Annotated in this window: 41 protein-coding genes and 2 pseudogenes; 17 read left to right on the top strand and 26 right to left on the bottom strand. The window is 53.2% G+C overall.

Annotated features, from left to right (window positions below; genetic code table 11):
- Positions 1-6 precede the first annotated feature (6 nt).
- The 3 genes from ALB80_RS20815 to ALB80_RS20825 form a co-directional block, all read right to left on the bottom strand.
- The gene (locus ALB80_RS20815) at positions 7-486 is read right to left on the bottom strand and encodes a hypothetical protein (RefSeq protein ID WP_050606027.1); all 480 of its coding nucleotides are present in this window, start codon (positions 484-486) and stop codon (positions 7-9) included.
- 20 nt (positions 487-506) lie between these two features.
- The gene (locus tag ALB80_RS20820) at positions 507-1,547 is read right to left on the bottom strand and encodes a PLP-dependent cysteine synthase family protein (RefSeq protein WP_050606028.1); all 1,041 of its coding nucleotides are present in this window, start codon (positions 1,545-1,547) and stop codon (positions 507-509) included.
- 104 nt (positions 1,548-1,651) lie between these two features.
- Complete coding sequence (locus ALB80_RS20825) at positions 1,652-2,200, bottom strand: DUF6512 family protein (RefSeq protein ID WP_050606029.1); 549 nt, start codon at positions 2,198-2,200, stop codon at positions 1,652-1,654.
- A gap of 319 nt (positions 2,201-2,519) precedes the next feature.
- On the opposite strand from ALB80_RS20825, the gene ALB80_RS20830 reads away from it, so the two are divergent.
- Together ALB80_RS20830 and ALB80_RS20835 are read left to right on the top strand one after the other, a co-directional pair.
- Positions 2,520-2,858: a cytochrome c gene (locus tag ALB80_RS20830; RefSeq protein ID WP_050606064.1), complete on the top strand. Its 339-nt coding sequence runs from the start codon at positions 2,520-2,522 to the stop codon at positions 2,856-2,858.
- Positions 2,859-3,277: 419 nt separating this feature from the next.
- Entirely contained in the window at positions 3,278-3,694 is a 417-nt protein-coding gene (locus ALB80_RS20835; protein WP_050606030.1) for a cytochrome c, read from the top strand.
- Positions 3,695-3,848: 154 nt separating this feature from the next.
- On the opposite strand, the gene ALB80_RS20840 is transcribed toward ALB80_RS20835, so the two are convergent.
- The gene (locus ALB80_RS20840; RefSeq protein WP_050606031.1) at positions 3,849-5,552 is read right to left on the bottom strand and encodes an alkaline phosphatase family protein; all 1,704 of its coding nucleotides are present in this window, start codon (positions 5,550-5,552) and stop codon (positions 3,849-3,851) included.
- Between the two features lie 270 nt (positions 5,553-5,822).
- Between ALB80_RS20840 and ALB80_RS20845 the strand changes: the two genes are divergently transcribed.
- Genes ALB80_RS20845 through ALB80_RS20855 form a run of 3 tightly spaced genes read left to right on the top strand, consistent with a single transcriptional unit; the run spans position 5,823 to position 10,639 of the window.
- Positions 5,823-6,818, top strand: a complete 996-nt coding sequence (locus tag ALB80_RS20845; RefSeq protein WP_050606032.1) for an HlyD family secretion protein — start codon at positions 5,823-5,825, stop codon at positions 6,816-6,818.
- Positions 6,815-9,514: a ribosome-associated ATPase/putative transporter RbbA gene (gene rbbA, locus ALB80_RS20850; RefSeq protein ID WP_050606033.1), complete on the top strand. Its 2,700-nt coding sequence runs from the start codon at positions 6,815-6,817 to the stop codon at positions 9,512-9,514. The genes ALB80_RS20845 and rbbA overlap by 4 nt, the downstream gene beginning before the upstream one ends.
- Positions 9,515-10,639 carry an ABC transporter permease gene (locus ALB80_RS20855; RefSeq protein WP_050606034.1) on the top strand — a complete coding sequence of 375 codons (1,125 nt, stop codon included), beginning with the start codon at positions 9,515-9,517 and terminating at the stop codon, positions 10,637-10,639.
- Between the two features lie 681 nt (positions 10,640-11,320).
- Here ALB80_RS20855 and ALB80_RS20860 read toward each other — a convergent pair.
- Positions 11,321-11,902, bottom strand: a complete 582-nt coding sequence (locus ALB80_RS20860) for a TetR/AcrR family transcriptional regulator (RefSeq protein WP_157054300.1) — start codon at positions 11,900-11,902, stop codon at positions 11,321-11,323.
- Between the two features lie 86 nt (positions 11,903-11,988).
- On the opposite strand from ALB80_RS20860, the gene ALB80_RS20865 reads away from it, so the two are divergent.
- Together ALB80_RS20865 and ALB80_RS20870 are read left to right on the top strand one after the other, a co-directional pair.
- Positions 11,989-12,462: a cupin domain-containing protein gene (locus ALB80_RS20865; protein WP_050606036.1), complete on the top strand. Its 474-nt coding sequence runs from the start codon at positions 11,989-11,991 to the stop codon at positions 12,460-12,462.
- Between the two features lie 94 nt (positions 12,463-12,556).
- Entirely contained in the window at positions 12,557-13,312 is a 756-nt protein-coding gene (locus ALB80_RS20870; protein ID WP_050606037.1) for an N-acyl homoserine lactonase family protein, read from the top strand.
- Positions 13,313-13,522: 210 nt separating this feature from the next.
- Here ALB80_RS20870 and ALB80_RS20875 read toward each other — a convergent pair whose 3' ends face one another.
- The 9 genes from ALB80_RS20875 to ALB80_RS20915 all read right to left on the bottom strand — a co-directional run bounded on the left by ALB80_RS20875 (position 13,523) and on the right by ALB80_RS20915 (position 24,960).
- The gene (locus ALB80_RS20875; protein ID WP_050606038.1) at positions 13,523-14,362 is read right to left on the bottom strand and encodes an NAD(P)-dependent oxidoreductase; all 840 of its coding nucleotides are present in this window, start codon (positions 14,360-14,362) and stop codon (positions 13,523-13,525) included.
- The gene (locus ALB80_RS20880; RefSeq protein WP_050606039.1) at positions 14,359-15,573 is read right to left on the bottom strand and encodes a pyridoxal phosphate-dependent aminotransferase; all 1,215 of its coding nucleotides are present in this window, start codon (positions 15,571-15,573) and stop codon (positions 14,359-14,361) included. Before ALB80_RS20880 ends, ALB80_RS20875 begins: the two co-directional genes overlap by 4 nt.
- Complete coding sequence (locus ALB80_RS20885) at positions 15,570-16,343, bottom strand: HpcH/HpaI aldolase/citrate lyase family protein (protein WP_050606040.1); 774 nt, start codon at positions 16,341-16,343, stop codon at positions 15,570-15,572. Before ALB80_RS20885 ends, ALB80_RS20880 begins: the two co-directional genes overlap by 4 nt.
- A complete protein-coding gene (locus ALB80_RS20890) occupies positions 16,343-17,554 on the bottom strand; it encodes an FAD-binding oxidoreductase (protein WP_050606041.1) in 1,212 nt (403 codons plus the stop codon). The genes ALB80_RS20885 and ALB80_RS20890 overlap by 1 nt, the downstream gene beginning before the upstream one ends.
- Positions 17,551-19,260, bottom strand: a complete 1,710-nt coding sequence (locus ALB80_RS20895) for a hydantoinase B/oxoprolinase family protein (protein ID WP_050606042.1) — start codon at positions 19,258-19,260, stop codon at positions 17,551-17,553. Before ALB80_RS20895 ends, ALB80_RS20890 begins: the two co-directional genes overlap by 4 nt.
- A complete protein-coding gene (locus ALB80_RS20900) occupies positions 19,257-21,344 on the bottom strand; it encodes a hydantoinase/oxoprolinase family protein (RefSeq protein WP_050606043.1) in 2,088 nt (695 codons plus the stop codon). Before ALB80_RS20900 ends, ALB80_RS20895 begins: the two co-directional genes overlap by 4 nt.
- Before the next feature lie 100 nt (positions 21,345-21,444).
- A complete protein-coding gene (locus ALB80_RS20905) occupies positions 21,445-22,365 on the bottom strand; it encodes a LysR family transcriptional regulator (RefSeq protein ID WP_253276947.1) in 921 nt (306 codons plus the stop codon).
- A gap of 792 nt (positions 22,366-23,157) precedes the next feature.
- Positions 23,158-23,769: a GNAT family N-acetyltransferase gene (locus ALB80_RS20910; RefSeq protein ID WP_050606044.1), complete on the bottom strand. Its 612-nt coding sequence runs from the start codon at positions 23,767-23,769 to the stop codon at positions 23,158-23,160.
- A gap of 198 nt (positions 23,770-23,967) precedes the next feature.
- Positions 23,968-24,960: a LysR substrate-binding domain-containing protein gene (locus ALB80_RS20915; RefSeq protein ID WP_083445416.1), complete on the bottom strand. Its 993-nt coding sequence runs from the start codon at positions 24,958-24,960 to the stop codon at positions 23,968-23,970.
- Between ALB80_RS20915 and ALB80_RS20920 the strand changes: the two genes are divergently transcribed.
- Entirely contained in the window at positions 24,950-25,174 is a 225-nt protein-coding gene (locus ALB80_RS20920; protein ID WP_050606046.1) for a hypothetical protein, read from the top strand. The genes ALB80_RS20915 and ALB80_RS20920 overlap by 11 nt on opposite strands.
- A 151-nt stretch (positions 25,175-25,325) precedes the next feature.
- Here ALB80_RS20920 and ALB80_RS20925 read toward each other — a convergent pair.
- Positions 25,326-25,838 (bottom strand): annotated as a pseudogene (locus ALB80_RS20925) (DUF6653 family protein).
- A gap of 214 nt (positions 25,839-26,052) precedes the next feature.
- Here ALB80_RS20925 and ALB80_RS20930 point away from each other — a divergent pair.
- The gene (locus tag ALB80_RS20930; protein ID WP_253276950.1) at positions 26,053-26,883 is read left to right on the top strand and encodes a methyltransferase domain-containing protein; all 831 of its coding nucleotides are present in this window, start codon (positions 26,053-26,055) and stop codon (positions 26,881-26,883) included.
- Here ALB80_RS20930 and ALB80_RS22055 read toward each other — a convergent pair.
- The 3 genes from ALB80_RS22055 to ALB80_RS20945 form a co-directional block, all read right to left on the bottom strand.
- Positions 26,832-27,236, bottom strand: a complete 405-nt coding sequence (locus ALB80_RS22055; protein WP_083445417.1) for a GFA family protein — start codon at positions 27,234-27,236, stop codon at positions 26,832-26,834. The genes ALB80_RS20930 and ALB80_RS22055 overlap by 52 nt on opposite strands.
- Positions 27,237-27,250: 14 nt before the next feature.
- On the bottom strand, positions 27,251-27,385 hold the full coding sequence (locus ALB80_RS22850; RefSeq protein ID WP_256364034.1) for a hypothetical protein: 135 nt from the start codon (positions 27,383-27,385) through the stop codon (positions 27,251-27,253).
- A 610-nt stretch (positions 27,386-27,995) separates the two neighbouring features.
- On the bottom strand, positions 27,996-28,616 hold the full coding sequence (locus ALB80_RS20945) for a cysteine hydrolase (RefSeq protein WP_050606050.1): 621 nt from the start codon (positions 28,614-28,616) through the stop codon (positions 27,996-27,998).
- Between the two features lie 290 nt (positions 28,617-28,906).
- On the opposite strand from ALB80_RS20945, the gene ALB80_RS20950 reads away from it, so the two are divergent.
- Entirely contained in the window at positions 28,907-29,392 is a 486-nt protein-coding gene (locus tag ALB80_RS20950; RefSeq protein WP_050606051.1) for a GNAT family N-acetyltransferase, read from the top strand.
- A 195-nt stretch (positions 29,393-29,587) separates the two neighbouring features.
- Positions 29,588-30,344, top strand: a pseudogene (locus tag ALB80_RS22060) (IS5 family transposase).
- A gap of 154 nt (positions 30,345-30,498) precedes the next feature.
- Here the strand turns inward: ALB80_RS22060 and ALB80_RS20965 are convergent.
- From ALB80_RS20965 to ALB80_RS20995, 7 genes are all read right to left on the bottom strand, one after another.
- Positions 30,499-31,377 (bottom strand): copper resistance D family protein, encoded by an 879-nt coding sequence (locus ALB80_RS20965; protein WP_050606053.1) that lies wholly within the window; start codon positions 31,375-31,377, stop codon positions 30,499-30,501.
- Positions 31,374-31,718: a copper resistance CopC family protein gene (locus ALB80_RS20970; RefSeq protein ID WP_253276951.1), complete on the bottom strand. Its 345-nt coding sequence runs from the start codon at positions 31,716-31,718 to the stop codon at positions 31,374-31,376. The genes ALB80_RS20965 and ALB80_RS20970 overlap by 4 nt, the downstream gene beginning before the upstream one ends.
- Positions 31,719-31,730: 12 nt before the next feature.
- On the bottom strand, positions 31,731-32,195 hold the full coding sequence (locus ALB80_RS20975) for a cytochrome c (protein ID WP_050606054.1): 465 nt from the start codon (positions 32,193-32,195) through the stop codon (positions 31,731-31,733).
- On the bottom strand, positions 32,195-32,662 hold the full coding sequence (locus ALB80_RS20980) for a DUF411 domain-containing protein (protein WP_050606055.1): 468 nt from the start codon (positions 32,660-32,662) through the stop codon (positions 32,195-32,197). Before ALB80_RS20980 ends, ALB80_RS20975 begins: the two co-directional genes overlap by 1 nt.
- Before the next feature lie 58 nt (positions 32,663-32,720).
- Entirely contained in the window at positions 32,721-33,056 is a 336-nt protein-coding gene (locus tag ALB80_RS20985; RefSeq protein WP_050606056.1) for a hypothetical protein, read from the bottom strand.
- 208 nt (positions 33,057-33,264) lie between these two features.
- Positions 33,265-33,861 (bottom strand): luciferase family protein, encoded by a 597-nt coding sequence (locus tag ALB80_RS20990; protein WP_253276952.1) that lies wholly within the window; start codon positions 33,859-33,861, stop codon positions 33,265-33,267.
- A gap of 8 nt (positions 33,862-33,869) precedes the next feature.
- Positions 33,870-34,460, bottom strand: a complete 591-nt coding sequence (locus ALB80_RS20995) for a YceI family protein (RefSeq protein WP_050606057.1) — start codon at positions 34,458-34,460, stop codon at positions 33,870-33,872.
- 123 nt (positions 34,461-34,583) lie between these two features.
- On the opposite strand from ALB80_RS20995, the gene ALB80_RS21000 reads away from it, so the two are divergent.
- Positions 34,584-35,165, top strand: a complete 582-nt coding sequence (locus ALB80_RS21000) for a TetR/AcrR family transcriptional regulator (protein ID WP_157054301.1) — start codon at positions 34,584-34,586, stop codon at positions 35,163-35,165.
- A gap of 653 nt (positions 35,166-35,818) precedes the next feature.
- Entirely contained in the window at positions 35,819-37,708 is a 1,890-nt protein-coding gene (locus ALB80_RS21005; RefSeq protein WP_050606059.1) for an SLC13 family permease, read from the top strand.
- Between the two features lie 201 nt (positions 37,709-37,909).
- Here the strand turns inward: ALB80_RS21005 and ALB80_RS21010 are convergent, their stop codons facing one another.
- On the bottom strand, positions 37,910-38,797 hold the full coding sequence (locus ALB80_RS21010; protein WP_050606060.1) for a LysR family transcriptional regulator: 888 nt from the start codon (positions 38,795-38,797) through the stop codon (positions 37,910-37,912).
- Between the two features lie 104 nt (positions 38,798-38,901).
- Between ALB80_RS21010 and ALB80_RS21015 the strand changes: the two genes are divergently transcribed.
- The 4 genes from ALB80_RS21015 to ALB80_RS21030 all read left to right on the top strand — a co-directional run bounded on the left by ALB80_RS21015 (position 38,902) and on the right by ALB80_RS21030 (position 41,141).
- The gene (locus ALB80_RS21015; protein ID WP_050606061.1) at positions 38,902-39,192 is read left to right on the top strand and encodes a putative quinol monooxygenase; all 291 of its coding nucleotides are present in this window, start codon (positions 38,902-38,904) and stop codon (positions 39,190-39,192) included.
- Between the two features lie 26 nt (positions 39,193-39,218).
- Positions 39,219-40,232, top strand: a complete 1,014-nt coding sequence (locus ALB80_RS21020) for a zinc-binding alcohol dehydrogenase family protein (protein WP_050606062.1) — start codon at positions 39,219-39,221, stop codon at positions 40,230-40,232.
- A complete protein-coding gene (locus ALB80_RS21025) occupies positions 40,233-40,613 on the top strand; it encodes a VOC family protein (protein ID WP_050606063.1) in 381 nt (126 codons plus the stop codon).
- A 144-nt stretch (positions 40,614-40,757) separates the two neighbouring features.
- A complete protein-coding gene (locus ALB80_RS21030) occupies positions 40,758-41,141 on the top strand; it encodes a nuclear transport factor 2 family protein (RefSeq protein ID WP_050606068.1) in 384 nt (127 codons plus the stop codon).
- Positions 41,142-41,232: the final 91 nt, after the last annotated feature.

Here is a 41,232-nt window from a genome sequence, read left to right on the forward strand (position 1 = left end):
GTGAGCTTACTCTTGCGACGATCCTACGGTTAAAATCTTCCCATTACTCCAAACCAGAGCCTCATAACAAACCTCGGCTCCTGCGCCTCCGCACCAACCACCGTCTCGTCCAATAAGCAGTATACGGTCAGGCCCCCAGTCAATAAGACGCCAACCCGTTGCCTGCCACGACATGGTTTCACCGTCGACGATAAGATTGAGCATGCAACCCCCTGTTCCGCAGTACATAGAAGCAGCAGAAGAGCAGGAATACTGACTTTCATCTACGAGTTCAGCCTTAGCCGTGCCAAACTGGGAGCGCAGCTCGATCTCGGTCACGGCGTCACCCTGATCGAACTCTCCATTCTCGAAGTCTTTGCAATCAGCGGCCGCTCTTTCGATGATCTGTTGTGCTTCCTTGGAGGCGGCGAAAACTGTTGTGGCGTAAAACATCGCGGCGAGCATTGATGCCGGAAGCGCTGCAAACAAAGATTTCGCTCTTTTCATACTGTCCTCATCGTTTGAATTCAGTGATATCCCGCCAAAGTAGCTTCGTAAGAGGCGGTTTCGCCGAAGTTTTTCATCACCCATTCCGGATCGTAGTAGGTGTCGAGATAACGGTTTCCGTCGTCACACAGAATAGTGACAATGGAGCCAGATCGTCCGGCAGCCTCCATCTCTTGCGCAATTTGCAAAGCGCCCCAAAGGTTTGTGCCTGTTGATGGGCCCGCTCGCCGCCTGATCCGATCTTCAAGCCAGAGGATAGTCGCAATGCTAGCCGCATCGGGCACTTGGATCATACGGTCGATTACATCTGCCAAGAATGACTTCTCTACCCTGGGACGTCCGATACCTTCAATACGACTTGAACAGGTGCAGGTCAGGGTCCGGTCTCCAGTTCGAAAGCTTTCAAAAAACACTGAGTTTTCGGGGTCCACAACAACCAACTCACTTTTAAAGCCCTTGTAGCGAATGTACCGCCCCAGCGTTGCTGAAGTTCCGCCAGTGCCCGCGCTCATCACAATAACCGATGGAATTGGATGTGGCTCTCGTTCCATCTGGCGAAAAAGGCTTTCTGCAATGTTGTTGTTTCCTCTCCAATCCGTCGCCCGCTCGGCGTACGTAAACTGATCCATGAAGTAGCCGCCGACTTCATCTGCCAGTTCAACCGAGGCCTGGTGCATGTCCGGCGCCGCATCGACGAAGTGGATTTCCCCACCTTGGAACCGGATTAGGTCGATTTTGCTCTTGGCGGTAGATTTTGGGAGAACCGCAGTAAAAGGCACTCCGATCATACGGGCGAAATAAGCTTCTGAAACGGCAGTGCTGCCAGACGAGGCTTCGATAACACGTGTCCCTTCCCTTATTTTCCCGTTTACAAGCGCATAAAGGAAAAGCGAGCGTGCCAGCCTGTGCTTGAGGCTGCCAGTGGGATGTGTACTTTCATCCTTGAGATAAATGTCTACGCCCTTCAGCCTCCGGACGGGAAGCTTGAAAAGGTGCGTATCGGCAGAGCGGTGAGCGTCTGCATCGATCTTGGCAATCGAATCCGAAATCCAACGGTCCATGCCTCTACTCAAACGCCCTGTTTAGGGCCCGTCAAGCTTGGGAAAATCGTCTTTGAAATTCATGGGGATGCAAGCATGCGTCACCAATAGGGCCGACTGTCCATCTAACGGGCAGGAATACCTATCGTGCCGGATTGTGCTTCAATGAACAGCCAGTGATTAAGAGGGAAAAATGTTAGGGTACTATAGGCGACGACTTGAACCCCAAGGAGAACCAGGCCGAATACATGAATGAGTGCAGGTATTTGATCTTCGTAAGCAAGCAGCAGAATTGACACAATCTGGCCGATGCAAATTGCTGCAACAAATATTCCAATATCAATCAACAAAAAGTTGCGCTCAAATATCGCTGTGTATGCTGTGAATACTACTACAATCAAAATAGTAGTAATTGCGAGGCTAACTCCTTTAGCACTAAATACGTCCCTTCTTGTAAGTCGGGGTGGAAGCGGCATTAGGCAGGCCCAAAACAAGCCTGGCCAAAAAGCCAGCTTTAAGTGTTCCCAAATTGACTCGTTAACAGCTGCCACAAGCGCCATTGGCGTCCAACTTCCAAGCAAAACAAATGCAAAGTGCAGCCCGGACCCAAGTAGGACCATTAGGATCGCCCCTATCGCTTCGAGCCAAACTATTCGGGGCGAAGCTTCCAGCATGTTTGGATCTCCCAATCCTGATTGTCGAATACTCTGCTTAGATTCTCAAAAGTGAAATGCACGCAGACATGGAAGGTCTAGAAACAGCTTTCACCCCCCTTGGTGAGCGGCAATGTCCAAGTTCTTGTAAGAGTCTGTAAAGTTGACCCTTCCTGATTTTTAACCCCAGTTGCTGTCATTGCCAGGTGCTACAATAGACCGTAGGCTGGATTAAAAGCCGGGGTTGAGCATGCACGATAAAAGGTGGGTTATGTTATCGGTTGGATTTATTGCTCTGGCCACAGCGTCGTGTACAGATCTGTATCCTGACGCCGACGTCATGCCCACTCGCGCTGATGGGGCAGCCTTTTTCTCAGAAAACTGTAGTTCTTGTCATGGTGTGGACGGCAGAGGCGGTGGCCCGGCAAGCAGCGGTCTTTCCGTTGCGCCAACAGATTTGACAACACTGAGCGCGAAGAACGGAGGCACTTTCCCTCAAGCACGGGCCCTAAGCTACATCTATGGCGACCCAGGAAACAGCCATCTTGCTCGGGTTATGCCGGAATTTGGCGGGGAAATGGCGGAAGACCTGGTTCCGGTTGAAATCGAGGGTGTCTTGACGCCCACACCGCGCGAGTTAGCAGGGTTATTGTTTTTCTTAGAAAGCATCCAACAGTAGATTAGTGTTTTTGGCGCTAGGTCCGCAATTGATCGTTTGCCGGTGTTCTGGACCTGCACCTTTTTTTGACCCGGTGACAATTCCAGGCCTAGCATTGTGAAGCGCCGTGCTCTGCTAGGCGTAAGCAGTCATTCAAAATCATTTGGCCGAATTGGCGTGTCGAGTCCAATTCTGGCAGACTGTGAAGTGACATATGATTTATGTCAAATAGCCGAGCGCTTTCACATGCTAAATTTCGAATGTTGAATGGTGAAGCTGTTCTGAGCTCGTTGCTGCCTGTCCCCATCAATCGGTTTTGGGCCATAGGATAGCAAGTGTTATATGGTAAAGGACCGACGTTGACCGGGGGAAGATGTCGGTCCATTTCTGTTGTAATAAACTCTCGTTTGGCAAAGGACCTCCAACTTATGAGGTACTTTATGATCGTTGCAAGCATAGTAATTTCTTCGGTTCCAACGATATCTGCGGCCGACAAGTTTTTGGACTTTGGGAAAGACCTTTTTTTCGAGCATTGCACCAGGTGTCACGGAGTCGATGCGACAGGAAATGGGCCTGACGCCACTGATTTGAAAACAGTGCCTGCTGATTTAACAAAGATTTCCGAACGCAGAGGGGGTGTGTGGCCCATGTTGGAGGTCATGTCGATCTTGGACGGTTATTTGAAAGTTCAAGAACCTCGCGATGACATGCCGATAATCACCGAATTGAATGACGGCCCTGCTGTCGAATTCGATACGGGCAACGGTTTGGTTACGCGTATCCCTTCCGGACTTATCGAAATTGCTGAGTATTTGGAGAGTATTCAGTCTCCGAAGCCGGAACGTTATGTTCCGTGAAGTTCTGATCAGCATTTGTGTACGCTAAAGAGTGCTGCGTTGGGCGAGTGCCGTATCTGCCAAGAAGCAACGAATATGCGGATCGCGTTGTGGACGATGCCGTCGCGGTCTGGTCTAACTTGCTTCAATATCAGGCCTCGCGCTTCACAGCGCTCTAATCCAAGACTTCTTGTAGTACCTCACCGCTCGCACCATTAGGACGTGCCGTGCTTAACAATGCAGACAGTGTGGATGCGAGAGCAGTCGTGCAAACCCGGCGTGCGACCCGTTGCGGTTTTAAGTTCGAGCCAGCAAAGATAATTGGCACATGTGTGTCACCGCGCCACGGCGACCCGTGGGTGGATGTAACGGACAGACCATCGAAGTCTGCGATGAACCAGCCGGGCTTGAAGACTACGTATATGTTCCCGGATCGGGTCGGATGATAGTTGTTGCGGATCAGGCGCATGATGTCGGTATCGGGCAGGAGGTTTGCTTCGATAGCCGTACTGGGGATGGCGAATGCCACATCGGGAAAGGATAGAAGCTCTTCTGCAATAGCTGACTCCAGCGTGGGTAAATCAATATCACGGCGAGCCAATACTTCGGGGGCGATATTGAGATAGGGGTGATTATAACCCTCAAGCAATTTCCCGGTGATCCCAAACCGCTCCTTAAGCCTGGCTATCTGTTCCGTCGGGTCCCATGTGTCCGGAGCAACAAGGCCAGTTTGGATGCCAACACTCTCCAAATAGCCCGGCGCATCGGTGGTGCCGTGGTCTGCCGATAGAACGATCAAAACGTTTTCCAGCCCAATCCGTTCGTCGATAAACGCGAAGAGATTCATGAGAGTCTGATCGAGGCGGTATATCGTGTCCTCGGCTTCAAGACTGGAGGGGCCAAACACATGGTTGACGTAATCCACGGACGAGAAGCTAATCGCCAGATAATCCGTTACCGCGTCTTGCCCGATATCCTCGGCATCAATCAATCGTTTGGCAAATTGCGCCGTCAGATCGTCGCCAGCGGGACTAAGCGTTAAAAAGGTCGTAAAGTAGGGATTTTCTAGTGGGTCAAACCCATTTTGCGTCGAAGAGTAGCGATGAGGAAAGGTTATGCCGAACCCGGCGACATCCGTCTCCCATGGTTGGTTGTCACGGTCGCCAAAGAGATAGGTTTCCTTTGGGTGCATCAATTCCCAAGAGGTTCCTTCAAATGAGGCACTCGGCGATGCGTCATTCCAGACAGAAACCCAATCAGGGTATTTGTCGTAATAATACGAGCTTGTGACAAAACGATTTGCGGCTTTCGAGAACCAGAAGGCTTTGCCGCTTTGTCCCGCCATTGTAATAGCCCCACGGTCTTTGATTGAAACTCCAAAGACCTTGGCCGCACCAGCAGTGGAAGCGTTTAATTCGTCCGAAAGCGTCGTAACAAGCATAGCGCGTGGTGACCGCCCATCTGTGCCAGCTGCCGCCTGTGTTGGGTCAATTTCAATATCGTCATTGACGCCAGCGCCATCTCCAAGAAGCGGAGCGGTGCTGTCTTCAACGTTGTAAACAACGCGGTCCAAGGTTCTGTCGAACCATATGTTTCCGATCATCCCGTGCACTGCCGGTGTTGCCCCGGTCGCCAAGGTGGCGTGCCCGACAACAGTCTCTGTATTGGCATGGCAATGATGGGCGTCCAGATAGTGTACACCGTTTTCTAGTAAATACTTAAGGCCACCCTCCCCAAGATTCTCAAAGTAGCGTGTCGGCAGATCGCCCCGAAACGCGTCAACGGTCAGCTGCAAAACGAGACGAGGAGGTTCTTGTGCGTACGCAGGAGCGACTGCAACCAACCACAAAGACAAACAAGCTCTCAGTGTTTTGGTCATAGTGTTTCCTTTCGCTGTATTGCGCAGCAGGTTGGCGGCGACCGCAATTGCGCGCTAGAACAACCCGTTTCAATACCAAACTGATAACAAAAACGCTTCAAGTCTACTTCTTCCGACCTATCGCGAAAGGGCCTGCAACACCCAAAACGTTGTTCATACAAACGATTGCTTGGAACTGAGGTGCCCGGTTCGGTTTTGATCCAAAACAAGGCTTTGAGTCTTTTGAGACACTAAACTCTGCGCCAGAAACCCTGTTTCAGGTGAAACGCTATGACCAAAAACCTATCGGTTTTTCTTATTTTGGCTGGTTTAATAATTGCTGGTGCGTTGCTGTATGTCGTTGTTGCCGAGGATGTCGATGAATTGCCGGTCGGATTTGTTCAAGGAAACGGGCGGGTTGAAGCGGAACAAGTCGAAATAGCACCAACTAACGCAGGACGGGTTGCGAAGGTAACGGCAACAGAGGGCAGTATGGTTGCAACCGGTCAAATCCTGGCCGAAATGGACATAGACGAGCTGTCTGCCGCTCTGGACCGGGCTAGAGCCGAAGTAGCCTTGGCAAATCAGACAAGGGCCGAAGCAGATGCGCTCGTTGTGCAACGCGAAAGCGAACAGCGCAGGGCTGAGCAAGAGCTTGATCGTGCCACGGCGTTGCTGGCAGGACAAAATATCTCCAAAACTATTTTTGAAGATCGCGATACCACTCATAAGGTTGCTACAGCAGTATTGGGCGCCGCCAAAGCCCGAGTTGCAACCGCAGAAAGCCGTATTGCTGCCGCTGAGGCGGAAGTGCGCAGGATTGAGGCACAGATTGAAGACAGCGCTCTAGTGGCACCTTTGCCCGGACGCGTGCTTTACCGGCTCGCAGAACCCGGAGAGGTGGTTGGCGCGGGCGAACCAATCCTAACTATTCTTGGCCTTGAGAATGTTTACATGGAAGTTTTTCTTCCGGCGCGTGAGGCTGGACTTTTGCCCATTGGAGCTGAGGCTCGCATCGTGCTCGACGCTTTGCCGGAATATGCGATACCTGCATACGTGAGCTTTGTTTCTCCCGAGGCACAATTTACCCCCAAACAGGTCGAGACTCTGGATGAGCGAGAGCAACTGGTTTTTCGCGTTCGCGTCCGTATCCCAATAGACTTGGTTGAAAGTCGGATTGAGCACGTCAAAACCGGTCTGCGCGGTGTCGCGGTGATCCGGCTGAACCCAGCCGCTGCTTGGCCTGAGGCGCTTGAACAACGCATCCCAGAAGAGCTGTTCGAATGAGAGTAGAGGATGACGCCTGCGATATTCACATTTCAGGTGTTACGCACCGTTATCGCAAGCATGTTGCATTGGATTCTGTTTCGTTGGAACTGCCAGGCGGCCAGCTCGTTGGCTTTATCGGGCCGGATGGGGTGGGAAAGTCTACACTGCTTGGTTTGATCACCGGCGCAAAGAAACTGCAATCCGGCAATATCGACGTTTTAGGCGGCCCGATTGGCGATTCTGGCCATCGACACAGCGTTTGCCCAGCCATCGCTTTCATGCCGCAAGGGCTGGGTCGAAACCTGTATCCGGAGCTGTCTGTACGCGAGAACCTCGAGTTCTTCTCAGGTCTCTTTGCTCAAGGGCATTCAGAGCGGGATGACCGTATAGCAGCGCTATTGGCTGCGACAGGGCTTGCGCAGTTTGAAGACCGTCTGATGGGCAAACTCTCGGGTGGGATGAAGCAAAAACTAGGCCTTTGCTGTGCTTTAATCCATGACCCCAAACTTTTGGTTTTGGATGAGCCAACGACCGGGGTCGACCCGTTGTCGCGTCGGCAATTCTGGGCTTTGATTGACGCAATCCGAGAAAAAAACCCTGAACTGTCGGTGTTATTGTCGACGGCGTACATGGAAGAAGCCGACGGGTTTGACCGGATTGTCGCGATGGACGCGGGTCAAGTCATCTTTCAGGGGAAGCCCGCCGAATTGAAAGGGAGTGATGTCGACCTCGAAATTGCATATCGGCGTCTGAGAGCACGGGAGTTGCCCGTCGAACCGGCGGGGAAAAACGAGAAGAATGAACAGATAGAAGCAAGCCCAGTGATAGTTGCGCGTGGACTGACACGACGCTTTGGTGATTTCACGGCCGTAGACAACGTCGACTTCACAATCAATCGCGGAGAGATATTCGGGTTTCTAGGATCAAACGGTTGCGGCAAGTCCACGACAATGAAGATGTTGACTGGCTTGTTACCTTCCAGCTCAGGTGAAGCACTGCTGTTTGGCAACCCTGTCGATGCATATGACCGAAAAATGAGGCGTGAAATAGGCTACATGAGCCAGGCCTTTTCCTTGTATGGCGAGTTGTCGGTCCATCAGAACCTACAATTGCATGCGCGGATATTTGCAATTGCCGACCGTGAACAACGTGTTTCGGAGCTCACTGAGCGCTTTGGGCTCGAGGAGCACCGGCATACGTTGGCGACGGCACTGCCCCTAGGGATCAAACAGCGACTGTCGCTAGCCGTAGCGGTGATCCACCGTCCGCGGGTGCTAATACTCGACGAACCAACATCCGGTGTGGATCCAGAGGCACGCGATTCCTTCTGGGACTTGTTGATAGAGCTGTCGCGAAATGAGTCGGTAACGATCTTTGTGTCCACTCATTTCATGGGTGAGGCGGAACGCTGTGATCGCGTTTCTTTTATGCATGCTGGTAGAGTTCTAGCGGAAGGTACTCCGGCTGAACTGATCGCTGTTGAAGGGGCGGAGAACCTTGAAGACGCGTTCATTTCGATATTGGAAGCAGCAGAAAAACCAGTCTCTGTTGTCGCGCCAGAGGTGGGTTTTGGGACCAAATCCCACGCCCGGGGAGGAGCGTTTTCTCGTGTGTTGGCTTATGCGCGGCGCGAAACCGTTGAAGTAGCTCGCGACCCAGTGCGTCTGGCTTTCGCGTTTCTGGGTTCTGCTATTCTAATGTTAGTTTTTTGCTTTGGAATTACGCTGGATATCGATGAGCTTGAATTCGCGGTACTTGACCTTTCTCAGGGGCCGGAGAGTCGTGCTTATTCGGCTGAATTCGCCGGATCGTCCTACTTTAAAGCCACATCGCCGCTGCAAAGCGCTCGCGAAGGGCGCGACCGTCTAGTGGCAGGTGAGGTCTCTCTGGTTGTTGAGTTGCCACCTGACTTTGACCGAAAGATCAGTACGGGTGAACCGACCGAGATACTTGCAACTGTAGACGGCGCTATCCCATTTAAGGGTGAGACGGTTGAAGGTTATGTTTCCGGATTGCATCAATCATTTCTCGCGGAATATGCCCTTAACAATGGCAAAAGCCAGATAGATATCGCCAAAATCGAACCCCGGTTTCGCTACAATCAGAGCTTTGAAAGCATCGCCGCGATGGCTCCGGCAATGCCTGCTATCTTACTGATTATGTTGCCAGCTGTTTTGACTGCCGTAAGCGTAGCAAAGGAACGAGAGCTGGGGTCAGTTGTCAATTTCTACGTGACACCAACCACGCGGCTTGAATTTCTAGTCGGCAAACAAATTCCGTACATTTTGATCGCCTACGCAAACTTTCTGCTTTTGGCCGGAATGACCGTTTTTCTTTTCGGGGTGCCGTTAAAAGGAAATCCTTTCCCTTTGGCTGTTGGTGCCCTTCTTTACGTTTGGGCAACGACGTCCTACGGGCTGTTGATCGCTACAATGACATCCAGTCAGGTGGCCGCGACATTTGCAACTGCCATCGCCTCAGTTGTCCCAACAATCCAGTTCTCAGGCCTGTTGCAACCTGTTTCAACGCTTGAAGGAGGCGCACAAGTGGTGGGCTCACTTTGGCCTTCCTCATATTTCCTACACCTAAACGTTGGTGCCTTCACTAAAGGTTTGGGTTGGGAGGCCCTTGCGCCGGACATTCTGGCCCTCGCCTGCTTCGGACCAGTTCTGACACTGATCGCAGCCCTATGTCTTCGGGCGCAGGAGAAGTGAATGCAGCGCTTCTACTGCATATTCTGGCTAGGTTTGAAGGAAGTGATGAGCCTGCGCCGTGATTGGGTGATGATGGCATTATTGATTTGGTCTTTCACGCTGGCCCCAATCATGGAAGCAACGGGAGTGGCAAGTTCTGTAAACAACGCCTCGATAGCGTTTGCGGATGAAGACGACTCACCACTTTCTCGAGCACTTGCCACAGCGTTTTTCCCACCAGAGTTCCAACCGGTCGTCCAAATCGAACCCGGAAAAGGACCTGCTTACATGGATGCTGGGCGATTTATTTTCGTTGTGGCTGTGCCCCCCGGATTCGAAAGGGATCTGCGCGCAGGACGCAGTCCGGAGATTCAAGTTCTTATTGACGCAACCGCAATGGAACAGGCCGGTATTGGTGCAAACTACATAACCAGTATCTTGAACGCTGAAATACATCGTTATGCAATTGGTATCGATCTAGTTGATGCTCCCTCAATCAGTGTCATTCTAAGAAGCGCCTTCAACCCAAATCGAGATACTGTACGTTTTGCTGGTATCGTTGCTTTGATTGGCCAGATCATGTGGCTCACAACTATTTTGACCGGAGCTGCGATGATCAGAGAACGAGAGCACGGGACTATTGAACATCTCCTTGCCATGCCGCTTGCTCCTTTTGACATTGCCATTGCCAAAATTTGGGCGAATGCAGCAGTGGTTTTGGTCGCCGCTGGTCTTTCACTAACCTTTGTGATGCAGGGTTCTTTGGGCATCAGTATCGCTGGATCCAAGATGTTGTTTTTGGTTGGCACGGCGTTGTTTCTTTTTACTGCGACGGCGCTTGGGGTGTTTCTGGCAACCATCGCGCGCTCTATGGCGCAGTTCGCGCTTCTGGTCATGTTGATTGTGCTGCCAATGCTAATGCTGTCAGGTGGAGAAACCCCAATTGAAGGTCAGCCGGCTTGGTTGCAGGCAGGTACTTTGGTTCTGCCGTCACGCCACTACATGTCAGCAAGTCAGGCTATTGTTTTCAAAGGCGCTGGTATTGAAACTGTCTGGCCGGAATTCGTTTGGATGACGTTGTTAGGAATTGCTTTGTTACTAATGAGCCTACGGCTTTTTCGGCGTTCTCTTGCTCAGATCAGTTAGCGCTCCAATCTGTTGGCTTTGACAGATTGGAGCGCTTGCTGATCTGCCTCTGAAGACAGTTTGGAAATGCGCGTCCCTACAATCTTTTTTATGTCGCCAAAGTACTAGTAGGCTGCCTGCGAGAAGGCCGACTTGGCCGCATTACATTGAAAGGGATCTACTACAACCTCGCAATTGAGGTGTGTTGTTCGGTTTTGGGTTGAATCATTCTAGTCAAAATGCACTATTGATTGAGTTTTGGTGCGTTCAAGTTGATCGAGCCACACTACGACAATCGAAAATTGAGCGCGAATGGTGAACCGCGCAAGCTTATGGGCAAATCGTGCAAACTTATGGGCAATTGCTGTGCAAAATTATGGGCGACGGCACCCAGATTTTTTGAATAAAATCAATGAGAGGAATGCAGCGTTTTGCGCGTCCCTACACTGTGTTGTAGGTGCGCCCATAGCTTTGCATTTGGCCCAAAGATTTGCATTTTTGGCCCAAAACTCTGGGCGCATTAACCTTCAACTTTCTTAGTTCGAGGTTCCATATCTTCGGGTCTCATTCTTTGCTTGTTTCGCGCCATCGCCGTATTGCCGGGGAAGGTTTTCGGATGGCCGCTTCCAGCCCCTAAGCAGACATTAGGCTGGCGCTTGGTTGTAAATAGTTTGATGATGAAATCGGCACCTGAATTCTGCTTCAAAATTTTGGCAAGTATCGATCCAACAGAGCATCGACCAACCCTTCCTGAAGCCGGTAGCCAATTGTTTCGTCCACACGCAAAATGTCTTCAAGAATAATAAGTTGTTCCACGCCTGTCGTCATGGACAACCGCTTCGCCAGATCGTCAATTTCCTTCGGCTCCATCAATGGGTGAACTGGTGCAAATGCTTCCGAAAAAGCCGCCACTCTTCTCGCGCCACGCATTATTACTGTTCCATCTTCAAGTGATGCCTTGAGTGATTCAGCCAGAAACTGCCGGAAGTGCGCTTCATGAATCCGAGAAAAATCCAGATAGTAACGCGCGACGACATGTACACGGCTCCTGACATCATCCAGCCCCCCGAGAAGTTCGGAAGTTGGAGTAACTTCAAGATCGAGCGTCGCTTCCAAAGCTAAGACACTTGGGGCAGAAAAGTAACGATAGACCGTCGCACGGCTGGTTTTGGCACGTTCGGCGACTTTTGCCAGCGTGACTTCCTTGCCTTCCGACATCAGGTCACGTGCAGCCGAAAGAAGTGCTTCTCGCGTTCGGGTGAGTTGATTTGTACGCGGCGCCAATTTCAAACCTTTTGTGATACACTTGTCTCATAAGTAGATATATGTATCATAAGAGTAGAATGTTTCAAGTAAAGGGAGTCGCTGTAATGACTGAATCTCGCCCGCGTATTTATCATCTTCTTGGGAACCTTTTGACCTTCCACGCCTTTCCCAATGAGACAGGAGATCGTTGCACAATTGTTGAGATTAAGACGGCACCGGGTGCCGGTGCGCCGCCCAATCATCATGCTGGCGAAGATGAGAGTTTCTATGTGCTCGATGGTGAATTCGAGTTCTTTTTGAATGGGGAGACAGTCAACGTCAAAGGCGGTGACTTCGTCAAAGTTCCAGAAGGCGCCGTGCATGCGTTTACTTGTACCGGGGAACGACCTGGCCGGTTACTTTGCATAAACGCCCCCGGCGCTATGCATGACACTTTCTTTACTGAAGCTGGTGAAGCAATGCCTGACGGTACGACAGACATTCCAGCGCCAGATGGACCGCCAGATATTCCGGCAATCATGGCCGTAGCAGGTCGAGTAGGAATGACAATACTGGTGCCTGCGGACGTTCCCAGCTAACGAACGCGCTTGTCCAGTAGGTACTGAAAAAGTGTGTTTATCTTGACTTTCTGGCTCTACTCAAAATCCTTGTATTCAATCAGGGAGAAAGTCTGTGCAAGCAGAGGGATTTGTCAAAGGGCGACCGAGCGACCTAGCAGTTTTGGACTACGGGCTGTTCAAGGTCCATTCCACCGGCCGCATCATAGGGATCTGTGGGTTTCTGATCCGGACAGAATTAGGAGAAGCAATACTCATAGACACCGGGTTTCCTGAAAAATACGTGACTGATACCGACGCTGCGGTCAAAGAAGATCGATTGTACGAGTTTGGCGAGGTCCTTAAGTGTGAACCAGATAATCTGCCAAGCGCACAACTGGCAAAACTCGGGCTCATTCCGTCAGACATTACATTACAGATTTGTACGCACACCCATATCGACCATATCGGTGCATTGGGCGACTTTCCAAGCAGTCCAATTCTTATCTCTTCTGCTGAGCGAGCCTTACCCCGCCCATTGTATTGGGGCGTTGTACGGCCATTGAAATGGCCCGATCAGGATTACATCGTCGTCGATGGCGACGTAGAAATTGGACCACGAATCTTCGTTTTGGCGGCGCCCGGTCATGCACCTGGCCAGATCGCCGTGATGGTCGATCTTCCCTCAGGTACGTTTTTGTTAACTAGTGATGCGATCTCCCGACCGGCAGAAATCGATGAGAAGTTTGCAGGGTCATGGGACGAAGATGCCGCTATTGCCAGCGCAGACAGGTTGATGCGTCTGGCATCCGAGCGAAATGCCTATGTAATCTATGGACATTGTCCAAAGCAGTGGCCAGTTCTGAAGAAAGCACCAGAAGTCTACCGTTGATACCAACCTGTAGCCCACTTTTCCCGAGAAGTGATGTCGCACCTGAGAGCTACCTGACGTCGCGCCCTTGATTCAGAATAATCACATTCCCACTGGAAACATCACCGGCCGGCGAAATTAGAAAACCGACCCAAGTGGCGATTTGCTCGGGCAGAATCCGCGCCCATGCCAGAGCCGCCTGCCGTGATCAAAGCTACTTTGTCCATGAGTTCAGTCCTTCCCCGTGTCATCTGCGTTCAAGTTCAGGTGGGCCATGCCACTGTTGCCTAATTCAACGGCGGCAAACGGGCCTCCGTGGTGTGTATTTGCCGGTTCGTGAGGATCGAGCGGCCCCTCTTCAGCGTGGATTTCCGCCGCAAATTGCTCGGCATTGTCCTTGGGGCGGTAACCCAAGTGTTGTGCCTTGGCGTTGTCGACCGGTGCGCGGTCGTTGTTAGAAACACCATAAACGACGCTAAACCCTGTGATCGGCGTGGTGATGGCGCGTTCGACCATGTGAATCATGTCATCATAGCTCAGCCATGTTCCCACAGCGCGTGAATTGGTCGGCTGTGCGCAGGACAGGATGCGCATGCACACGGATTCCAGTCCGCGCTTATCCCAGTAGAGGCTTGCAAGGTCCTCGGCAAAACACTTGGCAAGCCCATAGAACGTGTCGGGCTTGTGCGGCGCGTCGACGCCAATGAAGTCCGTTTTCTTGTGCATGCCCACAGCGTGGATGGAGGAAGCATAGACAACACGCCGCAGCTTGTTGCGGTAGGCTGCTTCCCAGACAGTATAGGCACCATAAAAGTTCGGGCCCCAGAGTACCTCCATCGGGGCCTCATCCCCGACGGCACCGAAATGCACGACCATGTCGGCACCTTCTAACACCGCGACCATAGCATCGAGATCAGTGATATCGGCCTTCACATAGGTTTCGTTTGTACCAAGATTCGAAACGCTTTCAGCAATGTCGGAAGATACGAACTCTTCGCACATCTTCGACAAGGGCTCCCGTAGATAAGAACCAAGGCGACCAGCGGCGCCGGTGAGGACGATTTTCTTCATGGGTGTATTCCTTCAAGGTCGGCAACAGCAGCGGCGATGCGATCCATCGCCGTGTTCAAAACCTCTTCTGAGGCGGCGGTTGAGATGCGAAAGAACGGCGACAGGTCGTATGCGCTGCCCGGCACGGCGGCGACACGTGCCGCTTTCAAAAGAAAGGCCGTGACGTCAGTGTCATCCGTGATGGTGTCGCCATCAGGGGTTTTTGCCCCGATGAGGTCGGCGCAGCCAATCAGGCTGTAGAATGCACCGCCCGGTGCCTCGAGCGTTAATCCCGGGATGTGCGCAACGCGCTCCACCACGAGGTCGCGGCGTCGTTCGAATGCAGCGCAGAAGCGGCGGACATCCTCTTGCGGTCCATTCAGTGCCGCAGCGGCTCCCGCCTGCGCAATGGAGCAGGCTCCGGATGATATCTGACTTTGCACTTTCGTCATGGCCACGATCAAGTCTTTTGGCCCTGCGCCATAACCGATGCGCCAACCGGTCATGGCATAGGCTTTAGAGACGCCGTTGACCGTTAGCGTGCGGTTTTGGAGGTCCGGACAGAGTGCTACGAAGGATCGGAAGACACGGTCGTCAAAGAGAATGTGTTCATAGATTTCATCAGACAGGATCAATACGCGCTCATGATCAGCAAGCACAGCCCCAAGAGCTTTGATCTCGTCATCCGAATAAACTGCGCCCGAGGGGTTCGAAGGCTGGTTCAGCAGAATCCACCGTGTCTTGGGCGTAATCGCCTTGGACAGTTGCTCAGGCATCAGGCGGAACCCTGCCTCCTGTGGGCAAATCAGCGGCACGGTCACTCCGCCCAAGATTGTTACGATGTCCTTGTACTGCCCAAAATATGGCGCGCACAGCAATACCTCATCGCCCGGCTCCAAGGTTGCCATGAAGGCGCTGAAAAGCACCTGCTTGGCACCGTTTGAGACAATGACCTCGTCTAGGGCAAAATCCAGATTGTTCTTGCGCCTCAGCTTATCCACGACCGCTTGCCGCATGGTCAGTGTGCCATTGGTGGGCGGGTACTTCGTTTCGCTGCGAAGGGCGGCTTGATGTGCTGCCTCCTTGATGTGACCAGGCGTGTCGAAATCCGGCTCACCCAGCCCGAGGTCAATGACGTCCTCGCCGCGCGCTTTGGCTTCTTTCGCCGCCTGGCTGACCCAAGCGGACGCTGACGGCTTGACCTGTGCTAAGCGGGACGCGGCAAAGCTCATGTCAGCGCGCCTTTGGTCTGTGCCAAAGCTGCATCTGCAGCCCGCGCCAAAAGCCCTGTATCTGTCGCGATGGCCACAAAGGTAAAGCCCTCGTTCAAGAGCTCTGCGGCAAAGCCAGGGTCTGTTACCAAAGTGCCAACCGGCATGCCCTTGGCGATCAGCTTTTGCGCGGCAGGTTTGATCAGCGCCCAGGCCTCTGGGTCCAGAGGTTTGCCCAGCTTGCCAATGTCAGCAGCAATATCGGCAGGGCCGAAGAATATCCCACTGACACCGTCCACAGCACTGATGGCTTCTGCCTGTTCTACAGCGGCACGCGTTTCAAGCTGCAAGAGCACGGCGGTTTCTTCTTCAACGCGGGCAGTATAGTTGGAAATCCGGCCAAAGGCTGTTGCCCGAGTCGCCCCTGATACGCCGCGGATGCCACGTGGCGGGTAGCGCGTCGCGGCAACAGCCCTCTCGGCTTCCTCAACCGATTGGATCATCGGAAACAGCAGCCCCGGCGCGCCGAGGTCCAGCAAACGTTTGACCGCCACGGCGTCGTTCCATTCGACGCGAACCAAAGCCGTTGTTGAAGATGCGGCGAAGGCTTGAAGCTGACCAAGAACGCTGAAATAGTCGTTGGCGCTGTGCTCCATGTCGATGAGCGCCCAGTCATAGCCTGCGGTGCTGACGACCTCTGCCGCGAAGTTGCTGCACAGGCTGATCCAAACGCCGATTTGCTTATCCCCCGAGGCGAGGGCGCGCGTGAACACGTTGGAAGCGAGTTGCATCAGATCACTGCCTTCTCAATGATCGGACGCCCAGCCGGGATCCGCTCAAAGTTGAACGGGGTCATGTCGAGCGCGCGGTATTCACCGTAAGTCAGCCATTCCGCTGTGCCGCGCCCCATGGCAGGGGATTGCTGCAGCCCGTGGCCAGAGAAGCCATTGAGGAAGATAAAGTTCGACACCTCGGTGTGTGGCCCCATGATCGCGTTGTGGTCAAAGGTGTTCATCGCATAGTGCCCGCCCCATTCGGACTGTACTTTGATGGCCTCGAACTTGGGGATGCGAGTCGCGAGGATCGGCCAAACGTGGTTTTCCCACATGGAATGGTCCATGACGTAGTCGTCATAGTCGACGGCAGGGTCGTAGTCGGAATGGCCGCCGCATTGATACGTCCCGCCGCCATTTTCGCGCACATGCACACCCGACGGGTCGATTGTTAGCGGCAAGTCCTGATCAAGAGGCTGCTCGGCTTTGAAAATCCACGAGAAACGTTTGCGTGGTTCAACCGGCACCTCGATCCCTGCCATCCTCGCTGTGCGATCAGCGCGCGGACCGGACGCGTTCACGACTTGACCGCAAGAGATAACCTCGCCCGAGGCGAGTGTTATGCTTTCCACTTTGGTGCCCGAGGCATTGCGGGTCATGGCGACCACTTCGTTCTGGATCCACTCAACCCCGCGTTCGCGGCTTTGCCTGCGCCACCAGTCGTTGACCGCCGCCCCGTCCCAGTACCCTTCGTCCACAAGGTTGATCGACCCAAGCACGATGTCATCGACATTGTAGAACGGATAAGCCGCCTCGATCTCGTCTGGCGTCATCAACTGGGTTGCGGCACCGGCCGCCAGTTGCACTTGTTGGCTTTTACGCAGCACTTCAGCGAAGCCTTCATTGTCCGCAAAATACATGTAGCCAAACGACCGAATGCCAAGTTCCGGCACGCGTTCGTCACCGCCCATATAGCTGCGAAGGTTTTTAACGAAGTCAGCCGCAAACTGACTGATCCGAACGTTGAGCTCGGTCGAGAACTGCTGCCGCATGCAGGAATTCGTGTGGGTGGTGGAACACGCTTCAAAGGTCATGTCCCGCTCAACCACGAGGACCGAGCCGTCGAAATCCTTGTTTTCGGACAAGAACCAAGCGGTGGAGGCACCCATGATAGCGCCGCCAACGATGACAATATCGTAGCTCTTTTGCGTTGGGCTTTGGTTGTTCATAGGTTCTCTCCCTTTGCCACGGCTGCTTGAACCGCTGCGATGTCGCCTTTCGACAAACCGTAGTCTTGTTGCGCTGTCTCGGGCGATATGTATCCGCGAGCCAGATCGCGTTTAACAAGGTCATTGGACCGCTCAGATGGATCGCCGTAGCCAGCTCCGCCTGGGAAAGCCATGATCACCCGTTCTCCATGCGTTACGAATTGTTTGCCTTTGACATGCATTACCGCACCGTCACTGCGTTCAATTGTTGTGTTCGCACCGTTATGACCGCCGCGCCGACCTCGTGCAGGATAGGTCCCGCGGTCGAACATTGCCTGAATGTCAAACTCGTGGCCCTCTTGCGCGCCGACCTCCATGTATTGCCCAAGACCACCGCGTGTCCTTCCCGCGCCGCCACTGTCAGGACGCAGCTCTTTGCGCCAGATAATGACGGGGCCTGCGTGTTCCGTGGCCTCAATGGGCATAGTCATAACTCCTGAAGGAAAGGCGGTTGCGTTCATCCCATCATGTTCAGGCCGCGCGCCGGAGCCGCCAGAGTTGAATGTCAGAACCTCTGATCGCCGCGCATCTGAGGGTGCGGGCGCATCGCTCCGGGGGCGTAGGCTGACTTGAAAGTTGCACAAGCACCCTGCGCCTTCAGCGGGCACGAGGCCCGGCACGATCTTGTCGAAGGCGTCATAGACCGCGTCCGGCACGAAATGCCCCACGATGTGGCGCAGGGCGACCGGTGCGGGGTGCAGCGCGTTGACGATGGAGTTTTCCGGCGCTGTGATTTCGAACGGGGCAAGCGAGGCAGCGTTGTTCGGGATCTCGGGCGCAATGGCGACTTTGAGCGCATAACAGGCATAGGCCTTGGTGTAGACCAGCGGGCAGTTGATGCCTTTTTTGTCGAGACCAGATGTACCGGTGAAATCGGTCACGATCCGGTCCCCTTCGACGCTGACTTTGACCTTCAGCGTGATCGGCACGTCGAACCCGTCCATCGTCATTTCGCCTATGGCTGAGGTTTGCGGCAAAGCTGCTATCGCATCGAGCGTCGCGCGACGGGAGTTTTCGAGGATGAAGTTTGCAATGCCGTCCAGATGGCGCAGATCAAACTCCTCCATCATGTCGATCAGGCGACGGTGGCCGATCTCGTTACAGGTAGCGAGCGCGTAGATGTCGCCGATCAACTGATCGGGCTCGCGGACATTGCCCCGGATGATCCGCACCAATGTCTCATCAACTTCACCTTTGTCCGCGAACTTCATGATCGGAATATAGAGACCTTCCTCATAGACGCTTTGCGCATCAGCGCCAAAGCCACGCCCGCCGATGTCTACAATATGCGCCGTGCAGGCGAAGAATCCGACAAGTGAACCCTTGTGGAACGACGGTGTGACCATCGTGATGTCATGCAGGTGTCCTGTGCCCTCCCACGGGTCATTGGTGATATAAACATCGCCCTCAATCATATTCTGCCGCCCGATCCGGCGAATGAAATGCGCAACCGCATCCGCCATAGCGTTCACATGGCCGGGTGTGCCGGTCACCGCTTGGGCGAGCATATTGCCATGGGTGTCATAGACCCCTGCGGAAAGGTCTCCAGCCTCGCGAACCGATGTCGAAAATGCCGTCCGAACGAGTGCCTGCGCCTGCTCCTCAACGACAGAGATTAGGCGGTTCCACATCACCTGATAGGAGACTTTGGAGTGGTCCTGGCTCATTGTGCTACTCCTTTCGCCACCACGTCGATACAACCGTCCGGTTGGCGAATGGCATCCCGGCTCGCAGGGACAATGATCGTCGTTTCCGCTTCGGTCACTGCGGCAGGGCCACTAGCCCTTTCGCCCGTTTCCATGGAATTTCGGTCAATGACCTGCGCATCGAGATACGAAGTGCTCGCCGCGTCAAAAAGCTGCCGTGTCCCGTTCAATGCCACGAGCGCGCTTCCACCGGTTTCGGAAATTCGGGACACCTCCTCAGGCGGCGTTGTGGCATTCACGGACCAGACGGTGATCTCGATATCCATCCCTGCGACCGGACGACCGAAAAGTTTCGTGTAGTCTTCTTCGAACCGCCCCTTAAACACGGCGGCATCCGGATTCATCGCCTGTTCTTCCGTCAGATCGATGGGGATTTCCCATCCCTGACCCGTGTAGCGCATATACACTTTGAACTCTGACAAGATAGGGCTGACGTCGTCGCAAGTACGCACGAACCCTGTCGCCTCGGCTTTGAGATCGGTGAGCAGGCTCTTGATCTTCTCACCATCAAAGTCGCTGAGCTTCATGTACACCGAGCGATTGGCCTCGAAGCTGAACGGCGCACGCAAAAAGCCGATAGCCGAGCCAACCCCAGCCCCGGGCGGCACCAATAGGCGCTCCACACCCAACTTCTCACAAAGACGACCCGCATGCAGCGGGGCTGCTCCGCCAAACGCGATCATCGTGTATTCGCTCAGGTCCTCACCATTCTCTACCGCATGCACGCGCGCGGCATTGGCCATGTTCTCATCAACAACTTCAGCCACGCCAAAGGCAGCCTCAACCGCGTCCATCTCCAGCGTGTCGCCCACATGAGCGGCAAGGGCCGTTTTGGAATTGTCGGGATGCAACTGGATCGAACCACCGGCAAAATTGTTTGGGTCCAGCTTGCCGAGCACCAGATCGGCGTCGGTCACTCCCGGACGCTGCCCGCCTCGTCCATAGCAAGCAGGCCCCGGCTCCGATCCGGCGCTTTCCGGGCCGACGCGGATCTGCCGCATGCCATCCACATGGGCCAATGATCCACCACCAGCCCCGATTTCTACCATGTCGATCACCGGAATCGAGATCGGCATACCCGACCCCTTCTTGAAGCGATAAGTTCGGGCCACCTCGAACACACGACTGGTTTTGGGGTTCTGGTTCTTGATCAGGCAAATCTTGGCCGTCGTACCGCCCATGTCGAAAGATAGGACTTTATCGAGGCCGTAGCGCGCCGCGATATGCGCCGCGAAAACTGCGCCCCCCGCAGGACCACTTTCCACTAGTCGGACCGGGAAATCGGCGGCATTCTGGATCGAGATGATCCCGCCTCCTGAATGCATCAGGAAGATTCGGCATCTCACACCCTCGCCGCTCAGGCGGTCTTCTAGCCGCCCAAGATACGAGGCCATCAAAGGCATGATATAGGCATTTGCGACAACGGTATTGAACCGCTCATATTCCCGCATTTGGGGCGATACTTCCGAAGAAATCGACACAGATACATCGGGTAGTTTTTCGGCCAGCACCTCGCGTACCAATTCCTCATGGACGGGGTTAAGGTACGAATGGATCAGCCCCACGGCGACACTTTCAAACCCCGCTCCCGCGATCCGGTCCACCACTGCCTCAACATCCGCGCGATCAAGATCGACGAGGATTTCACCCTTCGCGTTCACCCGACCCGGAACCGTGAACCGCATCTGTCGGGGTAGCAGCGGGTCGGGTAAACTCAGGTTCAGGTCATATTGCTCAAACCGGCTTTCTGTCCGCATTTCGATCACATCGCGAAAGCCTTCGGTTGTAATCAGTGCGGTTTTTGCCCCACGCCGCTCAATCAGGGCATTGGTCGCAAGAGTCGTGCCGTGAATGATCTGTTCGATCTCGGATGGTTCAACACCTGCCTTTGCGCAAACCTGATGCATGCCGTCGATAATGGCGTTTTCCGGTGCAGCATAGGTCGTCAGGACTTTTGTGGAGTGCTGTTCACCGCCGTTTTCGAGGACTACATCCGTGAAGGTGCCGCCAATGTCGACACCCATGCGAATAGATTGGGCCTTCATTATGATCTCCACTGCACCACTTGAATTCAGGGCAGTAGGTCCTGCGAGAGAGCAGAAATCAAATCAATAGATTTTCTATACCTGATAAATTTAAGTTATCTTACTTGTCCGCTGGCCGAACGGATGCTGCAATCTCACAAGCCTTGGCAACGAAGCGCGGTGCACGATCCGCGTTGAAACGGGCAAAAAACGAAAGCGGTGGCGCAATCCAATCCGACTTGAGCGATTGCAAACGTCCGTCTTTCATCTCTTCCGAGACCAGCGACCGGGGCAGTAACGCAACCCCCAAGCCTTCATTGACCATTGGAAGACACGCGGACAGAGCGCTTGAGTGAATGATCTTGCCCGCGTCATAGCCACCCGTCGCAGCCAGCTCGTGCAGCGCACGTGCAGCGCTCGTATGACGGGCATGGGTCAAGACGGCCTTGTCAAAGAAACGCGCGACCGATGCCCCGCCTGCTAGCTCGTTTGCAAGGTCTGTGTTGGCGACCCAAACATAAGGTTCCTCGGCCAACGCCTGTTCGCCGGTGGCTTGAAATGCAAAGGGACCGTTCTGCAGCGCCAGATCGATCCGTCCTTCGCGCAAGCGCTCCTCAATCTGAAGGGATAGATCGACCTCCAGCTCGACGCGCAGGTTTGGGTACTCCTGTCGCAATAGCCGCAGGAACGTTTGCAGCCATGTGCAAGCGACAAGTTCTGTGACACCAAGCCGAAGGCGTTCTTCGATCAACTCTTGCCGTCCCGCTGCTTCCAACAGGGCTTCTCCGGCGCGAAGAATGTCTCGTGTTAGAACGAGGAGCTCCCGACCCTTCTCGGTCAGGCGTACGGAACCTGCATCTCGATAAAGAAGCGCAACATCCAAAGCCATTTCCAGAGCAGAAATTCGGGATGAGATATTAGGCTGCGTTGTTCCGAGAGCAGTCGCGGCGGCTCGGAAGGTGCCAGTGTCCACGACAAAGGCAAAAGCTTCGAGTTGCTTTAAAGTGATCTGACTTTTTATCATTACGGCCCGCAGGATCATTTTTCATGATCATGCATGACATTTCGCCGTAAGCAACTGGCATGAAATGCCACACCTGCCATATAGTGACTATCGTCGCGATGGGCCAACAGTAGACGTTAAGAACTACGAACGAGAGGTCGGCTTTGTCCCGCATCTCGGGATCCGCAATGTCTAGTTTCGAATGTCCAGATCGACCGGCAAAAAGCCAACCCTGATCACCGCGGCGAACGTCAACACTGAGCCCCATAGCGGACATCCTTTTGGCCTGTTGCGTCGGACAAACTGGCCGCCCAACGCAATCAAACCAAACCCAAGGAATCTCCGGGACGTGGAGAAAATCTGGGGCTCAGGTCAGTAATTATCTTTACTAGGCATCGTGCGCCATACTCATCGCGCACCTCCTTCCTCTGAGGCCTTCACTGCTTGGTAGCAGGCCAACACAAACGGCGTCCAGAGCAGGGTGCGGCCGCATTCATCGTCGCGAGGAACGGGGCTAGGCGCAGGTAGCTGCTCAATCGTGCTCCTCGCTATCTTCCAAATTGGAACTCAGTTCGAACGCCAAACCAAAGAACCGTTGCCTGACCTCTTTTGCGTAGGGGTTCGCGTTCTCAATCGCTTCAAAAACTTCCGGCGCGTCATGTTGTACCATCGAGTTAGCTTCTGATATCAGGTCAAAACTCCTGGTCGTCATGCAAGACGGTAATGGCCCCATGGGTGCTTTCAAGTCGATGCTGACGGCCGAAAACGACCTTTTGTGACGGGCGTACCAAAAAGCTGGCGAATTCGCTTTTTGTCAAAAGAAAATCGGACTTACGTCGAAAGATCGAGTTCCATTAGCACACAAGCCCCTTCATCCTTGATGTCCAGAAAAGGTCGCTGCCCGTTGAGTTCGAAGTCTTCGTAGCCAATCGAATGAGTGCTGGCGAAGCCCGCTTTCAAAAACAAGTTTTGTGAAAACCGGTTTGTCGCTTCGGCGAAAGCAATCCGGTAGCCAGATCTTTCAGCTTGGCTTAGACAAGAGTCCAGCAAGCTTTGCGCAATTCCTCTTCTTGAGAAATCATCACGCACGGCGATCATGAATATATGAAGAAACCTCTCTTCCTGAATGTCGTGCGTCTTTGAAAAAAAGCCTTCCAGCTCATCAATTAGCTTGATGACTGGCTCAGAGTCCAAATCCACTGCATCAATCCCATCAGGGGGCGGTTGACCGAAGTCATGTGCCAGAACTGCGCCTACTATTTCACCAGAAGCTTCATTGAGAGCAACAGACGACAAACCCTCCTTTGCTGATTTTGATCCAAATAGTTCGGCGATCTTTTCGAGCTTTTCAAGCGAGAACTTAGTTGAAACGGCGGGAGGATCACGCCTGCTAAAAACATCCCCAAGCAGTTTAGACATTGCATCATTGTCTGTTTCTGACATTCGTCGAACTACGATCTCTGAACTAGTCATTCGGTATTTCTCCCAAAACAAATGGCGTAAATACTTGGCACAACGTTAGCTTTTGGCGCTTGGCGATTGTGTTTGAACAGGGACAAAGCAGTAACAGTCGACGGGATCGTCTCAATCTTTTGCGAATTGCGATAAATCAATAGCACGGGCTTTCAGCCTTTCGTTTCCTCAATTGCTTGCGCATTCATCGATCAGCCATTGGCAGACGGCGCGAACGGCTTTGCGGCGCCCGGCGCGATTGTTGACTGCCAGGTAATACCCGCCGAATGGGATTTCGATGTCCGCGAGTTCAACCAAAACGCCTGATTGAAGTTCAGGTCCACATAAATTCTTGTCCATCAGCACTGCTCCTAGACCGGCGACTGCCGATTGGATTGCCAATAATGCGCCAAGTGGATGGGGCAATTTGAGGTCAGGGACCTCATTAAGTCCGGCCCGCTTGAACCAATCAGTCCACAGGCTGAACGTAGCTTCTTCAATCAAAGGGCCGCGAGCAAGCGCCTCAATATCCAATTTGCCATCTGAAATCGGCGCAAAACCGGGTGCCGCATAAGCCCGAACTTCAGATTGAAACAGCAGATGGTATCCATCAACCGATCCGGTTCTCAAATATCTCACCCCAATGTCGAAATCATGGGCTTCAATATCCATGACCTTAGTAGTTACGGACAGTTTCAGATCAATTTCGGGGTGACGGGTCTTAAGACTTGTAAGCCGAGGGATTAGCCATTTCTGGGCAACTGTGGTTTCTGTCGTCAGCGTAACGGTGCCTTTGGGAGGAACCGAAAGTGCCTCCGTAGCCAGAGCGATCCGGTCAAAGGCCGGAGTAATCTCCGTCAGGTATGTTCGACCTTGATCGGTCAGTGCAACACCGCTGTTCTGGGTGCGGAAGAGATGAACGTTCAGACGCGCCTCCAGCCCTCTTACATGTCGGGAAATGGCGGAATGGGAGACGCCCAACTCTGCGGCGGCCTTGGTGAAACTGCCCAATCGACCCGCCGCTTCAAAGGCGCGCAATGCGTTTAGGGGGGGTAAAAGTCTCGGCACGACCCTTTGTGACTTTTTGGAACAATAGGTGTCAAGTATCAACGTTTGAGGGCGAAGGTCGCAGCGTTGCATGGTCGAGGAATGACAATTTCTGGAGGCGACTATGAAACCCATTGATAAAAACGAGTTTGAGATTCACGAAACTAAGGCAGCTCCAAAGCACTTTGGCCGATTTGATTTGAGGGGATGGCTTCTGAGCTTTCTCAAGCCGTCGATACAAACAGGTCGCAACCCAGTCCACCTGACGCATCGACTGCTTAGAGATGCAGGAATCGACGAGTTGGACATCGAGAGAAAGAAGATAATGAGTGCGCCTCTGATCCGCTGAAACCCAAAGCTTGATTGCACGATGGTGGCAACGCTTCTTTGATTCAGGCGATCCAATTGACCCACGAGTCCAGTTAATCTTTTGCTAAAAGGTAGGAGCCTGCCCGGGGAGCAAGACTTGGGGGCTGGCGTGGAAGGATAAGCGATTGGGCCTACGTCCCAGCCGCCAGGTTTTCCAGCACCCTACCATCACGCAAAAAGTCGCTCCAGATCCACGCCATTCGGTCAACAAACCACATCTTTCCACTGGAGATCACAACCATGCCGAGGCATGTGAACCCCAAGTCGAATAGCCAAAGGCCTTATGCAAACGGCAGAAGACCTAATCCGCTGACATAGGCCAGTGCTTTGGCCACTCGTATATGATGAGCCGCAATCTTGACTCGGTGTCGCAGCCAGACACGCTCGCCCAATACTCCTTGGGCTGACCAGCTCTCGAAGGTCTTAGGTCGGGAAAACGCACGCGGATTGATCCAGACCCAGACCAAAACCACGCCGACGGCAACCCATGCCCAACCACCAATCCAAGCCCGACTCCAGATCGCCAGCGCCAAAAGGGGCAGCGGTGTCAATACGCGGGTCCAGACCGACCAAGGGTTTGTATGCCGCAGCCAAACCTCGTCTTTCATACCTATGAGGCGTTCGGAAAGTCGAACTATATCCATCGGGTCACTCCAGAAACTGCAATCTCATTATTGAGATTGAATCCATCCGCTACTTATCACAACCGCTTTCAAGTCTCGTCCTTTGGTTAAGATCAGGCGCTCGCGATTACATGGCGAATATCCGGATCGATCCTGACAAAGCTTGAAAAACACATCTGGCCCGAACCTTGCTTGAGTGTATTCTTGTCACAATTTGGAGCTTTAGGGGGCTGAAGTGACTGATACAGCAGACTTTGAGATAATGGAACGCCAAGGATGGGCGGATCCGTCTATTGCTAAAGGGTATGCCGACGGCTTTGAAATGGCGACGCGCCTGGTTGCCAGAAAGCTTGCAAACGAAGTCGCTGCTGGGCCGAACTGCAAAGTTCTTGATCTGTGCACCGGACATGGTGTCGTAGCAGCAGAGCTTGTGGTCCGCGGCTCGGGTGTAACGGGTTTGGATTTCTCTGAACCAATGATTGAGCTTGCCCAATCAGCTGTGCCAACAGCGCGGTTCGTACAGGGTGATGCAATGGCAATGGAGTTTCCAGATCACACCTTTGATGCGGTCACAATCGGGTTCGGCGTCCCACATTTTCCAGACCCCGAACGCGGCCTGAGAGAAGTGAACAGAGTGCTGAAACCGGGCGGTAGAGTTGCCTTCTCGATTTGGCGTGGCAAAGGATCAGATGGGGCGTTTGGCTGGCTGTTCGATGTTGTTGAACGTCTGGCCGACCCATCTATCTCTCTGCCTGCGGGCCCGGATGCGCACATGCTCGCAGACAGCGGAATTGCCAAACCGTTGGTCGAAAGAGCAGGTTTCCGCAATGTGCGGCTTATCGATGTTGCAAGCGAATTGTGCGTTTCAGATCCTATGATGCTTTTTGATGTTTTTGATGGGGGTGCAGTGCGTGCGGCATCGCTCCTCAAGCGTCAGCCGAAAGAACGGCGTGATGCAATACGTGCGGATTTGGCAACGCGCGTTCAGGCGGAAGTAAACAAAGACATTCGAGGTTACTTTGTGCCTGCCCCTTCAGTTGTTATCACTGCTTCGTCCCAAGCCTGAGCTGCTTCGCTGTAGATCGATTTCGCCGGATGATACTTGGAGGGATCGTCCATTGATGCCGCATGGACGTAGATGCAGTCACTCATCCGTTCACTTCTACGGATCAGCGGTGAGCCACAGTTCGGGTAAAACCCGCTAAAGGTCGACAGCCCTGATCCTCCTGCCATTTCAAATGTTTTGAGCGCATCGCCAATCGAAACAGATTTGGCCACAAGGGGCACCATCTCTGAAGGTCCCGAGCCGGTGAGCTGCTGGCAATCTCGGCAGTGACATCGAAACATCGGAAGGTCAGAGCGAAATCCAGAATATCGCACCAGCCCACATTTGCAGCCGCCTTCGATCTTATCACTCATGTCTTCTCCTCCACCTAGAAAGGATAGAAGTCGATCAAAACATCATGCGTCGCCGCGATTTTGTCGCCAAGAACAAGGCAGCCGTGCAATCCTTGTGCTGCGATTGAATCTTCGACCGAGAATTTCCAGTCGGGATAAATCGATTGCACGATTTCAAATCCTGGAGCGACCCACTCCACGCAATCGGCCAACTGCTTATTGTTCATTTCAGCCGTTGGCGCATAGCCAAGGCCTAGTACGATTTCTGGTTCAATCCTCGGTTCTGAATACCTTGCAAGTTTACCGGCTGATCAGTCGAAAACAGCCCATCTGCGTGTACCTCTCCCCAAATGGGTTGATCCACACCGTAAACAGGCCAAATCGTGCGGTTCGTGAAGCCGACTTTTCTGCCGACTCTCTTTTTGCCCTGAAGCTTTCGGACGCGACTTGCAATCGAATATGCGTCATCCAGCGATAGCTGTCCTGCCTCTGAAGACAGTTTAGGTATCTGCTGGGCAGAGGTCAGGGCATCAGCAATTGTCTGAGCGTTAGATTCAATATCTCTTGTCATATTCGCATTATACGCGCCGACGGCTGGATTGCGATGCAAGCGAGGTTTTGAAGGGTCATCGTCGCAAACTCAAAGGCTTGCACTGAAAGTGTCGGTATCTTCTGTATCAAGTGGGCAAGTCCAAGGCGATCAAGCAACAAAAATCTCCACCCGTTTCTGCACCCTAAATAACTGTGCGCCCAAACTGCTACTAACAGTTCGATTGCAATTTAGAGCGAGGTGATCGCATTGATCACTGCTTCTCGGCTCTGAACAGCGCCGGTTTGTAGATACTCCATTGCTTTGAGAGCAGCTTCATGGGCTTGGACAGATGACCCGCCAACGCAGTCCTCTACAACGCGGCAGAAGTAGTCTGATTGGTGGCCATCGACGAATGTGTAGTGCACACAAACATCCGTCAAACCGCCGCACAATAAAAGTGTGTCTACTTTTAAACCGCGCAGCAGGATTTCGAAATCGGTTCCAAAAAAGGCAGAATACCGTCGCTTCGGGACGATGTAGTCACCTTTGCGATATCCCATCTCATCTTTTGCAACTTCCGTTCTTGGATCACCTTCGAGACAGTGTATGTCTTCGTCACCATCCAGTTCCCTGCCGAAATCGACCTGATCGGGACGATGGACTTCCTGAACGAAGATGACGGGCACTTTGTTCTCATGCGCGGCGTCAACCAAGTCACGCGCAGTGATCATGCGCTGTTTGTAGCCCGGCATGTTGTCGATGGAGCGTACTTCGCTGTCATCAATAAACGTGCTCTTTTGAATGTCGATTACGATTAGGGCAGGTCTACCCTCGATCAGTTTCCTGGCTTGTTTGGTTTTAGTTGTCATGTTCGACCTCTAACTTGCCAGGTCGTCCTGAAAAAAACGCCCTTGCTTGGCCGGGTCGTCCCAGCGGGCAGATCAAACTTGACTAAATGTGCAACTGATTACGGTCAAGGGTGTGCTGCGTTGTTGTGGAATGAAAAGCATGTGTCCGCGCCTGGTGGGGCAACATTGACCGCAAAGCTGCCGCCAGGGGTAAGTGCAGTGAGTGTCTGCGCTGAGCGCAGATTGAGCAATGATGCGAGCAAAACCGACGGCGGCTATACAACTTGACCCATCGTTCATAGTGTAAATGCATGAACAGATTTCGAAATGCCCAACCCTTTGATGCAATTCGATGCTTTGAGATCGAGACTGATGCCTATGAAGGCGACGAAGCAGCTACCCTCGAAAAGATAGCAAAGAGAATCGAGGTCTATCCCGATGGTTTCCTCATTCTTGAAATCGAAGGTGAGATTGTTGGTTTTGTGAATTGCGGATGTGCGTACAACGTTGAAATGTCTGACGAGGAATTCAAAGAACTTGTAGGGCATGACCCCGACGCGCCAAATGTCGTTATTATGTCTGTCGTCGTGGATCCGGCGCATCAAGAAAAAGGCCTATCGCGGGCATTGATGACTGAATTCGTCGGCCGCATGAGAAAAATGGGCAAATCCGCGATCCACCTTATGTGTAAAGAGCATCACGTCCCGCTTTATCAGAGATTTGGGTACAACTATCTTCGCCCATCAACCTCTGATCATGGAGGAATGACTTGGCACGAAATGTCTATGCAACTTTGAACCGTTGTTGGGTTGAGCCACGGTGAGTGGACATTCAACCTAGCGGTAGGATTTCCGCTTCCTCCGTATAGCAGTCGCTCGCGATATTCAGGCGAACGTCAGCGTCAAGCCCAAAGCAATCATAGTTCCTAGGGTCAGGATGCATTGATTTTCAACGCGCTGCGTGATTCACGGCTCGGAAAACGGAGCGGTGACATGAGCGACCTTGACTGGCAGACCAACGAGCAGATGGCCAAACTTACCCTTTTCTTCCCGAAGTCGCACGGCAAGCCACGGGTCGATGACAGACGGGTTCTGAGTGGGATTATCTTCATTAATCGCAATGGGTTGCGCTGGCGGGATGCGTCGCGGGAATATGGTCCGCACAAGACGCTTTACAGCCGATGGAAGCGTTGGAGCGAGAAAGGCATCTTCGCGCAGATGATGGTCGGCCTGGCTGCCGAGCACGGCGAGGAAAAGACCGTGATGATCGACGCTACCTATTTGAAGGCGCATCGCACTGCGACCAGCATGGCCGCGAAAAAGGGGGCGTGGACGCCTGATCGGCAGAACCAAGGGCGGCATGAATACCAAACTGCATGCAATCTGCGACAGCCACGGGCGACCGCTCAGCCTGTTCGTCACCGCTGGGCAGGTCAGCGACTACATCGGTGCGCGGGCGTTACTGAGCAGCCTGCCCAAGGTCGACTGGCTGCTCGGGGACCGCGGCTATGATGCCGACTGGTTCTGAGAAGCGTTACAAGACAAAGGGATACGCGCATGCATCCCCAGCCGAAATAAACGAAAGACACCGGTTCGATACGACAAGCGCCGATACAAACGACGCAACCGCATCGAGATCATGTTCGGCAGGCTCAAGGACTGGCGGCGCGTGGCGACACGCTATGATCGCTGTCCCAAGGTTTTCCTCTCAGCCATCGCTCTGGCTGCGACCGTCATCTATTGGTTATGAATCCTTACCCTAAGCGGTCGTTCGCTGCACTCGGTGCAAACGACCGGTATGCGGACTTTTCTGCCATTGGCCCACTTTCACCGCAGGACCGGACACAGCCCTAAGCGGACATTCGTAACAAGGCTTTGCAGCTCCTGCTTCGGACCTTAGGCCGTCAGAGATTGATGGGAGGTGTCGTCACACTGGTTAGGGTCGCCGTTGCAAGCAGGATCAGGACAACAGCCAACATCTCTATTGAAATCGACCGTCGGAGAACAATTGTCGCGCCACGCTTCTCAGCCCTGAGAGCCGGAACAAATCTCAGCTTGTTCAGCGCCGCTATACAAAGCAGGGCAGAAACGATCACGATCTTGATCAAAAGCACCAATCCATACGCCGTTCCGAACAAGGCGGCCAAGGAGCCCGAGAGCAGCCATGCGAGCGCTGCGCCTGCAACAATCAGGACGGCAACTCCATAAGCAGCGACACTGCCAAAGTGGTGCAGTAGTTCGGCCCCATTGGGAGTGAGCGCCGCTTTGCGCAAAGGCAGGAGAGCACCGACCCAAAACGCGGCAGCCAGCAAATGAAGAACCAGCAAGACAGCGAGAACCGCTGTAGGCTCTCCAAGCGAGTGTCCTACCTGGGCAAAGGAAAACGCTACGGCAAGGCTGCCCACCAAAGCGATCCACTGCCCGACTCGGGAGAGCAAGACTGCCAATATCGCGAGTTCACCAACCCCTCGCCAGATCGCGGCGGTGCCAAGCGGACTGTCCCAAACAAAACCAAGCATCATTGGGTCCGTCGCGCCCTCAAAGCCCATCCCAGATATCCGCGCTGCTCTGATGCCAAAACGTAAAGCAAGTACGGCAAAACCGACAATCGCAGCTCCGACCGCAAGTTGCCGCGCAAGGCGTAGAACAGACTCTTCAGCGTGCTTGGCAAAGAGGACCGTGAACAGGACGCCACCCATCGCTAGCAGCGCAGAGCCGTAGCCAAGTGCCTTCGCCAAAATGGCCAAGACAACAACACCGTCAATGGGTGCCAGACCGATCACTCAGCGACCGTGAAAGAGAAGCTGCCCTGCATCGGGTGACCGTCGGAAGCCATACCGCGCCAGTCGAAGCGGTAGCTTCCGGGTGCAAGGTCCTCCAAAGGCATAGCCCGGAACTCTATGGCGGGGTCCATACCCGTTTCGCGGTCAATTTCGACATCGCCATCGGGTGAGGTCAGCGTGACCGAGATGATGAGCATCGGATCATCGAACCGCATGGAAAGCTCAGGCACTTCCGTAACGGTAGCACCGTCAGCCGGTGTCGTTGCTTCGGACTTTGAATGCGCGGCCGCAAGCATTGGAGCCATTGCTACGACCAAGCCGATAAGAGTTTGTTTGATCATCTGATTTTTCCTCTATTCGGATTGGGCATTCAACTCGTCGTGGTACTCACGAAGGTCATAGGGCCAGGTTGACTTGATAAAAGATAGGACCGTTATGATTTCGCCATCGCTCAACACACCTTCATAGACCGGCATACCGGTTGGGGGCGCATTTTCCATCAGTCCGGCCAGGCCAAATTTGGTCAGGGTGAAAAGCGTTTCATCATCGTGGTGCCACGTATGCCCTGTGGCGTCATGCGGCGGTGCTGGTAGCAAACCATCCTCGCCGCGTATCCGCCAGTTTGGCTGTCCTTCAAGGTTCTCACCGTGGCAGATAGCACATTGGTTCGCGTATATATCTTGGCCAACGGCGATAACTTCCGCGTCATCAGGTGTTAAAAGACCGACCGGTTCAAAGGCTTGGGCCAAAACGAACGCTACGGAGAAACCGGCGAGCGCAAGCCCACCGGTGACCAAGAGTGTTGTGCGCCCTAGCATCAGGTGTCGAACGGCTGCGCGGTGCCCGCGCGGTAGTATACCGTACCGGCCCCAGCCTCTCCCCCAAATGCAATGACGTCGTAACGGGCGGACGGATCGTCGCCCATACCAGGGGAGCCCATTGGCATGCCAGGAACAGCGAGCCCTGTGATGTCAGGCCGATCCTTCAATACGGCTTCCAGTGCTTCGAACGGCACATGGCCTTCAAAGACATAACCATCGGCTTCTACAGTGTGACAGGACGCGAGGTTCATCGGGATGCTCCGCGCTGACTTCTGTACCTCGGGGTCCGTCAGTTCCTCAACGGTGACGGCGTAGCCGCGTGCGCGAGCCAAGTCGGCCCATGCGTGACAACATCCGCAACCTGGTGAACTGAGCACGTGCATTGGGGTGCCTGCACGGACGGGAAGAGCGGTCGCGATGAGAGCAGTTGCAGACAGTTTGGTGAAGTGACGACGTGTGATCATGTCTGTCGGTCCTTTGATGTGAAATTTGAACGGAATGCGGGCGAGCGCCCGTTGCCATTCAGGCTTTCGGAGGACCGGTGGGAACACCCAGTGCGAGGCCCGAAAAATCGGCTCCAGCGTACGTCACACCACCCACTGAGATCATCAATGGAGCAATCGGCGAAATCCCCGCCGTGGCGACAAGATCACCAAAACATGATGTTGAACCCATGCCGCTAGTGGTGTCGCAACAATCCGCAGCAGCTTTCTCGGCATTAGCCAACGGATCGTCGCCCGCCATTTGAGCATGATGACCAGAATGACCCGATCCATGGTTCAAGCCATGCTTCACGGACGCTACGGATGCGCCGAAGAATGCAACAACAAGAAGTATCGACAGGAGCAAGCGAAACATACCAAATACCTACTGGGGGTATGAGGTTTTGACAAGTTTCGAGAATGTTTCGCCATATATATCCTAATTGCACCCATTTTGGGTGCGCCACATCTCTGGATCATGCCCGACTGGAACAGTGGAACATGGATCACCTGAAATTCTGGTAAAACTGAATTTTGACTGACCTGCGTATTAGTCAGCAACGGCAAGGTCAGCAGATGGGCGTTTAGCCCAAGGTGTTTCCGGTGATGAAGGTGTACGAACTTTCGACCAGATCGATGACGACATCCAACTCTTCTGGTGTGGTCGGAGTATAGATCATGACAAAGCCACTCCATCCGGGACGTTGATTGGCCCAAGGGTGTCCTACGGCCCAGCTAGCCTCAATTGCCCGTCGGGCCATTGCCGGGTGCAGCGAAGCGTGCAAACTGCCATCAGGATGCATATGCGCAAACTCAAACCCACCGACGATAGAGCTCGGTTGAGACAACAACATGTCGGGATCAAGCTGAAAGCCAATCGCGCCAGGTAGTGATATGCGTGTGGGGCCAAGTGTGACCCCTGGGAATTGCGCAACTCGCTCCAGCAAGAGCTGGGCCAATTCGGCATCAATTTCGACACCAATCTGAGTATGCGGTACGCCGCTTGTCGTTTCAGGACGGGGTGAGGTGCGCTCCGGAAACGCGTGCTCTTGCGCGGACGCCATTGAGCACATCAATACCACTACCGTCACAGCAACCGCCAATGTTCTCTGGTGCACATTCATCGTGTTGACCATCTGCCAATCAAAAAGATTGAGTGCTGAGCGCAGTATCGGCGCCATTGCACACATCATTCAGCCTTTAACGCTTCGATATTGATCAAGAGCTCTATTTCGTCGCTCACCGCTGGCGCAAATGCCCCAAGTCCGAATTCAGACCGCACGAAAGTCGCCGTGGCAGCCAGCCCCAAGGTCGGCGTGCCCTCTTTTGGGCCAAACGGGTATGGCGCCGACTTGTTAAGCGTTGTTTCCAGAACAACAGGTTTGGTGACGCCATTCATGGTCAGGTCGCCAGAAATATTCGCGGTATTGTCCCCGGTGACTTCTATGCTGGTCGAGGCGAATGTGACCATGTCACTGTCACTCGCACTGAAAAAGTCGTCGGACATGAAGTGTTGCAGACGGGCGTCCCAGCCCGTGATCATGGATTTCACAGGCATAGACACTGTGACAGATGACCCAGACGGATCATCTTCGTCGAACTCAATCTCACCGCTAAAACCTGAGAACAATCCAAATGTTTCGGAGAACCCGATGTGGTTGTAGCTGAACAATACCTGACTGTGTCCAGGATCCAGCTCGTAAGTGCCGCTCTCGGACAATGCGGTTGTCGCGCCTATCGATAAGAGTACCGCCAGCGGGGTTGCTGCCACTTTGAACATTTATACGCTCCCATTTTGACAAGACGTGTTTGTGGAATTGAGTATTGGGATTTAGGTTTTGGCCGACCATACTTTTAGGCAAAATGTTCTATTATGCAACAAATTGTTCTATAGGAGGAGTGATTGAAAGAAGATCCTAGGCTGATCGCCACACGACAGGCCGCGCTTGATGCTGCGCAAAAGATACTAATGGAGGAAGGCGTGCTGCACGTAACTCATGGTGCAGTTTCAAAGGCAACGGGCATTTCGCGCAGTACACTTTACAGGCACTGGCCAGATGCGCGTAGTCTGCGTGATGCAGCATTTCGGCGCATCGCAACACCGCCGAACATACCGTCCAAAACAGATGGCCCGCTACGATCTGACCTGCGCTGGTTACTCGCTGTACTGATGGGAGCCTTGAATGACACACCATGGGGCCAAATCGCGCCTCAGGTGGTCGCTGCTGCGTCCACCGACGAAGAAGCGCGGTTGGTGATCACTGAATTCATGAAGGACAGGTTCGCGAGTGTTGAAGCAGTATTTGCAGCCGCAGTAGGCCGCGGTGAGATCACCGCCGACGTTCCGGTTGACCAACTCATAGAACTAGCAGTCGCTGCCCCCTATTTCCGCAAGCTCATACGTCACGAGGCCCTGGACGAAGATTGGTTGGATCAACATGTTGATCTGCTTTGCAGTATCGCGAAAACCAATTCGGGGCAGTGACCATCGCCTGATTTTGCAATCAAAGCGACCAAGAAGCATAATAATTTCCTAAATTTCATTGGGGCAATGTTCGCTGCGTGACATCAGCACGTCGCATGGTCAAAACTGTCTGACGTCAGCACCAACCGGACAGATTTTGGGGTTTGAGCAACGGAGGATTTCTGTGGCCTTCTCAGGCGCATTGGCGGTCGCGAACGCGCTGGAGACAGACCCGTCGCACTTGTCTTAGGTTATTCACCTGGAGGCTTGGCGGAGATGTCAATCGTAGCTGTGACCGTGGTCGCGCTGTTGCATTCGTCGGTGAGCATCATATTTTCAGAGTTTTGGCAGCGCATGTTCTCATGGCGGCTTTCACCAAGCCTTCCCGACTTAGCAAGTAAAAATGACTGAAAATGAATGATGACGACACGGTAAATTAATATGTTTGCAATCTAGCAATAGAGAAAGTTCAATTCGCATTGTGATGTTTAAGAGAGGTTTATGAGTTTGCCATCAGCGTCTCTTTGGGTTGGCGAAATCCAGGTTTCAGCAGATACCACGTCCGAGAAGTCGAGCCGCGTGAGTCGGCCTGATGAATTTTGGCCTTATCTGCCACGCAGAGTTGGTCCTTCGTAATTGCTGTTAGTTAGCTAACGTTAGGTTGGGAGAACGATATGGAATTACCAACACTGACGTACGAAATGATTGCCGTACTGAGTCTATTGTCTTTTACGGTCTTACTTTTTGTTACCGAAATAATACGGATCGATGTCGCAGCAATTCTTGTAATGGTACTGCTTGGCGCACTGAGCTATCTACCGGGGCTAGGTAATTTAGCCGATGTATCCAAGCTCTTTGAAGGTTTTTCCTCGAACGCTGTGATGTCCATCATCGCAGTTATGGTAATTGGGGCTGGGCTTGATAAGACTGGACTTATGTCAAAGGTTGCGGCCTTGATCCTCAAGAGTGGTGGCACGACAGAGGCCCGGATAGTCCCCATAATTTCAACGACGGTTGGTGTCATCAGCTCCTTCATGCAGAACGTAGGAGCTGCTGCGCTTTTTCTGCCTGTTGTTAGCCGCATTTCAGCACGTACGGAAATCCCGATGAGTAGGTTGCTGATGCCCATGGGGTTTTGCGCGATACTGGGTGGTACTATCACATTAGTCGGGTCGTCGCCCCTCATACTGTTGAATGACCTGATTGTTTCGGCAAACTCATCCCTTCCTGCTGACCAACAAATGGAGACATTTGGGTTATTTTCAGTCACGCCTATCGGCGTGATGCTGGTGCTAACAGGGGTGCTTTATTTTGTGCTCTTTGGTCGTTGGGTCCTGCCAGCGCAGCGAGAGCGTGGAGAAGACGCAAGCTCAGCTCGGTCCATGCAGACCTATGTCGAAAACACGTATGGGCTTAGGGCCGATATGTTCGAGATACGTGTTCCTGAAAGCTCAATCATCATCGGGCAAACGCTCGCGGATCTAATGGTCGCTCATAACATGTACATTCTTGGCACATCTTACCGCGGCCACAAGGTCATCGCACCGATGGCTGATACTAAGATCGAAGCCCCGGCGAGGCTCGCGGTGCTTGGCCTGCGTCGGGTGGTTGAGCAACAGTTCGCTGAGCCTTACGGCTTAGAGATTCTACCCCAACTAGATGTCTTTGCAGATGACTTCGCCGCGACCCAATCGGGGGTGGCAGAGGTTGTTATATCACCCGGTTCTTCAGTGATCGGCCAGACTCCGATTGATTTGCGCCTTCGTCAGACACATGGGCTGTCTTTGTTGGCTATTCAGCGTGGCGAAGAAACACTGAGCCACGTTGAAACCGAGGATCATTCAGCTACGCATATCGGGCAAGTTCCGTTGCAAGTCGGCGACACTTGCGTGGTGCACGTCCAGTGGGATCGTCTGACACGACTGAAGTCGGACAGGGATTTTGTGGTTGTAACTTCTGACTTTCCCCAGGAAGAGTTACGGCCACACAAGGTCGGATGGGCGCTCGCGTTCTTCCTATTAGCATTGAGCTTAATTCTATTAACTGATCTTCGCTTGTCGTTGTGCCTGTTAATCGGCGCTGTTGGCATGGTTTTGAGCCGAGTGTTGTCGATTGATGAAGCCTACGAGTCGATAAGTTGGAGTACAGTTTTTCTGCTCGCTTCGCTGATCCCGTTGGGCCAGGCAGTCCAGAACACCGGCACTGCGGATTGGATTGCAGCGCATGTGTTGGCCCTCCTGAAGGGTTGGCCGATCTGGTCGTTGCAAGCAGGAATAGCCGTTTTGGCGACGGCATTCACGCTGGTCATGTCCAATGTAGGCGCAACTGTTTTGCTGGTGCCGCTAGCAGTTTCTATTGCCGTATCGGCGGGTGGCAACCCGGCCGTATTTGCTCTCACCGTGGCAATTTCGACGTCCAACTCATTTTTGATCCCAACACACCAGGTGAACGCTTTGATCATGGGCCCGGCAGGCTACCGGGTGGTCGATTTCGTTCGCTCGGGCGGAATCATGACTCTACTTTTCTTAGTTGTCTCAATGACCGGACTTGCACTTTTCTTCTGAGCCGCTTCTCGGCGATCTGCACTGAAGAACTCATAAGATAAGGTTTTTGAGACCAAACTTTTTTGTTGGAACAGCAGATTCAAGACGTCTGCAAAAAGGGTCTTCGCTGCGAGCGAGCGAAGTAATGTGTCGAACTCATACAAACCTGAAGTCGGTATACGCTGGAATCGCAGAAGCGATTTAGAGTCTTCCCCCGCGGCCTCAACTCACGCCGAATTTGCGACGCAAATGCTCAGCCAAGGCCGTTATGCGACGTGGTTGGGCTCGGCTAGGCGGAAACATCATTTGCAAAGGTTTCGGCGGTGGGAGGAACTCGCGCAAGACAGAGACAAGTCTGCCAGATCGGACATCGTCGGCTACATCCAACTCGGACTTCAATACGATCCCATGGCCTGCAATCGCCCAATCGCGGATCAGTGAACCATCGTTGACTATTCGATTTCCCTTTACCGATACGCGCTGGGCATTTGGTCCTGATCCAAACTCCCAAACGTTGTCGATCACGTCGCCAAACCTCATGACCAAGCAGTTGTGGTTTAACAGATCTTCTGGTTTTTCGGGCGTTCCGAAAGAGGCCAGGTAACTTGGGGACGCACATACGAAACGTTGGTAGCCTCCCAAATTTCGCAACCTGAGCGAGCTGTCTGTGATGTTGCCGAAGCGAACGGCGATGTCGAAGCCCTGGCCTACAAGGTCGACATAACCGTCTGACAGTGACAGTTCGATTGAGACGGCAGGGTTTTCTTCGGTGAATTCGGCAATAACCTCAGAGACAATGCTCCGTCCCAAGTCAATCGGCGCACTTACGCGAATTGGACCAGACAGAGTTTCAGCGCCGTGCCGAACAAGTGTATCCAAGTCCGCAACCTCACTGAGTACGCTTCTCGCTCCGTCAGCTAGTGTCCGTCCTTCTTCGGTCAGGCTAATGGAACGGGTGGTGCGGTTGAACAAAACCACTCCGTAATGTGCCTCCAGAGCAGCGAGCCGCTCGGACACTGTCGTGCTCGACATCCCTGTCTCGCGCGCCGCAGCCACAAGACTGCCTTTCTCGGCTATGGTCAGAAACAAGCGAAGATTGTCTAGAAGCATTAAACGGAAATTCCGGATTATATGTCCGATCCTGCCCCGTTTATCCCGAAAAGATTGCGGCGTAAATCCAGCACATCGCTCAAATACTCAAGGGACCTATTTCAATGGCCAAGCTGACAATCGTCGCCAACATCAAAGCCAACCCCGACAAGATTGACCTCGTAAAGGCCGAGCTGATCAAGCTCATCGACATAACCCGTGCCGAAGAAGGTTGCATTAACTATGACCTGCACCAGGACAACGACAACCCGGCTCATTTCGTGTTCTACGAAAACTGGCAAAGCCGAGAGCTTTGGCAAACCCACATGGGTGCTCAGCACCTTGCGGCTTACTTGGAAGCAACAGAGGGTGCCGTTGCAGAATTCACGTTGAATGAAATGACAGTCATCGGTTGATACAGAACCGAACAAAGGAGCACGTTATGAAAGCCGTGGGATACCGTGAGACAGGGTCGATTGATCGGGCGGACGCCTTAATCGACTTCGAGGCCGACAAACCGACGCCGAAGGGGCATGACTTGTTGGTGAAAGTGCAGGCCGTTTCAGTGAACCCGGTCGATACGAAAATTCGGCAAAAACGTGCTCCTGTAGGTCCCGCACCTGATATTCTTGGGTGGGACGCAGTAGGGATCGTCGAAGCAGTTGGCGAAACGGTTGAGACTTTCCGTCCGGGAGATGCAGTTTGGTATGCCGGGGCAGTAAACCGACCGGGAACCAATGCCGAGTTTCATCTGGTGGATGAACGTATTGTCGGATCAGCGCCAAAATCCATACCGGCGAAAGCAGCTGCGGCGATGCCGCTAACGACGCTTACTGCCTTTGAGATGCTGTTCGACCGCTTGCGAGTTCAAGATGCCGTTTCCGGCGGGACCAATACGTTGCTGGTTATTGGTGGCGCAGGCGGTGTCGGGTCAATCACCATTCAATTGGCACGGGCCCTCACTGAATTGACAGTGATGGCGACGGCGTCCCGACCCGAGACACAAGACTGGGTTCGAGAGTTGGGCGCACACCATGTCATCAACCATGCGGAACCTTTGGGAACGCAACTCGGGGCTCTCGGTATCGAAAGCGTGGATTTCATCTATTCAACGAACCATTCCCAGCTTTATGCGTCTCAAGCTGGAGAGGCGATGACACCCCAAGGTCGCTTCGGGTTGATTGATGATCCTGAAACCTTCGACATCGCGCCGTTCAAACCCAAATCGATCTCATTGCATTGGGAGTTCATGTACACTCGGTCGCTTTTTGGGACTGGAGATATGAACCGTCAAAGCGAAATCCTGAATCAGGTCGCCGGGTTGATAGATGACGGAAAGATCAGATCCACGGCGACCGATACACTTGGTAGGATCAATGCTACAAACTTAAAGAAAGCGCATGCTATCCTTGAAAGCGGCAAGGCCAAAGGAAAGCTCGTGCTTGAGGGTTTTTAGATGAGAATTGAGCGGCTAGATCATGTGAATATCGTGACGACTAGGTTGCCTGAGATGGTTACTTGGTATGAAGAGGTCTTGGGTTTAAAACTCGGGGCCCGCCCTGATTTTCCGTTTCCCGGAGCTTGGTTGTATGCGGGTGATCACGCCGTGGTTCACCTTGTGGGTCACGAAGGAACGCCTAATGTCGGCTCCGAAGCTAAGCTCAAGCTCGAGCATTTTGCGCTTTCAGCCACGGGTTTGAGCGCATTCGAGGAAAAACTGATCTCGAGGCAGATTCAGTATCGCAAAACTGACGTCACGGGCGCCCGAATGGTCCAAATCCATGTGGCCGATCCTGATGGGAATCATATTCATATAGACTTCGAAGAAACCGAGTAAGTGTCCAACTCTATAAATAGTCGGAGCGCAAATTTAAGCTGTTAAACTCTTGGCGATTAGTGGTCGAGATCCTTGCCGGGTTGCTTCCAAGAATTACACGGACCAACATTTATGGACGGTACAAACGTCGATTTGGAGATCAGCATGCCGGACCTCGAAACAAACAAGAAAAACGTCATCGCTTTTTACGAAATGATGTTCAACGCGTGTCGACCAGCCGAGGCCATCGCAACCTTTGTTGGGGAAACCTATACGCAGCACAACCCGCATGTTGGCGACGGTAAGCAAGCTTTTGTCGAGTACTTCGAGTACATGGCCGCCGAATACCCGGGAAAGCGCGTGGACATCAAACGTGCGTTTGCTGAAGACGATCACGTTATTCTGCATTGCCATCAAATCTGGCCCGATGGTCTCGAGTACGCAGGGATCGATATTTTTCGCCTGGATGTCGATGGGAAGGTTGTCGAGCACTGGGACGTTCTTCAGGAGGTTCCGGCAAACAGCGAGAATGAAAACGGCATGTTTTGACCCAACTGTTCTGACAGCGGTGCATGGAACTTCGAAAGGTCCTGTCGGCTAAACCACGATAGTCAAAGGGCATAAGTCTGATCCAAGAAAC

Source organism: Ruegeria sp. 6PALISEP08 (assembly GCF_001238295.1).
GTDB lineage: Bacteria > Pseudomonadota > Alphaproteobacteria > Rhodobacterales > Rhodobacteraceae > Ruegeria.

Excerpts from the sequence above, each read along its gene's own strand:
- ALB80_RS20900 (WP_050606043.1), bottom strand. The coding sequence starts at position 21,344 with ATGAAGGCCCAATCTATTCGCATGGGTGTCGACATTGGCGGCACCTTC.
- ALB80_RS21010 (WP_050606060.1), bottom strand. The coding sequence starts at position 38,797 with ATGCTTCTAGACAATCTTCGCTTGTTTCTGACCATAGCCGAGAAAGGC.
- rbbA (WP_050606033.1), top strand. The coding sequence starts at position 6,815 with ATGAGAGTAGAGGATGACGCCTGCGATATTCACATTTCAGGTGTTACG.
- ALB80_RS20915 (WP_083445416.1), bottom strand. The coding sequence starts at position 24,960 with ATGGGTTTCATAGTCGCCTCCAGAAATTGTCATTCCTCGACCATGCAA.
- ALB80_RS21005 (WP_050606059.1), top strand. The coding sequence starts at position 35,819 with ATGGAATTACCAACACTGACGTACGAAATGATTGCCGTACTGAGTCTA.
- ALB80_RS20880 (WP_050606039.1), bottom strand. The coding sequence starts at position 15,573 with ATGAGCTTTGCCGCGTCCCGCTTAGCACAGGTCAAGCCGTCAGCGTCC.
- ALB80_RS20920 (WP_050606046.1), top strand. The coding sequence starts at position 24,950 with ATGAAACCCATTGATAAAAACGAGTTTGAGATTCACGAAACTAAGGCA.
- ALB80_RS20905 (WP_253276947.1), bottom strand. The coding sequence starts at position 22,365 with ATGATCCTGCGGGCCGTAATGATAAAAAGTCAGATCACTTTAAAGCAA.
- ALB80_RS21025 (WP_050606063.1), top strand. The coding sequence starts at position 40,233 with ATGAGAATTGAGCGGCTAGATCATGTGAATATCGTGACGACTAGGTTG.
- ALB80_RS20975 (WP_050606054.1), bottom strand. The coding sequence starts at position 32,195 with ATGCTAGGGCGCACAACACTCTTGGTCACCGGTGGGCTTGCGCTCGCC.
- ALB80_RS20820 (WP_050606028.1), bottom strand. The coding sequence starts at position 1,547 with ATGGACCGTTGGATTTCGGATTCGATTGCCAAGATCGATGCAGACGCT.
- ALB80_RS20835 (WP_050606030.1), top strand. The coding sequence starts at position 3,278 with ATGATCGTTGCAAGCATAGTAATTTCTTCGGTTCCAACGATATCTGCG.
- ALB80_RS20945 (WP_050606050.1), bottom strand. The coding sequence starts at position 28,616 with ATGACAACTAAAACCAAACAAGCCAGGAAACTGATCGAGGGTAGACCT.
- ALB80_RS20890 (WP_050606041.1), bottom strand. The coding sequence starts at position 17,554 with ATGAACAACCAAAGCCCAACGCAAAAGAGCTACGATATTGTCATCGTT.
- ALB80_RS20840 (WP_050606031.1), bottom strand. The coding sequence starts at position 5,552 with ATGACCAAAACACTGAGAGCTTGTTTGTCTTTGTGGTTGGTTGCAGTC.
- ALB80_RS20825 (WP_050606029.1), bottom strand. The coding sequence starts at position 2,200 with ATGCTGGAAGCTTCGCCCCGAATAGTTTGGCTCGAAGCGATAGGGGCG.
- ALB80_RS20985 (WP_050606056.1), bottom strand. The coding sequence starts at position 33,056 with ATGTTTCGCTTGCTCCTGTCGATACTTCTTGTTGTTGCATTCTTCGGC.
- ALB80_RS20950 (WP_050606051.1), top strand. The coding sequence starts at position 28,907 with ATGAACAGATTTCGAAATGCCCAACCCTTTGATGCAATTCGATGCTTT.
- ALB80_RS20895 (WP_050606042.1), bottom strand. The coding sequence starts at position 19,260 with ATGAGCCAGGACCACTCCAAAGTCTCCTATCAGGTGATGTGGAACCGC.
- ALB80_RS20990 (WP_253276952.1), bottom strand. The coding sequence starts at position 33,861 with ATGGCGCCGATACTGCGCTCAGCACTCAATCTTTTTGATTGGCAGATG.
- ALB80_RS20995 (WP_050606057.1), bottom strand. The coding sequence starts at position 34,460 with ATGTTCAAAGTGGCAGCAACCCCGCTGGCGGTACTCTTATCGATAGGC.
- ALB80_RS21030 (WP_050606068.1), top strand. The coding sequence starts at position 40,758 with ATGCCGGACCTCGAAACAAACAAGAAAAACGTCATCGCTTTTTACGAA.
- ALB80_RS21020 (WP_050606062.1), top strand. The coding sequence starts at position 39,219 with ATGAAAGCCGTGGGATACCGTGAGACAGGGTCGATTGATCGGGCGGAC.
- ALB80_RS20980 (WP_050606055.1), bottom strand. The coding sequence starts at position 32,662 with ATGATCACACGTCGTCACTTCACCAAACTGTCTGCAACTGCTCTCATC.
- ALB80_RS20970 (WP_253276951.1), bottom strand. The coding sequence starts at position 31,718 with ATGATCAAACAAACTCTTATCGGCTTGGTCGTAGCAATGGCTCCAATG.
- ALB80_RS20875 (WP_050606038.1), bottom strand. The coding sequence starts at position 14,362 with ATGAAGAAAATCGTCCTCACCGGCGCCGCTGGTCGCCTTGGTTCTTAT.
- ALB80_RS20815 (WP_050606027.1), bottom strand. The coding sequence starts at position 486 with ATGAAAAGAGCGAAATCTTTGTTTGCAGCGCTTCCGGCATCAATGCTC.
- ALB80_RS20865 (WP_050606036.1), top strand. The coding sequence starts at position 11,989 with ATGACTGAATCTCGCCCGCGTATTTATCATCTTCTTGGGAACCTTTTG.
- ALB80_RS20855 (WP_050606034.1), top strand. The coding sequence starts at position 9,515 with ATGCAGCGCTTCTACTGCATATTCTGGCTAGGTTTGAAGGAAGTGATG.
- ALB80_RS20885 (WP_050606040.1), bottom strand. The coding sequence starts at position 16,343 with ATGCAACTCGCTTCCAACGTGTTCACGCGCGCCCTCGCCTCGGGGGAT.
- ALB80_RS20845 (WP_050606032.1), top strand. The coding sequence starts at position 5,823 with ATGACCAAAAACCTATCGGTTTTTCTTATTTTGGCTGGTTTAATAATT.
- ALB80_RS20910 (WP_050606044.1), bottom strand. The coding sequence starts at position 23,769 with ATGTCAGAAACAGACAATGATGCAATGTCTAAACTGCTTGGGGATGTT.
- ALB80_RS20830 (WP_050606064.1), top strand. The coding sequence starts at position 2,520 with ATGCCCACTCGCGCTGATGGGGCAGCCTTTTTCTCAGAAAACTGTAGT.
- ALB80_RS21015 (WP_050606061.1), top strand. The coding sequence starts at position 38,902 with ATGGCCAAGCTGACAATCGTCGCCAACATCAAAGCCAACCCCGACAAG.
- ALB80_RS22055 (WP_083445417.1), bottom strand. The coding sequence starts at position 27,236 with ATGAGTGATAAGATCGAAGGCGGCTGCAAATGTGGGCTGGTGCGATAT.